We start from the raw sequence: 57,671 nt of genomic DNA, 5'->3' as shown, positions 1-57,671 counted from the left end.
CTATTGTGGTTAAACATCGTGACCGTTATTTTTATTTTTGCAGCTATGTTTTCGGTGTACAGCTACTTTGCTGAATATCTTGGACAAGTGACACAGATGAACGGATCATGGATTAGTATGATGTTGATGGCTTTTGGTGTAATCATGATAGTAGGAAATTTTATATTCGGGGAGTTATTGCATAAAAGCATGACAAAGACCGTTATCCTGTTCCCTTTGCTCTATACAGCAGTATATTTATTGGCTTATTATGGGGGCACTTATTTTACTCCGATGGTTATGATTGTGTTCGTGTGGGGAGCCGTGCATTCTGGCGGGCTGATTGTAAGCCAAGCATGGTTAACGACGGAGACCAAGGAAGCGCCCGAATTCGGCAACAGTTTGTTTGTCTCTTTTTCCAACCTCGGGATTACTATAGGGACTTCAATCGGTGGTTGGTTTATTTCCCACCTAGGCATACATCAGCTCATCTGGAGCGGTATGATGTTTGCATTGCTTGCGTTCCTATCCATTGTGCTTAAAATAAAAATCTCCCAATCAAGTGCAAGGGAAGCGACCGCTCGTTAAACGTACGATAACGATCGTTCAATAACAGGTGGCAGTTCGGAACATGATCAACCTGTTCTATGGGCTGCCGCTTTGTTCTTATTCACCTAACCATTAAGAATAGCAATGTTTCTTTAATGGAAGCAGCATGACCAAATAGCCAAGGTCTGATGCCCTTGGCTATTAATCATGTTATTGATTGCGGGAATCAACCCTTCTGTAGGGTAAACTCGGGATGATCACCAATACTCTGTTCCAACTTTTTAAATGGCTGCTGTTTTAGATAGTGGTTAAAGAAATCAAGCGAATAATCGTTAATAAGGCGGTGTGCACTTCGTATATCCACCCCTTCCATCCTCTCGTACAGAGGCGACATCAGATAGGTGTCGGAAAAGCCCATATGCTTCATATTTTTAATTGTCATCAAGTAGTTGCCGCCTGCTGTTACAGACTCTTGCCGGGCAAATGTATCCCTAAAAAACTTGGTTAAATCCGCTCTTGTCGTTCCCTGAGAGGCGATATATTCATCGCTCATCTTCTCTGTCCCCGTGAGCGTGTCATCTGCACTCATCATTAGAAATGGCTTCTTCAGCCCATCTGCCGGAACCCGTAGCTTGCCATATAATCCGCCGTCCATATTGATTGCTGCTTTAATTCTGGAATCCTTCATCAGCATTTGGACAGTCGTTGCGCCTCCGAAGGAATGACCGAACATCCCAATGCGCTCCAAATCCATCCGTCCTGTAAAGCGATTGTCTGGATCATGTTGGGTAAGCTCTTCGATTTGATTGAGTACAAACGTAGCGTCCTCCACCCATTTGTCATTTAATTTATCTAAATAATCAATTGTATTACTTTCTTGAGGAACAAAATGTACCACACGGCCATCAGGGAAAACCGTTGTTGTGCTGTGGTAAGTATGATCAATGCCTACCACGATATAACCATGGCTTACTAATTGTTCGATCTCAAATGTGTTTTGGTTTTTAGCCCCGTTTAAGGAATGGGAGAATAAGAGTACTGGATATTCGGGTTCTTTATCGGATAGCGCTGCTCCTTCAACCGCATGCGTTTTGACTAGGCCAATGCTTGTAAATAACGGTTTTGGCATATTCAACGCTTTGCTGTATCCATTGGCAAAAAGATCAGGATAAGCAACATAGGGTGTACGCTCGCCTTTGGATGCTGAACTGGCTGGGTACCAAATCTGCACCATCAATTCACGCTTATCGTTGGGTGCGGAAGTATAGATCTCCTCTCGTCGATTATCTTTCCAATCATAGGACACTGTCCCAATCGAGTATGGTCCTTTTGGCTTCTCAAACGTAAATACCGGAAGCAGGAGCGGTAGGGCCACGGCTATGGAACAATATATAAAGGCCAGCACCGTTATCATTATGGTCCGTATTCGGGATGTCCCCTGTCTCACTTCCTTCGGTTTGAACTTATACCGCAAAGCAGCGATAACAATGGGTACGATCGTCATCACATAGATCGGAATCATGTGCCATCGCATGCCTTCGCTGAACCCATGTATCAGCACGAGTACGGCCGAAGCTCCGAATCCAACCAGCAGCCCGCGCTGCGATTTGTTTGGGGCAAAAATTACCCAACCAAGCATTAGAACATTAAAAATAGCAGTTAACATTTCAAATGATCTCATATGTTTATATACCTCCTCGTCTACTGTTCATGCTGCTCACTAGCCCAGAGTATATATCCTCCTGTTACAGGACAATCAACACCTATTTTTATTTACTTTGCTATTGCCAAAATCAAAAAGATCTTCAGAGAAGGTGTTTGCGTTACTGAGGATGTGCAGTCCCCTTGAATCTCCGGTTACAGGAGATAGTAAAATACACCTTAAAAGGGGGGATCGACTTGTATTTCATGCACAATACCAATACGCAGTCTCAAGATATTTCGGATTGTATAGCTCAGGCAAGCACCTATTCCATTGGGGAAGTGGCCAAAAAGATTGGTGCCCCCATCAAAACGGTACGTTTCTATGATGAAATTGGGCTAGTAAAACCCACTAGTTATACTGAGGGCGGGCATCGATTATATACTACGGAAGATATTAAACGTTTAGAGCTGACGACAACTTTCCGCTGTTTAGATTTCGAAATTGATGCTATTAGCCAGATCATCTCTGGGGATAGACCCGTTGATAAAGTTATCGACTGGCAGCTCGAGTCCTTGGAGACGCAGGTTCGCACGCTAGCGAATATCATATCCATTTTGCGTCAAGGGAGAACACAGCAAGGAGATCCATTACGTTGTATCTATGATCTGGTCCATATGAATGCAATACACATCGAGGAGCGCAAACAGTTCATCTCGGAGAGAGTGAAAGCTTCCAAATTTTTAGACGGGATTCCTGAAGAGTGGAGTGACTCTCTGTTTTATTTTTTTAATAAATACATTATCAATCAAGTAAAATTATCTGCTAAACAAACAGTTGCTTGGGAAGAACTGCAGCGACTCATCAATGATCCCCAGTTTATAGAGGATCTGAGAAGCATCGAGTTTATGTGCTTTCATGCGGCTCATCGACCTCATTTTAATGCAGCCACATGGATCAGGAAGCTAGAGGATATGCAAAGCCGTTTAAAACAAGCATTAAAGAACAAATATCCTGCCCACAGTCGATTTGTACAAGCACTAGTGGAGGAAGCGACCATGGTATATGCCAATTCAGAGCAACCAAGCAACAAGGAAGAGGACTTTCTCTGCTTGGCTGAATATGTTCAGAAGACCAAATCCAAGCATCTGGAACGATGCAATACGTTATGTTCCATTCTAAGCCCTCAATACCACCTGCTTTCAAAGGCAAACCTCCTGCTATTTCAAGGCATAGAATGGAAGTTTCAACATATATGAGAAAAGACCAATATTGGGAACAGTAGAGGGCCAAATACCCTCTACTGTTCGATTTTGCAATCACCCTTTTTGCAACGTAAATGCGGGGTAGTCGCCAATATTTTGTTCTAAAAGCTTAAAGGGCTGCTGCTTTAAATAATGATCGAAGAAATCGAGCGAGTAATCATTAATGAGGCGGTAAGCCTTTCGAATATCGACCCCTTCCATTTTTTCATACAGCGGTGAAAACAGATATAAATCGGAGAAGCCCATATGCCTCATATTTTTAATTTTCATCCAATAGTTCCCTCCATCTGCTACATGCTCGTACCGCGGCAGCGTTTCACTATAGAACTTGGCTAGTTCCTCTCTTGCCTCGCGCTGGGCAGCATCATCCTCCCCACTCATATTCGCTGTACCCGCTAGCGTGTCATCGGCATTCATCATCAGAAATGGCTTCTTCAGCCCATCTGCCGGAACTCGTAGTTTGCCGTACAAAATACCGTCCATATTAAGAGCTGCTTTGATTCTGGAATCCGTCATCAGCATCTGAGTGCTTGTTGCTCCACCAAAAGAATGACCAAACATGGCCACATTTTTCATATCCAATCGACCTGTAAAACGGTGGTCAGGATCATCCTTGGTCAGCTTCTCCACTTGATCCAGCACAAACGCAGCATCTTCCACCCATCCCTCGTTTGCTTTATCTAAATATGCAATAGAGTTCGTGTCTTGCGGCATATAGTTTGCCACACGACCATCAGAAAAAACAGAAGCCGTACTGCTATAAGTGTGATCTATGCCTACCACAATATAGCCATGGCTGACTAATTGTTCGATCTGAAAGGTATTCTGATTTTTGTGACCACTAAATCCATGTGAGAAAAGGAGCACGGGATATGAGGCTTCCTGATTGGAAATCTCCGCGTGTTCAATAGAATGCGTTTTGACAAAACCAAAAGTTGTAAATAATAGCTTTGGTAAATTCAAAATCTTACTGTAGCCCTCTGCAAAGACATCCGAATCGGAAATATACGGCGCTAAACTACCTTTGGCTGTTGAATCAGCAGGATACCAGATCTGCACCATTAACTCGCGTTTATCCCCAGGTTCTGGTGTGAGCGTTTCTTCCCGCTGATCATCCTTCCAATCATAAGTGACGGTGCCGATTTTATAGGGACCCGTCGGCTTATCGAAGGTGAATACCGGAAGGATGAGCGGCAGAGTTACGGCGACTGATGAATAAATGACCGCCAGCATGGTCAACGCAATATGCTTTGCATTGGATGCCTTTTTGACACTCTGCCCCTCGGATCGAGACATCATTCTGCTGGATACTATAACTATAGCTAACGGAACGCCTGTCATCGCATAAGCCGGCATCATCTGCCAGCGCATGCCTTCGACACCCCCGTGCATCAGCAGCACGATGGCTGATAGACCGAAACCAATCAACAGTCCTCGCTGCGATTTGTTCTTGGCAAATAGGATCCAACCCATCAGCAAAATATTGACGACTACGACCAACACCTCAAAAGATCTCATAAGCATGAACCTCCTCATTTACAGTTAGCAGCTATCTGCTTTCTAAATCTCACGATACAATCTCCTGTAGATGGATATTCAAGCCTTACTTTTAAAATTATTTGTTGAACGCTCGGTTGTCGCTGTCTGTGAACCTTAAATCAAAACATTAAAGTGCTATACCAAGCTTTCAAATGATCACTTCTTATTTTTAAAGATTGTTTTATCTCCACCTTCTCACTTGCATCAATGTTGTATATTAGCTTGTGAAAGTGCTTATACAAACATATTTGAAGTGGGAGGGCTGCATATGATCCAAGCCAAATTGCATGATGGACAAATGATTGATGTAGAGATTCAAGGAGAGGGGCCGAACCTGTTGCTTCCCGTAAATCCGCATCCTATAGAAGGGCCTCAGGCTGATGAAATGGTACAGTGGGGCGTTGATCCAACCCTTGGACGTTCGCTAATAGATGGCCTTCGTGATAAATTTCGTGTGATCGCCTTCGATTATGAAGGTCATGTTCTACGTGCAGCGAAACCCGACACCTTAACACCTGCCAACATCTCCAGTGACCTGTTGTCTATAGCTGATGCGGCATCAGCCCCGCAATTCGCCTATTACGGCTACTCTTGGCTTGCACTTAGCGGCATGCAGCTAGCGATTCGCTCGCAACGCCTCTCGGCACTTGTTATGGGCGGTTTTCCGCCTATTGACGGCCCTTATCAGGAAATGTTAAGCGTAACAAGGGCAACTCACGAGATGTCCTGTTCAGCTTCTAACTCTCCAAATAGCTCCCGTAGTGCTGCGGAAGAATTTGATTGGTCCACTGTAGAGGTCTCGATGAGCGAGGCCCAGACCAAGCAATTTGTAACCCTGTATCAGCATCTACAAGGCTTTAATGATCGTTCAGCCCAATCTGAGATCACATGTCCTCGCCTTTGTTTTGCAGGCACAGCTGACAAGATTGATTACAGCAAGCGTTGGGGGGATGTGCAGGTCGATATTGCGGGCCCGCTTATGCGCAGTCGCAGCGAAATTGAAGCTTTGGGATGGGATGTCGAGGTTCTAGAGGGGCTCAATCACACACAAGCTATGCAAGCTGTCCATGTCCTGCCCATCCTTCGACCTTGGCTGGAATCGACACTGACTGGAAGGGAAAATGCTCACTTGATATCTGATAGCGCTGCAGATGTGTAATGTGAATGTGAGGAAAACGATAGTACTTCTTTGTAATATAGGACAGTTTGTGTGATATATAGGGCTCCTTGTATTTTCGCAAGCCAGCCCAAAGCAACCGGATATAACCATACGGCTTATTCGGTTGCCTTTGGGTGTGCAGCCTCACGAACCTGATGCTGCCCAGAATACAAAAAAACAACAAGTTCAGTTCTCATGACTGCGCTTATCGTTTTTAGGTGTGTACTTTATTTATTTGAAGAACACTTTTTCTACATTGTATTTGGCTTTATAAGTGTTTATAAGGTAGGTTTCGTAAATCTCCCGCTCTACAGCATCTTCATTAACATAAACCTCGATTTTTGCAATCTCATTACGATGGTTTTTCACGACAGATACGGTATCTTCAAAATGCTTTTTAATTCTAGGTCTCAGCTTTCGTGCCTTACCTACAAAAAGCAGCTCATCCTTATCGTTATAGAACGTAAAGAAGCCACCCGTTTCTCTAGTGATCAGATGAAAATCAGTAAAGCCATAAATGTTGCTCATCTGGGGGCTTTTTTGCTTGTAAATCGTTACATCCGGCTTGGGGATGGTTATGTTAATCATTTTCATGCACTTCCTCTCTGTTATAAGTCTTTATCCTATCATAAAACCTCAAAAGAATACTATTGGCTAAATAGCGGCAATCACACGTTTGCCTCTGTAGAGCGAACCTACAAGGTCTTCCATGCCTAACGCTGCTTTATCCATCAATTAAAACGTTAATCGAGTGGAATCACTCAAATCTGCTTAACAATTCCAGCGCCTCTTCATGATCAGGCTCAAGTTCTACTAGCTTTCGTGTGTACTGTAATGCGTCATCTTCCAATTCTAACTCGAAACAACAAATGGCCAGACAATAAAATACAGTGGATACGATCTGCTCTTGGTCTGTATGTATCGACATTTCTAAAAAACGTTTTGACTCTTCGTACATGTCCATCTCAAACAGGATCAATCCCGCATCAAGTGCTAAGTCATAACGCTGTTCCATGACATAGTACGAGGACCACATTAGCTGAATGCCTCTCCAGATGTCCTGTATTTCTTCATCATTTGCATCTGGCAGCAAACGAGAGATCCGACTCGCGCTCTGAATGAAAAATTCAGCATCGTATCCGCCTAAACGCCAAAAGCTTAATATTTGCTGCAGCTGCATGCTATCAAGATTACGATCTACCCATTCCTTCATACTAAAGAAATCGTCCGGACCAAAGCGTTCAATAAAGCGGCGATAAGCTAATCTTGTATGATTATACGCCTTCGGCTTATCCAGATTGAGAATACAACCCACATTTAAGTTCTTATAGTGATGCGGTGGAAATAAAGCCGTTGCTCCTCTTTGCTCAAAATAATGTTGAATGGCATGGTAGTTTGCTGTTAAAGAAAAACTTCCATGAAGAATCAACTCTGGCGGCTCTGAGAACTCCCAATTATCAAGCAAATGATCGCCTTTATCTGCTGTTATTAATAGAGATCCCGCTTGAGACAACCGATTCAAACGTTCCAAGCAAGTCAATCCCGCGACAGGAAATAAGATGTGAGAATCCTCTAACTGTTCCTGATACATAGCAATAACATTACGATATCGGTACGCTTCTTGTTCATACTCAGGAGCCCGTCGATACTCATAACGTAAAGATATTTGATGTAATGCTTCCGACGGTTGAAGCGAATCCATATTCTCAGGACAGTCGACGATAACATCGGCTTCGTAAATTTGACCATCACCAACATAAATTAACTCTTGTGGAATACCACAAAAAAAGTAATTCGCAACAACGATTAAAGGCTGCTCTAAATCACCCTCACTAATAGTCGTGCCGGCAACGACCAGATTCAGATCCGTATCCTGAAGAGCATCAAATCGTGCAAAATCGAGTAATCCTTCGGCAATAAAGGATTGTAGAGCAGGATGCTCCTTCCAAGCTAACACATTACTCATTGCCAAATCAGTCATAATGTAACGAAACGGAGGTAGTTCCATTTCCGCATAATCTCTTAATCGACACAACTCCAGCAACACGTGGTAAGCCAGGCGTCCAGCTCCTGCCCCAAGCTCCACAATCCAAACAGGAGTTGATCGATGTTCCTGACCAGCCCGATCTTGAAGAAACCCAAAGATCATTTCTGCATATGACGTAGCGATCATTGGATTACTCGTTATGTACTGCGGCACTTGGTCATTATTCCAAGCCTTCATTCCTTTTTCTTCATAATAAGTCCGCTGCAGATCCCAGATTGGGGCTTCGCTAAAGCGGTAACGTTGTTCTTTATTATCTGTCATTTACTCTTATCCTACTTCTGCTAGTTTTTTATTATCTGTCCATCACAATCATTTTCATACCTGCAATCATAACCTATTTTACGTTTAATCCCTAATTTCATTCTGCCAGAACGGGACTGAAAAATACCTTATATCCTTTAATTGTTGTGTAATCCCTGTGTTCTCCTTGATATAAGACCCCAAATCAACGTAGACTCTAGCTCGTTTATATCCGGGATTTCTTATGGATCACAGCTAATTACAGGAAAAGCTAAACGGCCTCAGTCCTATGGAATTCAGGACAAAGGCCGCCTCGCTTATTTTAACTTTTGTGCTGTCGAAGTGACAGGTTGCAGTACACTACTTAGACGAAGCGTCCGCGTTGTTAAAGTATGAATTTCGTGGAAAAGCTCGGGCTGTTCCACGAGCGACACGCCATAAGAAGGAATCATTTCTTTTATCTTGGGCTCCCACTCTTTGATATGCTGCGGGAAGCACTGGGTTATTAACTCAAGCATGACATTAACAGCTGTAGAAGCACCCGGGGAAGCGCCGAGCAATGCAGCTATCGATCCATCAGCGGCACTGATCACTTCTGTACCAAATTGAAGCGTTCCTTTGCCTCCGTCAGCCGTATCTTTGATGACTTGGACACGCTGGCCCGCTACCACTAAGTCCCAATCCTCGCTCTTGGCGTCTGGGACAAACTCCCGTAAATCGCCCATGCGCTTCTCTTTTGACAACATGACTTGCTGGATCAGATATCTTGTTAATGACACATTTTTTGCGCCTGCTGCCAACATCGTGACGAGATTATGCGTTTTTACGGTCGTTAGCAAATCAAACATGGACCCTGTTTTTAGAAACCTTGGCGAGAAGCCAGCAAATGGTCCAAAAAGCAACGATTTTTTGTTGTCGATATATCGGGTGTCAAGATGCGGAACAGACATCGGCGGAGCACCAACCGGCGCTTTGCCATATACTTTTGCATGATGCTGCGCCACAATATCCGGATTGTTACACACCATAAATAGTCCGCTTACCGGGAAGCCGCCGATACCTTTTCCTTCAGGAATACCGGATTTTTGTAGTAAATGTAGGCTTCCTCCCCCACCGCCAATAAAGACAAACTTGGCAGTGTGGCGTTCGACAGTACCATTTTTGGCATTTCGCACTTTTAATTCCCACGCGCCGTCGCTAGTACGTTTTATATCGTCAACACTATGCTGGTATCGAATATCGACGTCTTTACTCTTTAAATGATCAAGCAGTAAGCGCGTTAAAGCGCCAAAGTTGACATCCGTACCAGACTCAATTTTTGTTGCCGCTATCGGCTCATTCGATGTCCGACCTTTCATAATAAGCGGAATCCAATCAATCAGTTTAGCCGGGTCGTCACAATACTCCATTCCTTGAAACAGAGGATTGTTTGACAGCGCTTCAAAACGTTTTCGTAAAAACGTTACATTCCTCTCCCCTTGCACTAGACTCATATGAGGCAATGGTACAATAAAGTCCTGTGGGTTACGGATTAAATTGCTGCTTACAAGATAAGACCAAAACTGCCTTGAAACCTGAAACTGTTCATTAATCTTTATAGCTTTGCTAATATCTATCGATCCGTCCGGCTTTTCAACGGTGTAATTAAGCTCACATAGTGCAGCATGCCCCGTTCCCGCATTGTTCCATTCGTTAGAGCTTTCCTCTCCTGCCTTGGCGAGCTTCTCAAACACTGTAATTTGCCAGTCAGGTACTAATTCCTTCAGCAAAGACCCTAAAGTCGCACTCATGATTCCGGCACCAATTAAGATAACGTCTGTTTTGGTTTGTTTATTGCTCATGTTTACCGTCCTTATGCGCTAATATTTGAAGAAATGATGTAGGCGTTCCAGTAAGCGTAGGCTCTCACTATTATTTATAAATTTAAATATAGTTATTTACTATTATATTACAGCTATATACGTTTTAAAAGACGATAAATTTCAATGATGACATAATGTTGCAGTTAAGAAGAGAGAAATTTGCCGTAAAGCTCAAAAATCAAAACAATCATTGATCGTAAGCCAAAAATGCCCTCATAATTGTTATCCCGTTTTGTGTTGAAAATCCAATAAGAAGGCACCTCTTCGGATGCCCTCTTATTTTCGGTACAAAGCAAGCAGGTCACTCCTTTATGAACAACCCGATTATCCCTTTTGCATGAGGCTGAGGCTTGCCTAAGTTTTCTGTCGAGGTACAATCAATAGCTGCCGCAAGCTTAATAAACGTAACGATCTGCTCATGCATAAAATGGACATCCAGCTTATCCAGCCCTCCGTCTTCTCCCGTAGCGCATAAATAATCCGGAGTAGGAATCAGAGACACAGTCGGTATACCTGCCATATATAAGGGCTGCCCTTCTCCAAAATAGATGGTGCTCTTGGGTCGCAGCGTAATGCTTCTCACCTTAGTTCGGTCCGAAAGCGAGGCCATATACAAGTCGTCCATCGCTTGATTTCCCGTATAGACAAGTTCAACCTCAAGCCTGTCGGTATGACGGTATGCAGAGGCATCCCTGGAATCTTTCCATTCTTTACAGCCGAGATGTTCCAGCGTAAGCCCTGCGACTGCCTTCGGATGCCCACCTTCTCCGCTCCACAGCTCAGGATGGTCATGCAGCCACCGCGTGGTCGCCTGTCCATGGATGCCGAATTGAGGAATTTGAAAATGTCCCGTTACAAACACAAACACTAGGCTTCTTTGACGCTGTTCCATCGGGAGAGATGAAAAATAACGGGCCATGGCCAGCAAGCCGACTCCCCCATTTTCCTCGCAGGCGTTCGGTCCATCTGTATGCGTGTTCACGATCACCGTCTCGCTTTGGTTTGAACCAGGCAGAACGGCATACAGTGTATCGCTAGAAGCGCGCTCATCCAGTTCCGCCTTTAGTACAAGCCGCACCTTTGTTCTTTGCTTCGCCAACTGCTTCAGCCTGCTGCCCGTCTCCTTGCCTACCCACAGCGTGGGACACTGCTGCGGCCCCGTTGTAAAAGGCAAATATTGTGCTCGTGCATTCGCCTCTGACATATCGCGCCATACACAGATAACACCCAACACACCCGCTTGTGCTGCTTTTTCAAGGTTAGGCCCTCTCAACACAGAGCTGAGAACCGGATTGCTTATGAGGAACGGCAGGGTCTCGTTCTCCGGATAAGAAGATCTACGTTTGAATAATAACGATGAAGGCAGTTTGGGACTGCTCACATCAACGATCGCAATTTTACCAGCAGCATCACGAAAACGGCCTGGACCCTTCCCGCAATAAATCAGTTCACCCACAACCCCCTCCTCAGGCGTGCTTCCTGAGTACGGGTAATAGAACGCAGCTGTCAGCTCCTCCTCGTGATCACCATCCGAATAAATGGACAACTGCCAATGTTTCGCCTCCCATTTGGTGAAGACGTGGCTGTCTCTGTGTGTATTCAGTCCCATTTGCCGTAATTCCGCTTCAAAATAATCAGTCAGCCGCTTATGCGCATCGTTGCCTGTCAAGCGCGGCCCGAAGCCGTCAAGCTCCTGCTGCCACGACCATACCTGCTCCACATCTGGAAGCCTATCCTCGTATATGACCGTCCCCATCGCTCTCACTCCCATGATTAAATAAGAACTTGATATCCAAAATACGAACATAAAAATGTAAACACAGCCCAAAATATAGTGGAAATAGGATGTTAAAACTAGTGTTTTGAACGTTAGACGCAAAATATGTACAAGTAATGTAAGCAAATAAATGAATACCGTTGAAAAAATGATACCTATTCATTTTTAACTGTCCCATTATACATTTCTTCATTTAAATTATACTTGTTTCAAAGACACTATTCAGTAAACAGGGAGCATCATAACAAAATTTTCCGTATTACTTGTAGTACAATGCCCAAGTGATACAACAACAACAATCAGATGGTAACATCAGCTTCCTATATATACATACTAAACAGCCCTTCCATGCTTTCTGCTTGGAAGGGCTGTCCTATGCTCTTACGAAATATCAGGTGTTAAATACCCAAATGCGCACTCAAAGTCGAACCTGCATATTCACTTCTGAACAATCCTCTGTCAACCAGCTGCGGCATCAGCTTTTCAAAAAATAGTTCCATCGATTGTTCCGAGCCGCCTGGCAGAGCAATAAATCCGTCAATCGCTCCAGCCTCAAATCGCTCCATAATATCGTTTAACACATCCTCAACCGTTCCAACAGACACCCAGTGAGCAGATCCGACGACCTCTGGCCTTGCTAATACCTCTTCTACTGTAGGTTGATAGTTTGTAATATATCGGCGCAGCAGCTCAGCGTGTGTCCGGCTGCGGACTGGCTGATTCGGATCAGGGAGCATATCAGCAGTTACGCGATGATCCAAAGCAAAGCTGCTTAAATCAAGGCCCAGCACGGATTGGAGCGATGCATGTCTGCGCTCCACACTCAAATGTGCATGTGCAGCCTTATGTAATTCATGCGCTTCCTCGCGAGTTTCACCGAGGAAAAAATATAATCCAGGCAGAACCTTGATTGCGTCCGGATTGCGCCCATGCTCCTTGGCCCTTCTTCTCAGATCATTTCGTAATTCCACTCCAGACTCAAGGTCAGGCATCGCGGCAAAAATAGCATCCGCTACTGAGGAAGCGAAATTTCTTCCTATATCTGAAGCGCCTGCTTGAAATATAGGAATGGAACCCGATTTATGGGCGGGCAAGGTAAGCGGTCCCCGCACACTGAAGAACTCGCCTGCGTGATTAATGGTGGAAACCTTATTCGTATCAGAAAAGACGCCCGACTCACGGTCAATCACAATTGCTTCATTCGGAAAGCTATCCCATAGCTTATGTACGACATCTGTGAATTCCTTAGCTTTCGCGTATCTTTCTTGCGGTGAAGGCATCGGCGAATCACCGAAATTTTCCGCACCTTCTATTGAAGTTACGATATTCCAGCCAGCACGTCCGTTGCTAAGCCAATGCAGCGACTGAAGCTGCCTTGCAACAACATACGGTGGATTAAATGTGGTGGAAACAGTTGTAACCAGTCCAATCCGCCCGGTTTCACGAGCAATCGCCGCAAACATCATGGTAGGGTCTGGGCTGCCAAAATTAGCGGAATCGCCCAGCATCTGCGGGCTCACATAAAGATAATCCGCCTTGAAAAGGAAATCGAGTTTGGCCTTCTCCGCCATTTTGGCCAAATCAATGTAGTAGTCAATCGAATCCATTTTTTCCACATTGCTATCTGGATGACGCCAGCCGACTCCCTTCATCCAAGTTGCGGATAAGGATAATCCAATACATAATTGTCTATTTGTAGTCAATTCTATCAACCTTTCTATATATAATAATAATTTTACGCCTAGGAGGATATACAATGATCCGTGCATTTCAAGTGGACGAACCAGACCGACTGGTCATAGAACCCTCACGTCTCACCCACGGCATCAAACGCCCAGTAATCCTAATGCGATCTCAGAAAATTAGTAATGATTCTCATTATCAATATATAGTGTAACAAGGACGAATATAAATGCAAATACACAAATCGTAAATGCTATATGTAGGATTATCTAATTCAGGTCTTGCAGTGTAATTAATTATAGTTAGCTAATTATGAGTGTATGCGGACGGAGATACACCGAATTTCTTTTTAAAAACTCTACTGAAATATAGCGGATTGGTATAACCGACGCTAACAGCCACATCACGAATAGGAAAATGGCCCGCTTGAAGTAATTCACTTGCTCGTTCCATACGATAATGGATGACATAGTCGATGGGTCTGAATCCCGTATACTTATGAAAGAAGTATGAGAAGCGTTTGGAACTCATGGCATGCAGCTCTGCCAACTCGTCGAGTGTCAACGGATTCATATAATGCCCGTTAATGTATGCAACAGCCTCCTCAATCACCTTTTTACTTGTATCATAACTACCGCTCTCCCGATACTTGCAGCCCACCAGGACTTGGTGCATAATGCTTAGAAATAATTCCTTGACGCGAAGTTTCCCAATCCCTCCAAGGGTATGGGCATTTTGATGAAGTAGGGCTAGTAATTCTCTCACTCTCGGACTTGCCCCTGGCTCCAGCTTAAAATGAGAGTCACATTCATGCCCGCTATTTTGGTCACCTACCTTGTCCAATCGATAAAAAAGGGAGTAATATTCAAACTCTGATTGTCCTATAACTCGGGAGTCCAGTTGCATGCCTGGAGCCGCGTGAAAAACAGACCCTGGAAGTAATTCGTAGGCAGTCCCGTTTACACACATTCTAGCTTCTCCACGAATGATAAAAAGAAATCCATGCCTTACCGTCCTAAATTCACGCAATACACTTTTGGGCTGGATAACTAAACGGTTAGCATCCTCTATATCACAGGAACTACTAGCAAATATTTCAGCTAATTTATCCAAAACGATCATGTTACCGCACCTGCTCCCTATCTGGGTTACTATCACTAAATGACTTGATAATAGATCTAGTCCTTGAGGTGTCAGACAAGCTGCTGTTTGCTCGCAATCGACTGGGCTACTTGTAAGATTAAATCGTTCGATTAACAATGCATCAAGTCATAAATTAAGTAAAAATTCGACAGTATTAGTTTATCATAGACCTTCTAAAGCGTGTAAATCCTTACTTATGATAAGTTCTCCGTGCCGCCTATAGTGGCAGAACTTCAATAAAAGAAGAGACACCTCCTCTAGGGTATCTCTTCTAATTCTTCGACTATTCATTTACCTTTGGTTTTATCGGAAGCAGCAGGTCCAACTGCACGCATTTGTCCATTTCTTCATTGCTCAAATGATATTGATTGATGTAATTTAAATGTTCTTCCATTGAACCATACATACAATCTGGATCGCCCCAGTCCGGTTCGTACTCACTGCTGTTTTTTACCCAATCCGCAAGCAAGCCCCATTCCTCGAAGTTCCCCATAGGTATCATATGGGCGGCAAATAAGCCGCCAGGAAAGTTCTTTTTCACAAATGGTTCATGGACTTCCATGTTGTCGGGAATGGCTACCCATCTTTCATATCCGTGATCCGTTCCGTCAGGTTTAACTCCATTGGGATGATTAAAGCCAAAGTGCCGCAAGTCAGGCTTTATTTCTTTTAGATTCGTTTGAATCATAAATTTCCGCAGTTCATTTCCTGTGTCATATTCCGGTGTCCCGCCTACATCGTGTATAGAAGCAACTGACGTGGGAGGTAAATATACAATTCTTACATCTTTTAGTTGGGATAAATAGTTGACGGCTGTATTGGAATTATTCATGGCTGCATCCTCCTTAAGATTGTTTTTGGCTGCAGGTAGAGCTTCAATGATCTGCAGAACGGATTCTTCTGACAAATATTTGGAATTGATTTTCACTTCTTCATTTTCACTTAAATGAATGACAAATTGATTTAGTACCGTTTTAATTGTAGACAACGCTAGTATTTCATTTGATAGCTCTTGAATTTTTCCTTGAAACACGTGTAGTGCTGCTGTTGACTCTTCATTTTCCAGAACTCTTTGAATTTCTTTTAATGGAATTCTCAGCTTCCGTAATATCAAAATTTGTTCCAGTCTTTTCAACGAACATTCATCATAGGTGCGATAAGCGTAACCATCCTTCTTCAAACTCTGCAGCAATCCGATTTGCTCATAATATCTGAGTGTTCTTGTTGAGATCTGATAGCTTTTTGTAACCTCGCTTATTGTCAGTAGCTCCATAGCTCCTCCTTTCAATGAACAGCTTAAAGTACGACACGACGTCAAAGTCAACTAGATTATTAATGCCTTGTGATATGGTTCAGCTTAACAGAGATATTTCCGTTAGGTGTCCTTATCAACAGATACTTTCATTTTGCGAACGTATCCACCATCCATTTTGAGAATTTTTCTTTTTCTTCAAACTGCGGATAATGAGCGGACTGGCCATACGTTATAAATTCCTTTTTATTGGCCTTGATCTGATCAAAGTAGGTTTTGGCTGCTTTCGCGGAAGTCATGTAATCGTATTGTCCCATGATAAAATACACCGGTAAATCTAGCTTTGTGACGATCGTAGGCAAAGGTTTTTTCATTGCCTGCCCTATTAAAGTTTCTTGTACGTAAGATACGCCGCGCATATAACGGATGTGATCCAATAAGTTATACTCCGGTCCGAACCATAAACCATTATTTATATCCGCATTATTATTGATCAGTCTTGCTGCACCGCCATATTTTAGAACATAACTACGGGGAGTCAACATATCGCCGCTTTGAACTTTTTCAGTTAACCCTTGCAAATACTCGACGTCGGTTGTATTCCCGCTCATTTTTGCTTGATCAATCGTGAAATTCAAACCATCCCATTCGTTTTCTAAGATATTAGCCATCTGTCCAATGCCGATATAGGCTTCATATTTTTCAGGTGCTTGTTTTGCCGCTTGTATGCCAATATAAGTTCCAAAGGAGTGGCCGGCAAGTATGACCTTCTGTTGGTTGAAACGAGTGGTTATGTAATCTGTCACAGCCAATACATCTTTCACTAACAGATCTGTCGAAAGGTCGGCATAATCTTCTCCAAAGTGATAAGATTTTCCGCTAGCTCTTTGATCGTAACGGACAACCGTGAAATTCTTCTCCAGTAGGTCTTGGTACTTGGTTACATAGGGAATTTCCGAAACACCTGGCCCCCCATGTATAAAAACGACGATAGGATTGTTCTTATCCTGACCTCGTATCATCAATTCATGACCGGTGCCATTAATTTCGACTTGCTCGAGTACGCTGATGCTGTCTGCGCCGTCTATTTTAGGAGTCCATGTGGGAAAAATCAACGCTAACCCAACCAGTAAAATAATAGATGCTCCCAAATAAAGCAGAACTTTTTTTGCCTTTTTGATAGTCTCATCTCCCTAGTGTTGTATGCATGAGTATGTACGTTCTGACTCATTTCAGTTCACGACCTACTTAAATATCGTAATATAGGAAGGGCTTAGGCGACACATACAAACGTCGGGATCTTTTCCAGACTAAAGACGAGGAAGGAAGTAACACCTACAACCTCTATCGTTATTTTAGAAAATAAAAAAAGAACGGCCAATGAAGCAGCCGTTCTATCTCCGTCATATTGATTCTAAATGTAATAACGCTGTTTACTTTCAGCGGGCTATGTCACTGAATATATCTGCGTAGGGCCTTCTGATTTTTGACGAGTAGTTGTTTGTTGCCGCACAATGAAATAAACCCTAATTTCTCGAATTTGCTGAATTTTCGGCTAATCGTTTCGCGGGTAACCCCGACATAACTGGCCACTTCCTCACGTGAAATCGGCAGCTCGATCAGAACCCCCTCTTTGTTTGGTTTCCCAAATTTTTGGCAAAACTCCAAAATCATATATGCTATGCGAACGTCCGGGTTTTTCGTTGCTAGATTTTGCGCCAAATTCTCGGTATGAGCCAGCCTTTGCGTCACTGTGGTTAATAACTTAATTGAAATTCCGGAGTTATCCTCCATAATCCGATCCATCGCTTCTTTGGTTATCAAACATATTTCGGTATCTTCAAGTGCATAGACACTGAAATTATGAGTTTCATTCGGATTAAATAAATGCAGCTCTCCAAAAAAGTCCCCGCTAGTCAGCAGATATAGAATTTGTTCCTTGCCATCCATCGTAAATTTAGACACCTTTACTTGCCCGTAGTTGACGATAAATAATTTATCCGATTTCTCGCCTTCATTTAACAGCATCTGCCCTTTACGATATTGAATATGCCTTGTCATTCGAGCAATCTTCATAATCTCCTCATTAGATAAAGATTGAAAGATCGGAACCTTCTTGGGACAGGGAGCCTTCTTCTGGTTTGGACTATTATTGCTGGAATGTTCTTTCATACACATCACCCTAATTCGAAATGGTTCATCATTCTTCCTTCCACTAGTCAACCCGATGATAATGAGTATCATCGAGAGTAGTGTACCATGGGAATTGAGGAGATTTTGTGCTTGAAAGCACAAACTACGCAACGTCCCCCTGAGATTTGTTGTAAACAAATTCATGGGAGACGTTTATGTGAGGGTAACGAATCAAATCACAGCATTGAAATTCTCAAATTTCGATTCGTATAGTTGTTTCTATTGTTCTGGAACCTCTGCGAATTTATCCTTGCCTTCTCCACATACAGGGCAGATCCAATCTTCAGGCAAATCCTCAAACGCAGTACCTGGCTCGATATCCTCATCAGGGTCTCCAACAGCAGGATTATAGATGTATCCGCAAGGAATACAGATATATTTTTTCATCGGTTTCATTGTGATCATCCTCCTTCATGTTTGTTACACAGCAGCTGACGCTTCAAGCCGATCTTTGACTGCGGCCATAACCTCTCGGATCGACAAAGCCTTCAAGTCCAGCCCAGCCACAGATACCTGACTCTTAATCGCAGCTTTATACGGTGCGGCCGCGATAACACTTTCAAATGAAACAACGCCAACGATGGTCTGATCCTTAATAAATAATCTCGTATATGTTCCGGAAGCATCTTCTTCGATCAATGTGGCATCACACACCATCTCATCAACAAGCCCCATGGAGAATAAAGCAAGGTCAAATGCGTTAAACACCGTCAACGGGATCGTCTTGCGGTAAACTTCCGTCCCTGGGGAGGCCATGTTCTTGCCCGCTACCTTTCCCTGATCCATCGCGCGGTCCCATAAACCTTCAACTCCGCCATTCCACTCGGCAACATCCCCTGCTGCATATACATCAGCAATACTCGTCTCCATATAGTCATTTACGATAATTCCTCGTTGCGTGGCCACAGGCGTGCTCGCTACAAGGTCCAAATCCGGCGTAACGCCGATGGAATAGATTACACTATCACAAGGTATTGTGGATTCATTCACATGAATACCTGCCACGGCTTCTTCCCCTATAACCTGTTGAACTGTCGCCTGCAACCGGACATCTATGCCTATTGCCTCCATCTTTTGTTTTAGCATGGAGCTAGCTTTTTCATCTAATTGTCTGGCCATCAGCCGGGGTGCAGCTTCCAGAACGGTTACTTTTTTGCCGGCTTTCACGAGCGACCATGCGGTCTCCAACCCCTGAATGCCTCCGCCAATATTCACAATGCTTGATTTGTCTTCAATATAGGTCTTAAACGCCTCCGCCTCATGCATTTCACGGATCGTAAATACCCCTTGCTTATCAAAGCCGGGAAGCGACAGCTTCCGGTTTTTTGAGCCTGTGCAAATAAGCAATTTATCGTAGGAAATGCGTTCGCCTGTTGAAGTGACTAATACATGCTGCTCGACATCGATTTGCGTGATAGCTGTGTTCGGAAACGCCTGAATTTGTTGTTTTTGATACCACTGCTCTTTCTTGATCAGCACCTTTTCGCTGCGCAAATCGGCAAATAAATCCTTGGACAACTTTATGCGGTTATAGGGCAGCGAATCCTCAGACCCAAATAGGAGGATATTCCCCTCAAGGTCTTGGTCCCGAATAGCTTTTGCAGCGTTAACTGCCGCGACACCCGTTCCAATGATGCAATAATGCTTCGTCATGATTTCACCTTCTCCTCAGCAACTTAGATCGCGCTTTGCAGCAAATCTGTGACAAAGGCTGCGGCATGCTCAATTTTTTTCGACTGCTCATTTTTAGGAGCAAATCTTACGCGCACCGGGAACTCGACATGTGTCATCCCCGTTGATTTGATGACTTGGGAAGTACTCTGTACATTCATATTCGTCTGCAGTAGATAGTCTTGAATGACTTCAATCGCTTCCCCACTCCATCCATAAGAACCAAAGGCTGCCGCAATTTTCCCTTCCAGATTCAGTTCTTTCAAATCAATCAGCAAATCTTCCAAATTTCCGATCATATCCGCATATTTGGTTGAGCTTCCAATCCATACGGCATCTGCGGCTTGAATGCTTGCGATAATATCCGCTTTGTCTGCTTTATCCGCATTGAATACACTCGTCTGAATTTGATTTTCTTCAAAAAATTGCTTCAGCTGCTCCGCTACTTTTTTCGTATTGTTTTTAATGGTTGTATACACGATTGTTACCCGTTTGTTATCTACGGTATTTGCACTTAAAGTGGCATAAAGGTCGATATATTTCTGAATATCCGTCCGCAGTATATAGCCATGCGAAGGGGCAATCATCTGCACATCCAGATCCTGCAGGGCTTGAATCAATGTACGTACGTATCTGCGATGCGGATGAATGATCGCATTATAGTAGCCGATAAAATCCTCGGTAATATCATATCCTGCTTCATCTGCGTACAGGGTTCCTGTTGCGGCAACATGTGTACTGAAAATATCGCAGGGGAACAAAATTTTATCCTCGACACAATACGTGATCATTGTTTCTTCGGTATGCAGATACGGCGTTTCTTTAAATTTCAAAGTTTTGCCGCCGATATCCAGCGTATCGCCATCCTTCACAACGAGAAAGTTTCTTGAATGAAGCTTATACATTTCTTTTAACTCGTTAACGGCTAATTCCGTGCACACGATCGTTGCATGAGGCGCTCTGCCTGCAAGCGCTGCTAAACCGCCGGAATGGTCAGGCTCTGTATGGTTAATAACGATGTATTGGATGTCATTAGGATCAATAAATTCACTCAAATATTCAACAAACTCGCGGCCAAATTCCATATCTACTGTATCGATCACGGTTGGTTTGGCTGTTTTGAGCAAATAAGCATTGTACGTTGTCCCTTTAGCGAGAATCAAACGATGAAACGGCACCTCACGATCGTCAATTTTTCCTACCCAGTATATGTCCTTGGCTAATTCGATTTTATCCATCTCTATCGTTCGCCCTCCTATTGGCTCGTTGTGTTTAACTAACTGAACCCATCCTATCCCACTTTTAAAAATCCAATCAGGATTTGAATCACAATTTGGGAATCTTGTCACAAACACATCAGAAGAGGACTATCGGTGCATGAATATTGGCCTCCATTCACGCACATCTCTTCAGAGCAAAGCAGGCCCCTTACATTGCGATCCATGCAATGTAAGGGGCCTGCTTATGTATTGTGATTGTTGCCGTGTAACAGCAAACTGTCCGTTGTTTGCGGGTACGATTTACCGTATCACTCTAAAGGCGAAAAAAGGCACCTTAATAAGAGGTGCCTTTTTTTCATTTCATTTTAAATTCATCCATAGGTTTTAAAATGGACTCAGGCCTACCGTATTTAATTTCTCTCCTGCAATGGAAATCCCCATTTGTGTCGTAATTTTACGATAATATCCAATGCGGCTATTGATACGACGATCACTTTCGTCTAAGTTGCCTTCAAGGCTACCATTAATGATCATAATGGTAATACCAAAGCCTGCCTGTGTTAATCCTTTAGAAATCTCCGATTCAGAGGGCTCCCAGTTGCCAACCAACACATCATGAGCGGAGGGCTTGGGAGGCTGAGGTGTCATCCAGAACAGGATCGCCGTCATAAAGCCTAACTTGCCGTCGTTCACAATAAGCTCAGGCTGTTGAAGCAGCTTATCTTTGGAGCCGTAAATAATTGCACTAATCAATCCGTAATTGTAGTTCCAGCTCAACTGTATCGGGCCACGTCCATGATAGGATTTACCCGCAACTGGCGGATAGTTGTCATGTGCTTCAGCATAATTGACAGTGGTGGTATTAATATAGGGTATTTCCTCATTCCAGTACAAACCCCAGACCTGTGAACCTCCTGCGAATCTTGACATATCTATACCCGTTTCGTGCGAAATATTGGCGAGAAAGGCTGCCAGCTCGCACTTTCGCTTCAATTCAGACCCTTCTTTTATAAAGGAACCAAAATCAACCGTTTTCGATCTAATCGGAACCGCCCTATTCGAGGGAGTGCTAAAGTTGTCATTTTGGTAGATGAGCGTTTCTGTCTTTGTTTTTTTATCGAATCGAAATACACGACTGTTCTGAGTATCGTCCTGTCTATATTCCAGCTTATATTTAATATTAGCGACATCCGTAACGGCAGCAATCAAGTTCTGATATGAATAATAGTCGGTTTGATCTCTATTGTAATTGGGTAGCTCAGCAGCAATTTTGTGCCATTCCTTCGTGCCATTACGGCAAGGGAATAATTGCTCATATTTCTCTTGCGGCAGTGCACTTTGTACAGCAGCAACGGCATTGTCCGGTGAATATTGCGGATCTATTCCACCCCACAAGGATGTGACTTGGGCATCAGTAAGAACACGGCTTTCGCCAACAATTAAATCATCTAAAGCTTCCGATTTCATTTCGTTTTTCCCTCCAATTCTAGAAAGACAACTATAATTCCAATTATAGTAAAAGCCAAGGCTGCTTTCTATATGAGTAATCAACGATTTTGATAGACAAATCTCCTATTTTCAAATCGGTACATCGATCTTATCGCCTACCATCAAGCTTTATCCGCTGCCTTTAACAGACGAAGAAGCAGTTCCTTGCGCGGTTCCTGCGCCTTGCGAGCCAACGTGGCCAGCTTCTCCGTCTTGCCCCAGATCGGGTACAGCACCCGCTCAGCTTCGTAATCCGTCAGGGCCTCTACATGCTGCACTAACAGTGCCAGCTTGTCTTCGTTTTCCAGCTCCGGCTGAATCTTCAGCTTTAGCGAATCGTGAGAGCGAAGCAGGCATGCGACCAAGGCGGGTATCGAACGTTCCGTTACGCCATGGGTTTCGGCAAAAGCCGCCGTAAACTTGTCCTGCACCAGCTGATGCTCATCATCCACCAGGGCCATGTAAGCTTCGACCAATGGAAAATACCGCTCGGCCACGAGTCCCAACCCGAATACGGCATAACTGCCTGGCATTACGTTTTTTTCACCTTCCGTATCCTCGTACCATTCAAACTCTTCCATCGCCTCACGGGCATATTCCTCTAATAACGGATGCAGCTCAGAATAAGCTAGCGCATTCGCAAAAAAGCGGTGCGTATCCGATTTGGCAAGCCCCTTGACGGGCAATACCTCTCTCACGCTGGATTTTAGCTTGATCTTGTAGCTTTTCGGGAAGCCCTTTCGGAGCAGGGAGAGAATAAACAAAATTACCCGTTCGTACGCCCCAGCTTCTTCCTTGTGAATAACGACCGTAATGAGAGAAAAAATATCGTTAGCCTTGCATTCAGACAACTCGTGGCGCATATGGACGTCTTCTTGCGAGAAGCTGTCACTGCCCTCCTTCAGCATGCGCCCGGCTTTGCCGCTGCCAAGCTGCATCGCTATCTTGAGAAAAGCCTGGCCCTTATATTTGCTGTAGTTCGGCTCGTAACGAATAATCATCACCGCCCCGTACAATAGGAGGTCGATAGGCTGATTCGGTTCATTCATCTTCTCCAAGACAGCACCCGGCTTGATTTCATATTCATTGGTCCTGTAATTGGAACGAGGGACATCATAGTAATGTGGCAGAAATACAGCCTCAGCCCAGCCAGTCAAGGCCCGAATAATATTTCTTCTATGTTCCGCCAGTACTTGCACCCGTTCCTTATTCAGCTCCTGAATCCGGTCAAATAATGCGATCGTCCTTGCGGCTTCCGGCTCGTGGAACAAATGCGGATCCAGCAGATGACGCGTCAAAAAGAAAGTTTCCAGCGGTTCTGTCGGGTAAAAACCCTTCTCCAGTTTTTTCTCGATATAAGCATGAATTCGTTCCAGTAGCTGCCGCTTTTTCTCTTCATATACGGTTTCCAGCACCGTTAATTCCACGAGCCCATCTGTCGTTGCAAAGGTTCCTTGCAAAATAAACCGGTAGTTGATCAGCGGCGACGTCTCCAACTTGTCCAGTTTCTCCTTTATGATTTCTGCCAGCAGGGGCTGAACCTCATGCAAGATCTGCTCCCGCGTAAATGGTGAAGCCTTCATCGACTTTTTGCCCGCAACATTCCGTCCATCATTCAACATCTCAACGCGTGTTCTACCCGGCCGATAATCCAGCATAATGCCGTTAAAAATGCCTATTTGCAGTGTGGTGCGTTTAACCGCACCCTCCACGTCCTTACGATTTTCCTGTTCGTCAAACCATTTATGAATCGCTGTTTTCATCTCTTCCAGCGCTTCTACCTGCAACGTGTTCATCGTCTCCCGCCTTTCCGTATGTTTCATCCGCTGATCTCGCCATGTGAGTCAACGTGTCTAATTTAAAATATATATTTATGTTCATATACTTCTATTATTTTACATGTAGGCACACTCCTGGAACAATGAGACTAACACCCGATTGCCAGGAAGAAAAAAACGATTCAGACGTATAAACGCCCAAATCCAGTATTCATGCGAAAGAAATAGTAACTTGTTATGACCAAATGTATGCTTGAATAATGGGTTACAACGCCCGGCAGGTCTCTTTTCCCATATGAAGGATGTGGCATTCCCGAAGCGTTCAAGAACTTGCTCTTTCCGGTATCCCGATTGACCTCCACCGGGCTACTTACTTCGCGATCTCGATCGCCTTGTCATGAATCGGCTGAGGGAATAACACCAGGACCAGACCGTCTAACTGGAGGGATCTGCAGAGCAACCTCTAATGAACGAAGTAGGAAAAGCACCGCTTTGCTGACTTATAACTTATCAAATTCCACTCTGTATGTATTAAAGATGGCCTTGTATTTATTTTCGAATATGGCCCATCGATTTTCTGTTCCGTGTTTCGCCCGCAAAGCCTTCAAATGAAGATTCTAATTTAGATCTCAAATTAAAGGTCGTGTCATGTTTTGCTAGGAGATTTTAAACTTTTGCAGGAGTCCTGCGGCAAAGTAGAAGTCCAATCTCTTCTGGAGGAGAAGGGCGATGAAAGTAAAAGCCCTGCCCGATCTCGCAGCCGTAATGCAGGAGCAATTTGAATTCCTCCTGGTTCTCGATGCCTTCGCAGATAACTTGTAGGTTCATGCTGTGGCCAATATCAATGATAAGCTTGACGATCGAAGCGGCAGAGATGGCGGTTGTCAATTCCTGCGTAAACGAACGATCAATCTTAAGGAAATCCACAGGCAGGTGCCGCAAGACGCTGAGGGATGAATAACCCGTTCCGAAGTCATCAATCAAAATTTTCACGCCTTGGCGCTTGAGTTCTCCGAGAATTGTAATTGATTCATTCATGTTCTGCACCATACTCTCTGTAACTTCCAACTCCAAAAGAGCAGGTTCAAAGTCCGTTTCTTCCAGAATACTGAACACCTTCGAAACAAATTTGGGCGACCGAAACTGGCGAATCGAGACGTTCACTGCTAACGTTAGATCGGGATTTCCTGCACGCTGCCAGTTCCGCACCTGTCTACATGCCTCGTTAAGAACCCATTCACCCAGCTCTACAATAACTCCGGTCTGCTCGGCCAACGGAATGAAGACGGATGGTGAGATCGGTCCCAGCTCAGGATGAGTCCAGCGCAGCAGCGCCTCCAAGCCCCGGATTCTCCCTGTGCTCATCTCCACCAGAGGCTGATAGTGGACGGCAAACTCCCTCTTACTCACTGCACTCCGGAGATCGTTCCCTAGCTTGACTTGACGCAGCAGATCCTCGCTCTTGATGGCGTAGAAGAAACGAAATCCATTTCTCTCGCTACTCTTGACACTGTACATCGCCTTGTCGGCGTACTGGATCAGCGTTTCGGCATCGCGGGCATCTTCGGGATACAGGCTAATGCCAATACTCAGCGTCGTATAGATTTGATTTTGATCTATCTGAAACGGAGTCCGGAATGCATGAATGAGCTTGTCCACCAGTGCTTCGATCTCCACCTGCTGCTGATAGCGCATTAGCAGTACAAACTCGTCCCCCGCATAGCGGGAGATGAAGCACGAGTCGCCTACCGTATTACTAAGCAGGCTGGCGACGTCCTGCAGCATCTGGTCTCCTGCATTGTGGCCCAACATGTCGTTAACGTTCTTGAAATGGTCAAGATCTAGGAACAGAACGGCCATCGGTGCTCCTTCGGACAACTCTGCGGTCATTCGCCCCTTAAGCAATTCACGGTTTGGCAATGTGGTAAGCGTATCGTAGTAAGCGATATGCTCCAGCCTGCCAAACGCTTGGTTAAGCTTTGCATTTAACTCCACATTGACCGCGTTCTCCTGCTTCAAGTTCCGTAAGTAGAATGCCAGTAATGAATAAAGAATCGTATTGACAACGATGCCAATCATTATCGTACGAATCATCTCTCTCGGCTCCTCAGGTGAATAAGAGGGAGTAAAATAGAGAAAATATCCCGCGGCTAAAAATATCGGTAAGGATGATGGCAACAGGAAAGCGAGAAGAATCAACGATAAATACATGACGCTGACCAGCTTATCAAACGATAGATCCGGAAGCGCGTTGAAGAATGAAAGAAAAGCGACCGCAGCCAGCACATATTTGAGCGAGAGCGGTCTGACAAGAATCGAGGCAAAGATGAAACCAACGAAGATGAGAGCAAAGGTGAGACCTTGCGAACTGCTAACGGACCTGATCATATTCATAGAAAGGGAGATTGCCGAGAACACGATGACTACATTCGGCGTGATATGCATAAGGCGCTTCATCCAAACCTGCGGCAATTTCATTGATCGACACCTCGTTCAGTTAAAATAAAATATATTATTTTAAACAACATCCCCTATAAAAACGGTTATTTCTTGTAAATACGTTCAATTCGTCTGGTCTTAATAGAATAACTCGTTCTTCATAAATATCCGGTCAGAGTCGACGTCAACATTATTTTGTAATTTTAATATAGACTAATGATTGTAGGTAAAACAATAATAATTCTACGCCTGATAATGGTGCTCGCCGTCTATAACGGCAAGTTTTAGGGCCATCCTTAGCGGATGGCCCTTTACTCTGTTTATAGGTTTATAATTTTTACCATTTCCAGGAATATTCCATCTCCCTAAATCCAATATCCCATAGCTTTTCATTTCCTTTAACGGTTATCGTAAGCTCATTTGCACTTTCGAGATAAATTGTGAGCATATTCGGCTCATGGCGTTGATCTTCTGCAGATGCAGACAGAAATTCCTGTCCATCTACAGAAACATTTAAACTCCCATGAAAATCCTCTTGATCGGGAATTCCATAATTCAGATAGAGATAAAGCTCCTTCTTGCCTAACGTATACGTGTACGTTTCAACATTTTTGCCTCCGGCGCTATATACATTATGTTGAGGCTCTACCTTTTGACCACCAATTTTGAAACTGTATCGTTTTGTTTCCGTTGTTGGATTTCTGATACTATCTTTCAGATCGTCTAACGCCACAAAGGCACCTAGATCTTGGGTAAACACTTTGTCAACAACACCGAAGCTCCCCCAAATTCCGAACATAAGGATAACAATAGAAATGCCAGCAGCAGCTATATTTCTCCACACATTTTTTGTACGAAAGCCAAATTTGTACGCCCCGAATCCAACTGCTGCGCCTACTGAGTTTTGAATGACGTCGTTAATATCGAAGCTGCCGAGTAGAGTTAGGGCCTGAATGGTTTCAATTACGAGAATGGACAGGATGAACAATGTCATAAATCGAATAAAGCTGACCCGATATAACAGCGGAATCAATAGGCCAAACGGAATGAAGGCTATGATGTTTCCAAACGTCACAAAATCCATCAGAGTAGGATGCAGCAGATCTGCTAGACCCGGCAATCTAAAAAAACCGTTCGGTGCAAACATAAAGGTGTAATCTGTCTTTTGATCTATGGTACCTACTCTACCGAAAGCGAGAAATAAAAAATATAGAATCATAATGGTATAGGCTATGGTTATGGCAAAAATAATCTTACGCTGTCGTTTAGTCATCGTTTTCTCCTTAACTTTTCTGAGCGGAATATAGCATGGATGGTCAAACCTCCATAACTACGCTGATGGATATCATGATATCTGTTTAACATGACTTTCAAGTGACAGCGAAGGTGACAATTTAGTCACTTACAGAGCGCCGCTAACTCACTTTCTTTTAAAATTTAATCCGATACTGGGTACCCTTCTTGCTCTCGCTTGTCGCAACATCCATTTGTATAAAAAATTTAAATTTGATAAAATAACTGACGAACGTTCGTTAATATTGAGGTGATAGTATTGAAAAGCAGCAAAATTAAAGACATCGCATTAAAATTTTTCACCATTCATGGATATGAGGGGGCATCTCTGTCTCAAATTGCCGACAATGTAGGTATAAAAAAACAGTCCCTCTATGCTCATTTCAAAGGGAAAGATGATTTATTTCTACAAGTTTTACAAGATGCCAAAGAAGCCGAGCTCTCATCGAAGCTGCAATATTTGAGTAAAGTAGGTACCCAACATCCCAAAGCGGATTTATATGGATATTTGCAATTGGTCATTGATTTGTTTCAACAGAGCGAGCAGTTGAAGTTCTGGCTGCGTATGTCTTTTTTCCCACCGCTCCATCTGGCAGCAGCGATTAATGAGGAAGTAATCGATACGGAAACAAAGATTCAAACCGTAATCGAAAGCAAATTTCAGGATTGGATCGATGCCAAAGCCATCATGGAAGATGAAGCCCTCATCCCTACGCTTGCCTTCTCAGCTGTTGTTGATTCAATCATGTTAGAGCTTGCATATGGAAATGACGAAAAACGTTTAAATGATAAATTAAATGCCTCATGGACTGTTTTTTGGAGAGGTATTTCAAAGCTATGATGTTATAGAAAGAGGTATTGCTTCATGAAGAAACCATTAAAAGAACAAAAAACAGTCTTACTCATTTTGCTAAGTAATATATTCATTGTTTTTCTAGGTGTAGGACTTATCGTCCCTGTTATGCCATCCTTTATGAATCTTATGCATTTATCCGGCCAATCGATGGGATATCTTATGGCGGCTTTTGCGTTTGCACAATTACTCATGTCTCCCCTTGCAGGACGATGGATTGACACGTTTGGCAGAAAAAAAATGATCGTAATCGGCTTATTCCTCTTCAGTGTATCAGAGGTGATCTTTGGATTAGGTACACACGTATCCGTTCTTTATATATCTAGAATTTTAGGTGGCATCAGTGGTGCATTTATTATGCCGGGCGTAACTGCTTTTGTTGCAGATATTACCTCAGTAGAAGAAAGACCTAAAGCCATGGGGTATATTTCCGCTGCTATTAGTATCGGTTTTATTATTGGCCCCGGTATCGGAGGTTTTATTGCTGAGCTAGGGGTGCGTGCCCCATTCTACTTTGCTGCTGGCTTCGCCTTAATTACATGTATTTCATCCGTATTTATTTTAAAAGAGCCCCTATCCAAACAGGAGCTTAAAGAAATCAGTCTGCTCAAAAAAGATACCAGCTTTGTAACGGATCTGAAACGATCCATTCAGCCACAATACTTAATTGCCTTTATTATTGTGTTTGTACTGGCCTTTGGTTTATCAGCATACGAAACCGTATTTAGTCTGTTTTCAGATCATAAATTTGGTTTCACTCCAAGGGATATTGCGACCATCATTACAATAAGTTCGATCTTCGGGGTTGTCGTTCAGGTCTTTTTATTTGGTAAAATGGTAGAAAAACTCGGCGAGAAGAAGCTCATCCAGATCTGCCTTGTTGCTGGCGTCGTATTGGCGGTGGTATCCACTATGATCTCAGGTTATTTAGCCATTTTGCTAGTAACTAGCTTCATCTTTCTGGCATTTGACTTGCTGCGTCCCGCGTTAACGACCTATTTATCTAAAACAGCTGAAAAAGAACAAGGCTTTGTCGCTGGAATGAACTCCACCTATACAAGCTTGGGCAATATCGTAGGGCCCGCGTTAGGCGGTATACTGTTTGATGTCAACATCAACTATCCGTATCTCTTTGCTGCTGTTATTATGTTTATTGGTCTTATCTTTACGATCATGTGGAAAGAAAAGCAATCAGCTGCCAGCTTGGCAAAATAAGAAGAACATGTGTGTTCCGCTAGCGACACATAGCCCGCCAACCTTCTATACCTAATCTACGGGCTATGATCAAGCCGTAATTGCACTTATAAAAAAGAACCTCATCCCAACTTGGTGGGACTTGAGGTTCTTTGCTTTGCATTTGGAATATGCTCATGCCGGAAGAACAATCTGTGACAGTCCCTTCTACGCAGTCAGAAAACGAGCCAATCGCTCGATGATAAGCTCATGCGCCTGCAAAAATACTCCATGTCCAGCGCCCGGCACCATTAAGAGCTGGGCATCCGGGATGCGTTGAGCCAAAATCTCTGCGTGAGCGGAGGTGAAAATCCAGTCTGCTTCCCCGTGAATGACCAGCGTTGGAACGGAGATGGCTGGCAAACGATCGTAGGAATCGAAGCTTTGATAGGCAGCGTTATGAATGGATGCGGTCCACTGATCGGTGGGATAACACTGCATGAGCTTAGTCAATTGTTCCATTAATGCCGGGTTATCTCGAATGAACCACTCCGGAAATAAGAGATGTAGCGAATCCCTGGGCGATGAAAGGACAAATTTCCCACTAATTAGCTCAAGCATCTGCGAAGAAAGCGCAGCGCGGGATACGCCAGAAGTGGTGCAAACCAGCACCAGCTTTTCCACGCGATCTGGGTTCTGAAGCGCGACCTCTTGAGCGATCATTCCCCCCATCGATTGGCCGAGTACGTAGGCTTTCTCTATTTGCAGCTCATCCATTAACCCCACGACATCCGTGGCCATGTCCGCAATCCCATACTCCTCCGCCGGATGGCCGCTGCGTCCCGAACCCCGATTGTCCAGCATAATGAAGCGGTAGTTGTCCGCCAGCGCGCTCCTCGTTGCTGGATGCCACCAATTTAGATTGCTGTCCTTACCTTGAATGCCGATCAAAGGAAGTCCATTCCCTTCAGTTTCATAATAAATGGGTATGCCGTTTGACGTATACATTGCCATTCAAACTCCTCCATCCTACTGGTTTTTTCCTGTCTGCAAGCGTGTAACTAATATAATGGAACCCCTTTCGGAAGAAATTTAAGAGATGCAACGCCCCCTACTATTCCCCAAGTTCCGAGCTCTGCTGACAAACCTGGTTAAAGGTGCTAGCATATTACCTAATGATGGCTGACAGATTACTATGCGAAGCTTGGAGGAATTGGGACGATGCTTAAGAACCGTCACCTTAATGTCATAATGGAAGTCCAACAGCAGATGCTGCTATCTAACTTTGATTTGAAGCTGTTTATGCAGACGATCTGCGATCGGATGTGCCTATTAACCGATGCCGATGGTTCTACCATTGAGATGCTGGCGGGCGATGAAATGGTTTATGCTGCCGTCAGCGGCACCTTGCAGCCTCATCTCGGAATTCGATTAAATAAGAACGGCAGTTTGTCGGGTTTGTGCGTGACGGAAAAGGAAATCTTGTATTCGCCGGATACGCAGCAGGACGTTCGCGTCAACAAGGAAGCAACGATGAAAGTCGGTGCGCGAAGCATGGTTTGCGTTCCCCTGTTCGAATCTAGCAACGCCGTCGGCGTGTTAAAAGTCATCTCCGATCGTCCCGATGCTTTCTCCAGCCGCGATATCGAGACGCTGCAGTTGTTATCGCTTGCCCTGGGCTCGGAGCTAGGCAAGCAAATCAACTACGATGACAAAATTCGGATTCTGAACGATTACGAGCAATTATTGGTTCAATTAAGAGCCGAAATTGAAAGACGCGAAAAACTAGAGTGTGAGCTTATTCAATTGACAGAGCGCGACATTCTGACGGGATTACTGAATCGTAGAGGCTTTAGCCATCGAATCCAAGACTGGATTAATCGGGCCAGTCGAGAAGAGGGCTCATTGGGGGTGCTCTACCTCGATTTGAATAAGTTTAAGCAATGTAACGATACTTACGGCCACGAAGTCGGCGATCTCGTGCTTGTAGAATTCGCAAATCGCATTAAGAAAGCGGTTCGCGAATCCGATCTGGTCGCACGCGTAGGCGGTGATGAGTTCGTGGTGGCGGCATGGCTGCAGCACGACTACGACGGCTTAATGCGGGTTGCCAAGCGTTTGATCGAGCAACTTGAAGCACCGATGCGGATTAAGGCGCTTCAACTACCGATGTCGACCAGCGTCGGCTGTACGCTATGGGCAGAGGGCATGACGGAACTCGATCTCATTCGCGCGGCGGACCAATCGATGTATCTCGCCAAGTCCAACGGCATCAACCGAATTGCGGTTAATGGGGAGCTCTTAGGGTGATTCAGCTATATTAAATGAAGCTGCAAAATTCCTTACCCCGCAATCATTTACTTGTAGGTGGTCGATTCGAAGTCTATTTTATAATCATAATGCAGCGCAATTATATTGGGGTGGACAATTTATGAAGAGTCAATTAAGAAACATTACCATTGATAGCCAAGCATTTGTTTATTGGTATACAGCTGGGAGTACTTTTACATTAAATATTTCTCCAAGGGAAAACAAAAATATCAAAATCACACTTATTTTCGAATCAAAACCACCAGATGAAGATCCCCTTACATCTTGGGCTTTTTACAATATTACAGCACAAATTAATGGTTTAGAAGCAGACATACACTTGTGCAAGCCAAAATATATAGCTGAGATAATTTCATATCTAATGAAACAAAGAAAAGAATTATTTACAAAAGGGCAGCCTCATATTTTAAATAATGCATGGGATTTACTAATGGAAATGGGATATTCCCATTTTAACCCGGTTTGGGTTGGTGAATGGTAATGACGAACCGACTAACTGAATTTAGTTTGTTGTCACATATCCAACCTCCTTCTAATTTCGTTGTTTTTAATAGGATAAATTTTTTCTATTGGTAAACTTTTAGAGTTTAGTTTTCCCTGCTTTCGCTGTACATTCCATTTCTTCACTAGCGGTGTCAAATCTTCAATACGGTAAATGCCATCTGTCAGTAGCTCTTTTAGAGTGGTTCCTTTTAGACCAATTTGAATGGCTGCACGATTTATGGAATTGCTATTCACATTTCTATCGGGATCCCATTGACAATAAACTGTTGTGTCCTCAAATGCTTTTTCCCATTGAGTTGATCCTTTGTAAATCGTTGAATCTGGTGAAGTTAGCACCGCTTTCCTCAACAAATCATCAAATTTTTCTATATAAACATCCACAGCCAAAATGCATTCCTGATTTTTCTTTGTTCCCCAATTTGACCGATACATCATCCACAAAAAAGACGGTTTTATCCATGTCATACGATTAAGATTAAAGTTTTCACCAAAATTCTGTAAGGCAACTGCTTCTTTTGCAATTACTGGATTATAAGCCTGATAAACCCGTATATATTGTCTATCGTATTGTGCAAATACCTCTTTTATGTATTCCATGGTGTCTCCCTATACTCCGATTTCTCGCACTGCGTCTTATTTGCATCATGTGCCAAATAACAATAGCCTGGTACTTACTTTGCACCATATTTAAAATTAGACCGTATAACGTGAGATCGATCAAAATATTGAAATCTGTTTATTTTTTTGCAATCTATCTTGTTCCATACATCATAAGTAACCTTCCATTTTCTTTTGCAAGAGCAATATAAATAACACCGCCATAACATCCCGGAGGAAGAGTTCCTTCAATAATCCAAGCTTCTGCAATAGGGTTATAGCTGATAGCAAAGGGAGTTTCCTCCAAAAAATGGGGGTAACGTTCCGCCAAATAGGAGAAGATTGCCGTTGCAACTGCGTGTACATCTGTAAGCTCACCAAAAACAGTTTCATCTCCAAACCGATTATCCTGGAGAAGAGTGTCGCGATCGGCGAAATAGAGTTCAAACCTGCCATATAAACTCTCATCATCCAAATCTCGTTCTACAAAGCCATATTCGATGACTTTTTCCTTTTGATAAACGTTGCTTTTGCTCTTTTTCTTATAGTCGGCCCGTATGGTGATTTGATTGACTCGAAGCCGGTCACGCTCTTGCTCCTGCTCTGCTATTAATTGTTCCCAAGCATCGATAAAGCTCATTTTGATTCACCCTCTATGCCCATTGAACTCCTTTTCAAAAGCACGAATGCACTTACCCTCTTTGGAAGTGTCCCATACCGCAAAACAAATTTCCGAAAACAGGAGTCCCAAGCCCTCATCCTCCAGCAGCTCCCGCCACCACCCTGCCACCTTCACAGGGTCATTCCGAAAAACACCGCAGCCGTAAGCACCCAAGATGAGGTTCATATCGCCTTTTTGGGCGAATATCGCTAAAGCCAGTCGCATCCGGTCTTTCATCATACAGTCCGCTGTTTGGGGATCCTCTCCCTTAAGCAGAACCTGTCCATAATTCACGGCAGGCAGAGTCAATACTGAAGCTGTCACCGGCCGCTTTATAAGGTCAAACCGCTGGTCACGGAAAAATACTACGTCTGGTGAATAGATAGCGTGATTCGTATACATCATCGATTTCCAGGCCCGATTCGCCATATAATAACGTTCATTGCGCAGCTGCGTTTCATATAATCCGCTGGATGCCGCCAAGCTTTCTTCCTGCGCCATCGCCCCGTTTAAAAATCCCCCTCCGGGATTTTTTGCGCTAGCAAAGTTTAACACGCCGACTCGCTCTTTCCCTGTCTCCGCAGAATCTAATATCGCTTTTACTGTGGTCTCGTTGGCGACAAAACAAGCAGCTTCTTGCGGCAGCTTAGGCAGCTCGACGATTGCCCGTACCAGTGTCTCTCCATGTTCAGGTGTAATCAGCTCGCTATTTTCCTCGGAATGTTTTTGTGCAGTAGCGAAATCTACCTGCCGCCCCTTATATTCATAGAAGCCCTGCCGCTGTATTCGTAATGTTTCCTCGGCAATTTCTTTTCGTTTCATTTCATTCCCTCTTCTTTCATCAATAACTAGTCCGGTAGATGTTAAGCTCGCAGCAATTCGTCCCTCACTTCAGTCAGCACAAATCCGAGCAGGTTCCTACCACGCCATTTTATAGGGTTCTCCACATCCGGATTGGACTGCCCCATCCCGATCCCCCAAATGCGATCCCGTGGGCTGGCTTCGACGAGAATGCGGTTTTTCGTTGATTTGAGATAGTCTCCAAGCTTAGGATTCTGCGAAAATTTGGCCAAATTGCCTCTTTTCACGATGCCATAGCATTCGTTGTCCCAAGTGTCATTATCGAAGTCTCTAACTGCACGCCCGTAGGCTTTCATCTCCTTAGGATGCTTCGCTTTAAGAATTGCGTCTAACATTTCGCCATCTCCAAAAAGTCTTGCTTTCTCGGCCATCATAAACTGCTCGACACAGCAATACTCGTATCCCTCTACCATAAAAGGACTCATCCACCATTGGCTGAAACAACTTTTGTCGACCCCGCCGTCTTTTGGTGGTGTATGGCCCCAGAAGAACACAAACTTGAACGTGTTACCCGCAATATATGCTTTTCTCAACTGTTCGATATTGTATATCATCAATATTCCTCCAAATTTCTCCGAAACAAGCGGGAAGGACGGTGTCCCGCATTTTCAGTATAATGATCGGTCTCCGCCACGAGATACGCCACTTTACGCCGGAAGGCAGCCTTCAGCAGCTCTTTATCCAAGATCACCTCGTAAACCTGCTGCAGCTCCGTCAAAGTAAAGAGGTGCGGCATCAAATGCAGCGCAATGTCGGTATAATTCACTTTTCCCCGCAGTCGCTCCATAGCACGGGCGATAATCTTCGCATGATCAAAAGCCAATCCGTGATTTGATACGATGGAGTAGGCTGTTGATGTCGAAGTCGGCTTTGATGTCACCGTCCGTTCCACAACTGCGGTAAGCTCTTCCTCTTCGCTGCTTAGCTTGAGCTCGTATTCCATCGTTTTCACATACCCATCCTCAATAAACTCTTTATGTTCACGCAGGAGCCGATAGGTTACCTTGAACCAAGCTGCGCCAACAGCGTCATCCCCTGCTTTCAGCTGCACCTGATCGCTGTTAATTAAGGCCATGTAGCTGCAGCTCATTACCCAAGTGCGAGGATCCCTTCCTACATCGCTGATGGTGTACAACTGCTCCAAATATACATCATCTACACCAGTCTCCTCGCGCAGTTCCCTCACTGCCGCCTGCTCCGTCGTCTCATTCGGCCGGACGAAACCGCCCGGAAGCGCCCAACTGCCCAGGAACGGGTGACCCCCGCGGCGAATAAGCAGAATTCGCAGCTCTTTTTCCGGAAGCTTGCGGTAGCTGTCCGCCTCCGTGTTCGTTACCGTGAAAATAACCACGTCCGCTGCCACAGAAGGCCGCTCGTAATCCCCGGCACGATACTGCTCAAAAAATTCACGTTCCGTAAGTCCATCACGATCTAATAAGTTCAAACGTCCTTACCTCCATTGTTATTTATTTATTCTAGCCTTACATCTCTCCGAAATAGTTCCTCATCAATCCGCTTGTAGTTAGTAACATTTTAATAATAACATTTTGTTAATATCAAATATAACAAAATAGCAAAGGAGATGCAAGCAGAAACGTAATGAGGGTTCCTCCTACATCTGGATCGACCGGCCTATTATGGTGTTCGCCATTGCAAAAGACCCAGCAAAAAAATAAATAGGAGCTTGTCGCGTCGTGACCGACTGGGGAATAAAGGATTTTTATGTCGTTTCTTGAATACTATATTTAGTAGAACATTACCCAACATCAAGAGAGGGAGTCGAGACCATGGGGGAAGTAAATAAGAAAAAAGCATTAACCTTTTTTTCAAAGAACTTGATATTCTCTATTTCGGGAATAGTTCTAGCCTGTCTGATCATGTCAGTGATTAGTTACGTTATTATGAGTCGTGCGCTTATTGGCAGTTTGGAGGAGCAGGCAACAGGGGTTGCAACATTATGGAAGAATAGGTTTGAAGTAGAAGACTTGAAGAGCGCGAAGACAAGTTCTTCAATAGACTCAACAATCCAGAAAAAACTTATGTCCTTACTCGATGAATTGTCAAATGGAAATGCTAATGTAGCGCAGGGGTTCCTATTCGAGCCGGAAGTCGTGGATGGTACAAAAACAAAGGTCTTATCTAACCCTACTCATTTATTAGAAGTGGGACTTAAACCTGGAGATTTATTTGATCAGCCGACTGATATGGTTAAGGCATTCCAAACATTGAATCAAACGAAATCGCTAGTAGTTCCCCCTATTTACAAGGATGATATTGGATCATGGCTCACGGTATTAGTTCCAGTCCTCGATCAACAGCAACAGCTCGTTGCCGTATTTGGGATTGACGTGAATGCATCCGTAATTTCAGAACAACAAGACAATTTGATTTGGTCTTTAGTGATTGCTTCCCTGTTGTTTTTAGGTTTTGGGATTATTATACAAATTTTTGGTCTAAAAAGGCTATTACGTCCTATCAAAGAATTAATTAGTGGTGTTGGAAAGATCAGCAATGGTGACCTCACACAGAAAGTGATTGTCCATTCAAATGATGAACTAGGACAATTAAGTGAGAGCTTCAATGAGATGGCCCGATCGTTACATAGTATTTTGGAACAAGTACAAACGACTGTCGAACAAGTAGCGTGTTCCTCTGAACAATTATCAGTTAGTGCCGAAGATTCAACAAAGGCGTCTACGGAAACGGCTACGATCGTCCAAGACCTAGCGACCGGAACGGAAATACAGGCGGGAAATATTGATCAAACTAATCGTGCTATAAACGATATCTCGACAAGAGTAGGACAAATCGAATCCAATTCCCGCGTGGTCATAGATAAGGTGGCTATTGCGACAAACCTTGCAACAGAAGGAAACCAAGCGATTGATATGGTTGTTAAACAGATGAATTCTATCAATTTTACAGTAAACCAATCCGCTGAGTCCATGAAATTCTTAGTCGATAATGCCCTTCACATCGGAAGAATTGTAGAGGTCATCAATACAATCGCTAATCAAACGAATTTGTTAGCCCTTAATGCTTCCATAGAAGCTGCCCGTGCTGGAGAACATGGACGTGGTTTTGCTGTGGTTGCAGGTGAAGTGAGAAAGTTAGCTGAACAGTCTTCCAATTCAGCTCAACAGATTACATCCTATGTGGGGAGTATCCAAGAAGGAATTCAAAACGCTGTCCAGTCTATGGAGCATGGTACAAGAGAGGTTACAGAGGGACTCCATTTGGTGAACCAAGCAGGATCATCGTTCCATGAAATTCGCGGTGCGGTTGATGAGGTGTCGCTGAATATCCAAGTTATGTCCACTGCTCAAGAACAAATGACATCTCGTGTTTCCGAGGTTCTATCATCGATGACTCGAATTCTGGATGTCACCAATGAGGTGGTAGGTGGAACACAAAATATTGCTGCCGCAACGGAGCAGCAGTTGGCTTCTATGGAAGAGGTTACATCTTCTGCAAATGTATTGTCTAGTATGGCAGAAGAACTCCAAGGGAAAATAAGACAGTTTAAGTTGTAACAGGAATAGGATGCTTGATTAGCGGTCTGACCTTGCCAAAGAGAGGCTGTCCCAAAAGTAGTTCAACCTACTTGAGGGATGGCCTTTTTGATTAGTGTGTAGCCAATACGATAATTCAAGTCCCCTTTTATGGTCATGTGTCTGCATTGACTGGACATCAGTAGCAAAATTATTCTTTGTCAAAATAATCATCTGGCAAATTTAAATCTTTCAAATAACCAATAAATTTCTCCCTGAAATTATCATTGCTTTTATATTCCGGCCATGCAGCCTTATAATACGGCAATAACTTCTCATGAGGGATCATGCCCCAATATAGAATAGAGCTTTTCATGACCTCCTTAACGCCCCCCATTAACATCTGTTCAATGATCTCCCAGCTTTCCAATTTGTCATTGCAACCGCGTGTGGCATAGATTGCGGTTGTTTGTATATTCGAGTCAGCATGGCACAAAAAAGCCTTAAATTTTTGAAGTGAAATTGCACCTGAAGATTCCAAAACATACCCCACATAACGTAACGTTTCCAACTCATGAACTCTGTCCAGACTTTGCACTATCACTATAATAAATTCTTCTAAATCAAAAGATTTACCATACCAGTTCAGAATCCTTAAAGCTTGTAAAAAATCCTCATTTTGATCCGAGTGCAACAGTTCCAGAAGATAGACTCTTCCCGCGTCAAAAGAGGTTTTGCAGATGAGCTGAATGGCTTGGGTGCGATCATTTTGTCCTCGCTCAGCAACGTTTCTTAAGAAATCAATGGTTGGCTGCGAAATTTTCTTAAACTTGAACATTCCATCAAGCGCTTTTGATCTGATTTCTTCGTTTGGAGCGTTTTGATAAACTTGTATCAATGTATTTTCATCGCCCGGCATTTTACTGCCAAACCACCCGATATCATAATCCAAAATAATTTCGTCCAGCCAGCGCTCATACCAGTCCAGAAAGTTATCTTCATAGACAAAGAAAAAGGGATGATCGGGATAAAAATCTGAAGTGTAAACGATTCTCCCCCTGTATTTTCCTTCAATTACGAGATACATATCGTATTCGCAGCCTTGCGTGCCAATGCACAGCATACCTCCCATCACCTGATCACGGACGGCCTCGTATTCCCGGTCGGAGATGTCCTCATCACTGATCAGAGGGGCAGTCAAACGGTTCCATTCCTCTTTTGTCATCTCGGGGTGCAGAACGCATTTTGTAGCGAGTACACTGCTATCAATATGGGAAGTTGCCTCTCCAATCGAATAAATCCCGTAATAAGGTCCGGCACCCCCATTCCCAACATTCGTTAAAAACTGCGTATAAGGCTCTGGAAGTGCGACCTGATTTTTTGCTTGCCAGTCCGCAAGCTCTTTTGCTGTAAGCTTTTCATTAACCCTGTATTTGTGTGATGATGCTCCAAACACCAAGCAATCCATATCTTTGTGCATGGCCTTTTCGAGTTTGTTATTTATTCGATCAAGTTGCGTTTCTTTCTTCCAAAACAACATTTTGAATCCCCCTTGTTGATTATTTTGCCGGCTTCCTTCGTTTGCTTACCCATTAATTTCAGCAAATGCATACCGGTATTCTCTATAAATACTCTATATGTACTCAGCAGCGTCTGCTAGACGGACGCCGAAAGAATTTATATATAACGGCTTGGATGTATAATGAAATCCCTGATCCGAGTGGAAGATGACGCTGCATACTCTAATACTCTTTACAGATAATCCAAACTATTAAAAATCAAAATCAGCCCAACGATACACATGATCCATGAAATAGCAGATCCTGAATACTTCGAAAGCCGGATTCGAAGGCGTTCTAATGAACTTTGCATCACTCGTCCCAATAATAAATGCAGTGTAAACACAATCAATGGCGGCAGCACCATAATGAAATTATAGCCAGCTAAAATCGGCAGCCACTGAAATACTGCCAAATTTGAGGTTGTCATAAGACCAATCGCAGCAAAATAAGGAAATGCTGCCCCCACTTCAATCAATGATGTCGTGAACCCGAGTGCAACCATAGATGCCATACTTTTGGACTTTGGCTTTGGCAAATCGGAGTTTTTACTTTTAGGATAATAAAAACTTGCTATAAACAATATCCCCCCGATAATCAGCATTACCCAACTAACAATCCGATTTTGAAAGATAGAGGAAAAGGAAGCCATTATAGCATCTAGACCTAACATTAGAGAAACGCCTACCACAAAATAAACCCCTGCGACTGTCAATAAATAAATCATTAATCGTGAGTTTAACCGCTCTCTTTCAGTTAAAAGCAAATATACCGTGACCCCCAAAGTTGCCAGACTAATTGCATCTAACAGGGCTAATCCCCCTACTATAGGAATTAATTCATTACCCACGATTCTCCTCCTTGCAGGTAGTGGATTTGTGAAGGGAAGAAATGTAGATTTCGTATGCTCGCTCCATAAAATCAAGAACTTCCTGTTCGATCGGATAAAGTCCAAGCTTCTCAGATTGCATTGAAGACTTTCTTATATCCCATAGTTTATTGATAAACTCATCTTCGTCATTAAAGTCTTCCATTTGCTTCTCCAGCATGCGTCTTATTATGTTTTGCACTTTTAATGACGCAGGATCATTCTTCATATGTTTTTTTATCTGACCTAACAGAGCAATCCACTCCAGAGAATCAGGATCTTCTCCCCTCATTTTGGGAACCTTTTTCAAAAGCTCGAGTTCCATATCATTAAACATGCTCTCTCTATAGCTCTGTAACCTTGGTTTATTATTAGTTGATAACCGAATAAGTTTCTGTAATGCAAGATAGTCATCTCCACCTTCTACTGCCATCCCATTTATCAATTCCCGCAGAGAAGACTCTATACCCTTTAATTTATCTTGCTCTTCCATAATATAAACCAGTTGGCTCTTCAAACTATTGGACCAATTCCAATTAGGATCAGTTAGCATTACTTTAATATCTTTTAAGCTGCAGCCGATTCCTTTTAAAAATTGAATTTGCTGGAGCCGCTTCAAATCCTCTTCTGTATATAGACGATGCCCCCCATCGGTTTTGGAGGAGACTGTAAGTAATCCGATCTGATCGTAGTACCTAAGCGTTCTAACCGTAATTTTAGTCTGTTTCGCAACTTCCTTTATGTGAATCAAGCACTGACACCTCTAATGATTGAATTTAAATTTCTTTGTTTTTAAATAAACCCATTTTAATTAAATATCCTAATCCTAGACCGACTAATACACCAGGAAAAGCTTGATCAAGCATAAGTCCAATCCCTGCTCCAATAATGACACATGCATAAATAATGATATCTCCTTGTTTCATTTTAACATCCCCCTTGTCTTTATCATTGGCTTCATTATACAAAATGACGTAACGTCACTTTCAAGTGTTTATTTACAAGTGTTCTTTTAAATGTTACTTGCAAGTGACGTTACGTAACCTAATACAATCAGCTTAATAATTATGAAGAGGTGAGGAAATGAATAAATATTACGTTTGTTTACTTTTGGTAGGAATACTATTTCTAAGTGCTTGTGGTGCTAATGAAGAGGCTATGCAAACGGTATCACTTAAGGGAATTAATAACATCTATATTGACCATGGCAGCACAACAGTAGAAGTAGAATCAGCAGATATCGAGTCAGTTGAAGCTTCCTGGCTTAATAATAATGGAACGGGAATTGTTATTGATAAGGAGAACGAACAATTTAATATTCGGCTAAAGAGTGATTTCAGGAACATAGTGAATATCGGAAATATGCCACAATTGTCTCTCCGTATTCCAGCCAATTATGAAGGAAAAGTAACGATGGACGGTTCTTCCGGAAACGTAAAGATAAAGAACATGAATACACAAAAGCTCGATATAAAGGGGAAAAGCGGAAATGTATTGCTTGACTATTTAGAAATAAATAATGACATTCATGTTTCTGTCAAAAGCGGCAACGTTCAATTAACTTTGGAAGACAAGGACTCTAATGTAAACTGGATTTTGCAATCTGGTAGTGGAAAACGATCTGTTTCCATTCCGCTGGAGGATAGTAAGCAAAGTAACCGGAAGACACAAGGGCAAACGGGGGATGGTTCATTTACTGTACAACTTCAAACTACATCTGGAGATATAACAGTTAAATAAAACATCTTGAACGGATCTGATCGCATAGAAAGACTATCGCGAAATTCATCAAGGGACGAATACATCCAGCCAAATGACAGGGAATTAACAAGAGAAGCCTGCTTCCCACCCCTAATGGAAGCAAGCTTCAATTTAATTCCGCTAAACCCAAAGAAGCCGCGATTTACGCGGCACCTAATGAGATAAAGTTTTGCCAACCGACATATTGCTGTGACAAGTCAGGTTAAGAGATCCTGAGCTCTTTTCGTTTATAGAATTAATACGTATTATATACTTCTTCACATTCTTCCGCGGTCGGCTCATAAAAACAATGCTTCTTCCATCGTCCTACAAACGGCTGATTATACCAAGTTGGTGGACATGGTCCGGGATTTTCGAACGATCCGGGACGGAAATACCATAAAGAGAATTTGGCTGGCCAATTTCGCTCTCCATTCACCGCCCGTCGCGCCAGACGACGTTCCCGCTCTCTTGCGTTTTGATAGTACATACCATGCTGCAATGCTTCAAATGCATGTGGCTGGTTGATCATTTGAGGAATTGTCCGGATGTCTTTAAAATCGGAGCAATTCGCTCTTATTCGGTTAATACCAACATTTCCAACAAGGAGCATGCCCATTTCGCCTTCGGTCTCAGCTTCCGCTCGAAGCAACCTTGCCAACATATTAATATCTTGCTCCCTGGCTTTTACGACTGCCATTGGCTCACCTCTTTAGATTTCTAGACTCATCATATTGCAGGCGAAGCGGAAATGTTACTCTGGCAAAATAAAGAGCAATCATAAATCCTTATAGATCTTCAATAAAAAAACCCATTAGATAAACAGATGATTTGTTTATCTAACAGGGAAGGTATTAACCTATCACTTATGTGTAGTTACAGCTTTATTCTTTTGTTGTATCGCGTCATTTTTTTCAGCGAAGATGTCATTGTGAGAAGAAACGCCCGCCATTTTTGATTCTGTAGGGTCAATGTATAATTTGGCGCTATTCACAGCGAGAACAGCATCGTTAAATGCGCCTGCAATCAGCCTTACTTTCCCTTCATTCGTTACAATATCGCCTGCGCCAAAGATGCCTGGCATGCTTGTGCACATTTTTGGTGTAACAGAGATGCCCCATTCTTCAGAGGCTAAGCCCCATTCCATAATGGCGCCACCAAAGTTTCGTTCAAACCCGTGATTGACAAGCACTTCGTCTACTTCAATTTTTGTCGTATCATTTGAATCAACATGCTGTAATGTGACATGTTCAATTTTATTACCATTGCCATGTAACCGCGAAACTGTGTAAGGGACAAAGGTTGTTGCGATTGACTTCATGCGCGTTACAGACGATTCAAAGGCACTAAAGTCATCTCGTCTATGAACGACGTACACTTCTTTGGCGATAGGAGCCATTTCAATAGCCCAATCTACAGCTGAGTCGCCCCCACCAGAAATGAGTACACGTTTATCTTTAAACTTATTTATGTTCGTTACCGTATAGTGAAGATTGTTTAGTTCATAACGGTCAGCGCCTTCAACCGTTAATTTCTGAATGCGTGTAATACCGCGTCCTGTAGCTAAAATAATTGTTTTCGTATAATGTTTCTCGCCTGTTTTAGCTGTTAAGACGAAAATGCCATCCTCGCGTTTATCCATGCCAACAACCTCTTGACCAAATACGATTGTTGGATTAAATGTCATAGCTTGCTTGATTAAGGAGTGAATAATATCTTCACAGCGAACAGGCTCAATGCCACCGACATCCCAAACTAATTTCTCAGGATAGGTGCGCATAAACCCACCTAATTCATGTTTAACTTCGATCATTTTTGTTTTCATTTCACGCATGCCACTGTAAAAGGCAGCATACATACCAGCTGGGCCGCCACCGATAATAATGACATCATAGATTTCTTGTTCCATTTAACGCACCAACTTTTCAACTAAATAATCAAGGAATAGTGGAGAGCCAATCAAACCTTCACCTACAACGTAATCTGCTGTTTTTAATGGGTACACATTACCTGCTTTCACAGCAGCCATTTCTTTCCACATTGTGCTATTCTCTAAATCTTTCATGGATTGTTCACTACTATAATTTTGCATTGTACGTTGTTCGACAAAAATATGGTCTGCTTCAATCTCTGGTAAAACTTCTAAGGAAATGGGCGTGAACCAATCCTTATTATCTTTTAACTTAGTAGGAATATTTAGTCCAAGTTTTGTGTATAGCATGTCACTGCCAGGGCTGCCCTTTTCAGTGCCTAGCACACGATATTGTTTTTGTTCTACACGTAATACGAGAATTTTTTCGTCACCTATAGCATTGTGTAGTTTCTTTTTGGTGTCTTCTATTTTTTCGTTAAACTTCTTGAGAGCAAGTTCAGCTTCTTTCTCTTTATTGAACAGTTTACCAAGCACAGGAACATATTCATCTATTGCTACACCTGCTTCAACAGCAACAGTAGGGGCAATTTTACTTAAAGCCTCGTATTTTTTAGCATCGATAGCTGCGCCTTCAGCAATAATGACATCTGGTGCTGCTTCAAGAATAACTTCTAAATTATCCTCATATTGCACAGTCGGAATTATTTTAACATTGTTGTCCTTAAATAATTTCGGGCGATACTCAGGCTCAATCTCTTCAATGACTGTCACCATTTGAGGCGTTACACCGATTTCAATTAAGTTTTCAGCATAGTTAGAACGAAGGACTAACATATTTTTAGGTTCAGTAGGTATAGTGACATCACCATAGGCATCTTTTACAATACGCGTTGTAGGCTCGCTTTTTACTTCTTTATCCTTTGCCTCATTTTCGCTTCCTTTGTTAGTGCTTGAGCAAGCAACTAATGTTAAAGCAATTAATACAAAACATATATATTGCATCGTTTTTTTCATTGAATATAGCTCCTTATTATTTGATAATGATTATCACTATCAAATAATAACAGGTAATGAAGGCGCCTACTATAGCGTAAAGTGCCTTAAAAATTGGATTATTGTGTTTTAGGGCAAACACGATCTATTATCGATTGTTCAATCTGCTGCATAATTTTCCTTTTGCCAAACACACTACAATTGTTAATCCATAAACCCGTATCCACATTAAAAACACGCTTATTTTTCACAGCATCTAAATTTGCCCACTGCTCACTTTTTTGTAAATCAGCTAAGCTAAGGTCGGCAGTATAATAATCCATTATGCGTTTTTCAATAAACAAATAAGTAGGATTAGCTGCCACTAATTGTTGTAGAGAACATATGTTGAAACTATTTTCATTTGCGCGCAATATTTCAGGCATTTGTAAGCCAAGTTCCTGATATAAAAGGATAGCCGAGTCACTAGAAGATTCACCAACATAGCGATAGCCCAACTCCTCCACACGTAAGAAAAGTACAGTAGCATCCTTTGCAATATGTTGTTGTATATTATTTTTTAGAACATCTACATCTGTCGTAAGTTCGTGAATGATTTGTGCAGCTTCATTCTCTTTATTAAACAATTCACCAAAATAACGAATTAGTGAGTTTAAATCATAAGGTAGCCCCGTGATAACAGGGGCGATTGTTTGGAAGTGTTGTTTTGTCTCATCCGTTAAGTCGACACCGATAATTAAATCCGGCTGTTGTTGTACAATGATGTCTTGTTGAATCACATATTGGGGCATTTCTAAAATGGTTGTACCCACTTCATGAAAAAGAATCTTTTGATACTTTGGCGTTAGGGAGCTCGTCACAGTAACACAACTAGGTACAACACCTAATGCAATCGCAATTTCTGCGTGTGCAGGTGAGAGAAAGCAAACACGATATTCACCAACGGCCTTTTTGAATTGCTTAGGTGGGCGACCAACAATGCGTTTAAACTGTCGACTAAAGTTTTGCACATCATCAAAGCCAACTTTTTTTGCAATATTTTGTGATAAATCATCTGTTGTTAATAGCATTTCTTGTGCGCGGAAAATACGATAACGAATTAAATAAGCTATCGGTGTTTTATCATATAACGCAATGAACTTTCTCGAATAATACCAAGGGCTATATCCAGCGATAGCGGCTAGTTCATCCCTTGTCATCATTAGGTTATATTTTTTTTGCATATAAATAACAGTATGTTCAATTCTTTGCTCAAGTGTGTATTCATCTGTTGATCGCTCTTGTTGTAATTCTTTCAGCAAGCTGTATAAAATAAATTGTTTAATGGTGATATGGAGATGGTCTGTGTTTTTAGCGAACGACATGCGAATATCTGCGATGACCGTTTCAGGCACTCGTTGCATGTAGTAACCATTCGTTGTATCGATAGACCAATTATAGGTTGATTTCATTTCTGTATCATACAGCTCAAAGCTAATTAAATAGCCTGAAAAATCAAGACGGTTTGTATTGGTAAGTTGGATCACCGCACCACTTTTAAGGGCAATTAAATGCCCAAATACAATATGCTCTTTGTGCCCATTAATGGATAGAGTGGTTTGACCATCCGTAATCAATAAGAGCGCCGCACGATCCAGATGTATCGTTGATTTTTGAAATAATGATTTGGCTAAATCTTTTATTTCTGTGCAATGTGCCAACCCATTAGGATTAGAATCAAGCATTATGTACTCCTTTAGTTCGTTGTGATAAAAGTATACTACGGAATGTCACAGCAAACGGCATAAAACGACAAGTTCAAAATGAATAACATAAGGAAATAAAAAATCATTACAGAAAATTGAGATATATGAAAGTTCCTCCCTGTGAAAATCAAAAAGCCCCTAAGACTTAAAGTCTCAGAGGCAATACATCTTTACTATTCTATCAGTCGCAAGGGTTATGTCGTAAAATTAGGGCCGTAAGCCTCAAACTCATAAATCCTTGCTGCGGGGTTTGTGGTCTGTGTAGGCTTCGTTACGTTCAGCTTAATATATCGTGCCGTTACTTCAGTTATCTTATCTACGGTAATACCTCTCGTATTGTTGAGTATGTTGACCACCGTGTTCCAGTTCGTACCATCAGTGCTGATCTGGATATTGTAAGCCTTGGTGTTGTACGAGGCGGTCTCTCCACCTTCCGATGCGTGCTTGATGACAAATTCGTTTACTTGCTGCACGGAACCGAGATCGATCTGCAGCCAACGGTTACTGGATTTGGAGCACCATTTGCTGTCATTGGTTACGCTACCGTCCACGGCTTTGAGCGCAGTTTGCGAGGCGTTGCACGTACTGTCAACCGTTGCGGGTTTATTTAATGCCACATTTGGAGGTCCGTATACCTCGAACGCATAGATTCTTGCTGCAAGGTTGGTGGTTTGCGTAGGCACCGTAACGTTCAACTTGATGTATCGAGCCGGCACAGTAGTTATTGTATCTAACGAAATGCCGCTTAGGTTATTGGTTACGTTTACGACCTTATTCCACTTCAGACCATCCGTGCTAACCTGGATATTATAAGCCTTCGTGTTGTAGGAGGCCGTCTCTCCGCCTTCCGATGCGTGCTTGATGACGAATTGGTTCACTTGCTTCACGGAGCCGAGATCGATCTGCAGCCAACGGTTACTGGATTTGGAGCACCATTTGCTATCATTGGCAACTAATCCGTCCACGGCTTTGGCCGCGGTTTGCGAAGTATTACATGTACTATCAACCGTCGCGGGTTTATTTAATGCCAAATTGGGTGGGCCGTATACCTGAAACTCGTAGATTCTTGCTACATGATCTGTGGTTTGCGTAGGCGTCGTAACGTTCAACTTGATATACCTTGCTGATAATGCAGTGATATTGTCTACCGTCGCACTATTTTTATTATCGGTTACGTTGACTGCCGTTTCCCAGTTCGCACCATCTGTGCTGACCTGGATATTATACGCCTTCGTGTTATAGAAGGTTGGCTCTCCGCCTTCCGCTGCGTGCTTGATGACAAATTGGTTCACTTGCTCAACGGAGCCGAGATCGATCTGCAGCCAACGGTTGCCGGATAAAGAGCACCATTTGCCGTTATTGGTTACGCTGCCGTCTACGGCTTTGGCCGCCGTCTCCGAGTCGTTGCACGTACTGTCCGCCTTCGCGGATTTATTTAATGCTAAGTTCGGAGAACTCACCGTTATCGTGTACGTCACCTTATTGGTACCGGTTTGCGAGGTCACGATGATCTTCATGCCCGTCGCTAGCGTCGTCGCTTTTGTTATTCCGTCTGCATTGTAGATCTCGAATGATGCATTCGCTGACGGCGTGATCGCGGCCTTCAACGCGGCTAGCTTGACGTCACTCCCGACAAGGATCGTCTCATTTACCGTCCCGCCGACGCTTACCGTACCGATCGTCGAGGTCAATGTCAATATAGCTGCGCCACACTTCGCGTCTGCACTCGAGGCCACCCATTTCGCATACAGCGTTAGGCTGCTATTAATTGGGTCTGACGCAAGGTAGGCTCGCGTTAGCGCACTGTCGTAGAACCAGCCTTTGAAGCTGTAGCACTCCTTCACCGGAGTTTGTTGAAAATATACTGTATCTCCGGGCCACACAAATTCAGGGGGAATCGTTGAGCCGCCGTTCGTATTATAAGTCACGACCTTTTGGCTATCGCTCCCTTTATCTCCGCCAGCAAATGACGAAGATCCGAATGCCATTAACGAAACGAGAAGAGCTACCACCATCAAGTAACCTCTTAACCTCGCTATATTCCTTTTCTTGCTTCGGATAATACCTAACTCTTCCAAGAATTGTGCCCCTTTCTCACTCCCTAATGATTAACGCTTTTGATACTGCGAGCTCTCCCGCAAAAGCATTCCTTAGCCTTTCGTTTGTACAACATCGTACAGCGCCTTTAACTGGCAATCGCATGAGGGGACTGGGGACGTATTCATATCATACGGCTGCTGCACCAACCATTATGTTATTCAAAATACGCGAAAGAATGTCTGCTTATTGTTACTTCTGCTGTAATAAGGTCGAAGGTCGAAATTACGCTCCTTTCCTGATTTACTTTGATATCCGATGCAATCTGAATGATGTATATTAGGATTTCGGCATTCATAATGCAAATTCCTGTAAATAAAATACTTTTTTCATAAAAATTATTGCTTTGGCGGGGTCAATGTATCGTCAACTCAACGGCATTATCGAATGCGATGAAACGCACTTTGTGCAGCCTGAAAGGGGCGCAAAAGCGTCATCCAGATCATGATAAAAGGGCGAGGATTGGTGGCATATAACCACCGGTCCTCGCCCTTTGTCTTTCCCCAAAACCATGCCCGGCAAAAGGTTTACCCAGCCCGTTGCGGAAGATCCGAAAAATTACGCCCTACTTGTGATACGGCTCTCCGCTAAGTCCATGATTAAATTAAAACATCAAACTCATTTACATAAACTGCATTACCCGTAACCTCTATCCCATTCCCGTTATCGGTCACGGACACTCGAATCTTGCCGTCCCTTCCGATCTCGTGCCCCTGCTCGATGAGAAGATCTAATGAAGGAGCGTGTTTGTTTATGTATCTAGCGTAGTAAGCGCCCATCACCCCAGACGCTGTACCAGTTACTGGGTCCTCGATGGTGCCAGAAAACGGAGAGGAAAAATGACGTGCGTGCATATGTGCATGGGGATCATAGGTTTCAATACAAAACGGATGGATAGATGCTTTAGGCATTTCCTTCAGCACATTCGGGAAAAGTTGATTGTTGGGCTGCATTCGTTTGAATGCGGCAAGGGTTCTTATTGGGATCAACAACGTCCATATACCTGTGCTTCCGTACAATGTTGGCAATTTTGACTCAATATCACTCTCTTCAATGCCCATTGAGTAAGCCAGATCTTTAAGAGAGCCTTTAAATTCTTGAAACTGGGGAACAGCTTGCTTCATGGTAATGTGAAGTCCGTCGTTTGAAGTAATTCGAATCGGCAAAACACCTGCTTTTGTTTCAATCCTAAGATCAGTATGATGACCCAGTAATCCCTTTGTTTTTAAAGCGTAGATAGTGGCCATTGTTGCGTGGCCACAAAGATTTATTTCATGGCCAGGAGTAAAAAAACGAATTCTTACATCTGCCTTATCGGATTTAAGAGGAAAAGCTGTTTCATTAAAACCTACTTTTTCTGCAATTTCCCTCATTTGTTCTTCGGTTAAAGTTTCACCATCCAATACTACTCCCGCTGGATTTCCCAAATTGGGAATACTGCTGAATGCATCGTAATGATAAACCTTTATTTTCCTCACATGTCCACCCCCATGTATTTAGATACACATATCATATTCGTGACCTAGAGCTAAGACCCTTTTTCATCTAGGGGTTATTTTCTTATTCAGGAGGTATGTAAAAATGAGAATCGTTAATACGAAGCATGACATTGTCACTTTGCGTTGTTCGGAAGTACTTCCTTCGGCGCTTGTCCTCCCGGTCGAGGACTACTTTAAACAACTGAGGGCTGAAGTGAGCGAGGAATCGGGGAGCACTTTCAGCTTGTGCCAGAAAGGCTACATCGTCCAGTGTTATCATTGCCCCGAAACCTTCACACATTTATACAAATCCATGCCCCGCAAGGAATTCCACAAAAAACTTGCCCTACTTATGATACAGCTCTCCATAACATCTAAAGAGCGAATTTTGGAGGCAGATCAGAGGATCGTATTTTAAAGCAACTTAATCAGTTCTTCTAGCTCATCAACCAATACTTTTGCAAGTTCAAAATTAGTATCTTTTAAAGCCAATTCTATTTTCATTTCAACTGCTTTTTTGTTTTGCTCCGCTTCTAAATAGTCTTTATCAAAATGTCTAGCATATATCATCTGTCTAAATTTTCGCATGCTCATTTTTCTAATCGTCTTATCGTCAATGATTAAAACATAATCCATACCATTTACAACAGAATAGAAATCATGAGATATCATGAGAATCGCACCTTTATAATCCTCAATGGCTTTTTCCAGCGCGATTTGTGTATAGGTGTCTAAATGGCTTGTAGGTTCGTCAAGAAGCAATACGTTTGCCTTACTAGCAGAAACTTTAGCCAATTGGAGTATATTTTTTTCTCCACCAGATAAAGATGCTATCTTCTGATTAACAATTTCTCCTTCAAAGCCATAGTGTGATATATACGATCTAACCTCATCATAAGTGCTAAACCCAGCATCAATGAATTCCTCTAGTATGGTATTAGAATCCTTTAACACTTCGCCTTGAAGCTGAGATAGATAAGTCACTTTAGCATCCGCATTTATTTCAATGGAATCATGATTATTGTTAAAGATATCTCGGAGTAAAGTCGTTTTTCCGGTACCGTTTGGACCGATAATGGCTACTTTATCCGTAGATTTTATCTCAAAGCTAACATTTTCTAATAGCAGCTCATCAAACGCAACACTATAATTACTGACATTTACAACAATGGTGTCTTCCATCTCATGATCAATATCAAAACGAATATTCGGTTGCTTAATATCAACAAATGGTGCTTTAATTCTACGCGCTTCCAATCTCTCTTGAAATCTAACTCGAGCTTTTAATGCTCTCCCTCTAGATGCTTCTGAATTAATAGTTGCAATAGCCCTAAGATTATCAATAATGTTATCGTATCTCTCAATTTCTTCTTGTTCAGCGACTGCGATTTCTTGCAACTCAATTTTTGTTTGAAGTAATGAGAAGTTATACTCCATATATCGCCCATCAAACTCTTGGATTTCCATGTTTTCAAGGTGAATAATTTTGTTGAAACAATGATTCAATAGATATCGGTTGTGGGTAACAACTAGCAGTATGCCTTTGTGAGAATTAATAAGATTTTTAAGCGCATTTAGGTTTTCAAAATCTAAAAATACATCGGGCTCATCCATAATCATCAAGTCGGGACTACTAAGCATCTCCTTCATCACTTGAATAAGCTTGAATTCTCCACCACTCAGCTCGGATACCCTAACATCTTTTAGCTTCATGAGGTTTGCTAAATTTAGTTTTTTATTAATGTTGCTTTCAAAATTATCGCCACCGATTGCATTAAACGCGTCTAAAGCTAATTGGTACCTTTCGAGTAACGACTCAATATCCGATGATGTTTCCATTTCAGTACAAAGAGATTGTATTTCATTTTGTATTTGAATAAATTCTTCCCCAATATATTCAAAAACGGTTGTTTCTTTCGTTCTGTCTAGTTGGGAGAACTGACTCACATACCCAATTGTGCAGGTTGGATCTATCTCTAACTTGCCCTCGAACAAATATTTTTCTGGATCCATCAGTATATCGATCAGTGTACTTTTACCACTGCCACTTGTTCCTATAAAAGCGCAATGCTGTGCCTCTTCTAACGTAAATGAAATGTTTGTGTATAGTTCTTTTTGTGGAAATGAGAAGGATAAGTTTTCAACTTTTATCATAGTACTACCTTTCTTTATAACTAAATTTGTGACTATTATTGAATGTATTGTAGAGCATAGCGTTTGAGTTTACCGTTGTTAGAGTAACACTGTTTACAACCAACTTCAATCCATTTATATTCCCATCCCTTGGGGGTCAAAGTTCCTTGTTAGTTCCTGACGAATAGCCAACGGATTAGGTCGGAAAGCTTTTGGGGAGGCTGCAGGGGTGAGCTGAATAGCCTTATGAATGCTCGGGTAAACGCCTCTTGTGATGAGAGTCCATACTTTACGGCAACGTCCAGAAGCCGCGAATCCATCGAGTCCTCAGATATATCCCGCAATGTCATCCCGGTTAATTGATTGAACTGTCCGGAACGATGTTACTTGTGATAAGGTTCACCGCGCTGGTAGAAGCGGCAAGTTTTAAAGGGGGCATGTCAATAATTTTGAGTAAACTCTTTTAAGGCCCGGGGAGCTAGCTCGTACGCTTTCTTCTACGCCTTGTAGTTTTCCACAAAAGAGGGATAAGCCCAGTCCAAATCACGGATCGAATTGATCCATGTATCGAGAAAATGGCAGAGCCAGGTGAGTACTCTATATTAGGAAATTTCGTGCTTGGTATTTGTTTCATCAATTAGTTGGCTCGTTATTGGGTTTTATGGCAGTCATTTTAATTTGGGTGAGGTTTTCTAAGTTGATTTCAATTTGTAGTTCGGTATGCTCATTAATAGCGATTAGGATTTTATCTTTAATTTCTAAGCTTTTTATAGGGTTTGAATTTTCAAAAAATATTCCCCATACCAAACGGTCTTCAGCATCCGTACAAGCAATAAATCCTTCATTTCCCATTTGACCATCACCGCCACAGATTTTCCCGTCTTGATAATCAATACTGACCCATTCATCAACGATCGTCCAACATTCAACATTATACTTTGATATGCTTTCAATAGTTGTGTCACACAAGGGAGAGCAATAAAATTTACTTTCATTTGTGTTGGGGTTATATGCGCTGTAACAACTTAAAATTGTTACAGTGCCATTTGGAAAGATGATGCTATTAACGCCGGGCAGTTCATGCTTTTCAAGATTCCAATGTTCCGCTACAATAATATTCATAATAAATCCCCCTTTATATCTTAAGTTACTAATATATACAGCTACTTGTTGAGAACAAAAAGCTATTTAATCTAGTAATCGTTTCCTTAGAAACTTTTTCACTGTATAGGCCTTCATTTTGCTTCCAGTGTAGCAATGCCTATTAATAGAGATGACGAACTGGGAATAAGCAAGATTGTATTGAACTCCAATGCCAACTGTAGATAGTAAGCGTCGGGTGTACATACTTACAATTTGAGTAACTTCGGAACCCCGATTGTACTGCTCATAGAAATATTCCTTGATCTCACACGAGGTGTCATTACCAAAAACCTCAGCACTCCATGTTCCCATACGCTCTTCACCTATAAAAAGGTATGTGTTGGCGTATAATGATGATGAAATAAAAATATATTTCCTAACAAACTACCAATCACGTTCACGAATGGCTACTTCTGTATCTATTTCGATACCAAAAAAGGCTAAAATATCTTCAACAGTTTGTGCAATTGATTCTCTGCCAACTGTTTCAATTTCGCTGTCATTTTCGTCAAACTCTTCTGCAAGATCATTGATTGCATTGATGGCGGAATTAAGCTTTGATTGAATTTCCTCGATATCTTGATTACCTTGTTCCAAAAATTCAACAACTTTAACTAGTTCAGCTTTGACTTTATCCACAAGAAAATTAGGGAAGTATCCATCTATATACATATCTTTTAAATATTCAAAATCAGAACTTAGTTTTTTCATGAAATGATCCTCCAATAACATGGCTAGAATAGGATAACTTTACCGCCTTTACTTTATCTGTGTCAATCATAAGGAAAAGCACGTTCTATTGGCCCATCTGGATGAAATAGTAGAGGGATTGTTTGAATCAAGAATGAATTTTATCGGAGAAGTACCCTATGAAGGAGAAAAAAGAATGCGTAAAAAGGTAACACAGCTTATGGCTTGTGTTCTGGTTGTTCTGTTGATAATGACACTGCTACCTGAACTGTCTGGAGGAAAGGCTTATGCCCTACATCATCAGCACAGTGGCTGGCACAGGTGTAGATGGAAATTCGGGAGACGGGGGAGCAGCAAAGGTTTCTGCTGCGTCCATTTGTTCCATCTCCGGCGAAAATTTTTCGCCCTACTTATGGTACGGTTCAGCGAATCATCTATATGGCGAAATTTAGGGGCATCTGTTCGGGTGTCCTTTTACCACTTAATACGTTGAAAATAATTAAGTTACATAATCGATCTTTATCTGTAGATACTTCGTTATAGTATACTTTTAACTACTTCTTTTTTGAATTTTGCATACTAGACTGTGAAGAGATAAGGATTCTCACGTAATGACTTAACTACCTCGATAGACAAAAATCCACTTGTCACAAAAGTCCTCCAACACAGCAAGTCCTACTGTTTTATCTTCTACTAGGTATACTGATTTAAAGTTCTTACAGATTTTATATCGATCAGATACACTTACTTATTAAGCAAAGTTACGGCAACACATACGGCAAGCTTAGTACCACGCTTGAGGATAGTCTTAAGTAGACGATGAGCAAGACTTCTTCTGTTCCACGAGTTCTAACACCCTATAGAAGCTCGTTCCAAACATAGGCTGATGCTGTGGGGGCAATAACGTACGTTAAACATCTCTTTGGAGCCATCTTCACGAATATCTGCCAAGTTAAACAGCTTCCTTAGAGACCGTTTCACGCATAACCTAAATGTGAGTGGCATTGATATAGACACAGATGTAACGCTTAGCGAAGGAATCGATGTGTTTAACCATCTTTTTAGTCATGTTATACATGGTCTGTGGCGTACAGTGAGGACCATACTTTTTCTCAAAAGAATAACAATTTCCATCATCGTAACACCCTTTTGAAAGAAGTATAGATTCAAGAGTATCATTGGAGAAGCTTGTAGGGAACTACTGTCTGCTATTTAAACTCCTAGTTACGATCCCAAGGGATAAGGTTGCAACCCTCCGTACTCTGTATCGATATGAAGCGTACGAATGTAATCCCCGTTTTGAGAGTTACCAGAATGAAGTCCAATACAATCATATTTACATAGTCTAGGAAAGATATTAATTCCGTTTCAAGCATACGATTCATAACCAATTCCAAATGTTCACGGAAAACTTCTGTTACATACTACATTGTGACTAGAGCTTGTACCGTATCTGTTGTAAAATTATTCATAGGGAAGACCTCTTTTTTGGAATTCTTTGGGGTAATCCATTTCTACAAAAATAGGCCTTGCTTTTTCAGTTTATCTATTTACACAAAATATTTTACGATTAGAAACGATCCTAAATCATTCCCTTTTACTATGTGTTAATACGAAGGTATTATAGAAATTTAAAAATGCATTTTAATTTACAATTTTGGGGGAAATAATATGGAATATAAACATGTAATTCAAACTACAATCAAAGAAGTATATCCTAACTATTTAGTAAAAAAGTTGCTAAAAACACTTGAAGAAGAAAAAGGAATTATTAGTTACAAAGCTAACTTATTTTCACAAGATGCTTACATTTTCAGTAATGAGGATGGAAGCACGTATCATCCTAAATATGACGCTACAGAGTTATTAACCACCCTTGAACATAAAACAACTGATGTTATTTCCGTTATCCAAGATCAAGAATACGAGTCTCCGTACAGTTATTCCGTATTATTTGAAATACAAGCGGATTGGGCAAATAATTTAAAAACTGCTATTGATGAAGGTATTATTATTTCTACTGAATCGGATGATTATCTTTATGATCAATTAAGCACGAGTATTATCAACTGTAAACCCTCACATAAAAAAGTAGCTGGCTTGGATATTTTAAAATTTTCATTGCATTTAGTTGGTTATTTACCTCAAGAAAACGACAATAAACGTGAAATCGTTTATCCAATTATTTGTTTGTTGAATACTGAAACTAAAATGCTAGAAATTCGCTTTGAAAAAGTAAAAGGATATATTAGCAATGGGGAAGGCGGCTTTTACATCAAAAAAATCGAGGAAGTTAAACAAAGATTAGAAGGCCTATTAGGCATTGAGTTACTAGCAATAAATCTATCCTCTATTGTGAAATACATTAAAGAAACATTGAATGAATCTGAGGAGAATGAGGTAGCAGTATCTGCTCAAGCACTCGAATATCATACTGGCTCAAAAGCAGTATTAGATACAGGTAATAATGATAATATGATTTTACCTCTAATTGGAAACCTAAAAGATATTTTAAGGAATCATGAAGATCTCTTCGATGCAAATGATGAAACTAGACAAATACAAGAACTGCTTGAAGAAATAATTCTAGAAGCAGAGTATCTCTCTGATCATCCTTGGATAACATTAGCTTGGAAAAATGAAGTGAAAAGTAAGGTTTTGA

Annotated in this window: 49 protein-coding genes (2 of these 49 cut by a window edge); 12 read left to right on the top strand and 37 right to left on the bottom strand. The window is 42.4% G+C overall.

The window, feature by feature from the left end; all coding sequences use genetic code 11:
• Window positions 1-567, top strand: the 3' portion of a protein-coding gene (locus tag QP775_RS10720; RefSeq protein WP_285105945.1) for an MFS transporter. It extends 609 nt beyond the left edge of the window; only the last 567 of its 1,176 coding nucleotides appear in the window; its start codon lies off the left edge, out of view; the stop codon is at window positions 565-567.
• A 187-nt stretch (window positions 568-754) separates the two neighbouring features.
• On the opposite strand, the gene QP775_RS10715 is transcribed toward QP775_RS10720, so the two are convergent.
• A complete protein-coding gene (locus QP775_RS10715) occupies window positions 755-2,209 on the bottom strand; it encodes an alpha/beta hydrolase family protein (protein WP_285105943.1) in 1,455 nt (484 codons plus the stop codon).
• 227 nt (window positions 2,210-2,436) lie between these two features.
• Here QP775_RS10715 and QP775_RS10710 point away from each other — a divergent pair, with 227 nt between their 5' ends.
• A complete protein-coding gene (locus QP775_RS10710; RefSeq protein ID WP_239329223.1) occupies window positions 2,437-3,429 on the top strand; it encodes a MerR family transcriptional regulator in 993 nt (330 codons plus the stop codon).
• 60 nt (window positions 3,430-3,489) lie between these two features.
• On the opposite strand, the gene QP775_RS10705 is transcribed toward QP775_RS10710, so the two are convergent.
• A complete protein-coding gene (locus QP775_RS10705; RefSeq protein WP_239329102.1) occupies window positions 3,490-4,953 on the bottom strand; it encodes an alpha/beta hydrolase family protein in 1,464 nt (487 codons plus the stop codon).
• Between the two features lie 289 nt (window positions 4,954-5,242).
• On the opposite strand from QP775_RS10705, the gene QP775_RS10700 reads away from it, so the two are divergent.
• Window positions 5,243-6,133, top strand: a complete 891-nt coding sequence (locus tag QP775_RS10700) for an alpha/beta fold hydrolase (protein WP_285105940.1) — start codon at window positions 5,243-5,245, stop codon at window positions 6,131-6,133.
• 231 nt (window positions 6,134-6,364) lie between these two features.
• On the opposite strand, the gene QP775_RS10695 is transcribed toward QP775_RS10700, so the two are convergent.
• The 16 genes from QP775_RS10695 to QP775_RS10615 form a co-directional block, all read right to left on the bottom strand.
• Window positions 6,365-6,721, bottom strand: coding sequence for a nucleotide excision repair endonuclease (locus tag QP775_RS10695; RefSeq protein WP_239329224.1), 357 nt, complete (start codon window positions 6,719-6,721; stop codon window positions 6,365-6,367).
• Between the two features lie 169 nt (window positions 6,722-6,890).
• Window positions 6,891-8,441, bottom strand: a complete 1,551-nt coding sequence (locus QP775_RS10690) for a tetratricopeptide repeat protein (RefSeq protein ID WP_285105937.1) — start codon at window positions 8,439-8,441, stop codon at window positions 6,891-6,893.
• Window positions 8,442-8,737: 296 nt separating this feature from the next.
• Window positions 8,738-10,261 carry a malate:quinone oxidoreductase gene (locus QP775_RS10685; protein ID WP_285105935.1) on the bottom strand — a complete coding sequence of 508 codons (1,524 nt, stop codon included), beginning with the start codon at window positions 10,259-10,261 and terminating at the stop codon, window positions 8,738-8,740.
• A gap of 322 nt (window positions 10,262-10,583) precedes the next feature.
• Window positions 10,584-12,038, bottom strand: a complete 1,455-nt coding sequence (locus QP775_RS10680) for a zinc-binding metallopeptidase family protein (RefSeq protein WP_285105933.1) — start codon at window positions 12,036-12,038, stop codon at window positions 10,584-10,586.
• 419 nt (window positions 12,039-12,457) lie between these two features.
• Window positions 12,458-13,762 (bottom strand): NtaA/DmoA family FMN-dependent monooxygenase, encoded by a 1,305-nt coding sequence (locus QP775_RS10670; protein WP_285105931.1) that lies wholly within the window; start codon window positions 13,760-13,762, stop codon window positions 12,458-12,460.
• A 286-nt stretch (window positions 13,763-14,048) separates the two neighbouring features.
• Window positions 14,049-14,648: a helix-turn-helix domain-containing protein gene (locus QP775_RS10665; RefSeq protein WP_285105929.1), complete on the bottom strand. Its 600-nt coding sequence runs from the start codon at window positions 14,646-14,648 to the stop codon at window positions 14,049-14,051.
• A gap of 520 nt (window positions 14,649-15,168) precedes the next feature.
• Window positions 15,169-16,158: an effector binding domain-containing protein gene (locus QP775_RS10660; protein WP_285105927.1), complete on the bottom strand. Its 990-nt coding sequence runs from the start codon at window positions 16,156-16,158 to the stop codon at window positions 15,169-15,171.
• Window positions 16,159-16,286: 128 nt separating this feature from the next.
• Entirely contained in the window at window positions 16,287-17,318 is a 1,032-nt protein-coding gene (locus tag QP775_RS10655; RefSeq protein ID WP_285106428.1) for an alpha/beta fold hydrolase, read from the bottom strand.
• A gap of 271 nt (window positions 17,319-17,589) precedes the next feature.
• The gene (locus tag QP775_RS10650) at window positions 17,590-18,309 is read right to left on the bottom strand and encodes a Crp/Fnr family transcriptional regulator (RefSeq protein ID WP_285105925.1); all 720 of its coding nucleotides are present in this window, start codon (window positions 18,307-18,309) and stop codon (window positions 17,590-17,592) included.
• 240 nt (window positions 18,310-18,549) lie between these two features.
• Window positions 18,550-18,717, bottom strand: a complete 168-nt coding sequence (gene rd / locus QP775_RS10645; RefSeq protein ID WP_275444643.1) for a rubredoxin — start codon at window positions 18,715-18,717, stop codon at window positions 18,550-18,552.
• Between the two features lie 33 nt (window positions 18,718-18,750).
• Window positions 18,751-19,983, bottom strand: coding sequence for an NAD(P)/FAD-dependent oxidoreductase (locus QP775_RS10640; protein ID WP_285105923.1), 1,233 nt, complete (start codon window positions 19,981-19,983; stop codon window positions 18,751-18,753).
• Between the two features lie 23 nt (window positions 19,984-20,006).
• On the bottom strand, window positions 20,007-21,239 hold the full coding sequence (locus QP775_RS10635) for an FprA family A-type flavoprotein (protein WP_285105922.1): 1,233 nt from the start codon (window positions 21,237-21,239) through the stop codon (window positions 20,007-20,009).
• A gap of 366 nt (window positions 21,240-21,605) precedes the next feature.
• Window positions 21,606-22,688: a chitinase gene (locus tag QP775_RS10630; protein WP_285105920.1), complete on the bottom strand. Its 1,083-nt coding sequence runs from the start codon at window positions 22,686-22,688 to the stop codon at window positions 21,606-21,608.
• Window positions 22,689-22,831: 143 nt separating this feature from the next.
• The gene (locus QP775_RS10625; RefSeq protein WP_285105918.1) at window positions 22,832-24,505 is read right to left on the bottom strand and encodes a DUF6138 family protein; all 1,674 of its coding nucleotides are present in this window, start codon (window positions 24,503-24,505) and stop codon (window positions 22,832-22,834) included.
• Window positions 24,506-25,153: 648 nt separating this feature from the next.
• Complete coding sequence (locus QP775_RS10620; protein WP_285105916.1) at window positions 25,154-26,581, bottom strand: putative bifunctional diguanylate cyclase/phosphodiesterase; 1,428 nt, start codon at window positions 26,579-26,581, stop codon at window positions 25,154-25,156.
• 682 nt (window positions 26,582-27,263) lie between these two features.
• On the bottom strand, window positions 27,264-28,199 hold the full coding sequence (locus QP775_RS10615; RefSeq protein WP_285105914.1) for a VanZ family protein: 936 nt from the start codon (window positions 28,197-28,199) through the stop codon (window positions 27,264-27,266).
• A gap of 279 nt (window positions 28,200-28,478) precedes the next feature.
• Between QP775_RS10615 and QP775_RS10610 the strand changes: the two genes are divergently transcribed.
• The gene (locus QP775_RS10610) at window positions 28,479-29,060 is read left to right on the top strand and encodes a TetR/AcrR family transcriptional regulator (RefSeq protein WP_239329116.1); all 582 of its coding nucleotides are present in this window, start codon (window positions 28,479-28,481) and stop codon (window positions 29,058-29,060) included.
• A 24-nt stretch (window positions 29,061-29,084) separates the two neighbouring features.
• On the top strand, window positions 29,085-30,287 hold the full coding sequence (locus QP775_RS10605) for an MFS transporter (protein WP_285105910.1): 1,203 nt from the start codon (window positions 29,085-29,087) through the stop codon (window positions 30,285-30,287).
• A 186-nt stretch (window positions 30,288-30,473) separates the two neighbouring features.
• Here the strand turns inward: QP775_RS10605 and QP775_RS10600 are convergent, their stop codons facing one another.
• Window positions 30,474-31,259 carry an alpha/beta fold hydrolase gene (locus QP775_RS10600; RefSeq protein ID WP_285105908.1) on the bottom strand — a complete coding sequence of 262 codons (786 nt, stop codon included), beginning with the start codon at window positions 31,257-31,259 and terminating at the stop codon, window positions 30,474-30,476.
• Between the two features lie 207 nt (window positions 31,260-31,466).
• Here QP775_RS10600 and QP775_RS10595 point away from each other — a divergent pair, with 207 nt between their 5' ends.
• Complete coding sequence (locus QP775_RS10595; RefSeq protein WP_285105906.1) at window positions 31,467-32,555, top strand: sensor domain-containing diguanylate cyclase; 1,089 nt, start codon at window positions 31,467-31,469, stop codon at window positions 32,553-32,555.
• A gap of 121 nt (window positions 32,556-32,676) precedes the next feature.
• Window positions 32,677-33,057, top strand: a complete 381-nt coding sequence (locus QP775_RS10590) for a hypothetical protein (protein ID WP_285105904.1) — start codon at window positions 32,677-32,679, stop codon at window positions 33,055-33,057.
• Window positions 33,058-33,089: 32 nt separating this feature from the next.
• Here QP775_RS10590 and QP775_RS10585 read toward each other — a convergent pair whose 3' ends face one another.
• The 5 genes from QP775_RS10585 to QP775_RS10565 all read right to left on the bottom strand — a co-directional run bounded on the left by QP775_RS10585 (window position 33,090) and on the right by QP775_RS10565 (window position 36,643).
• Window positions 33,090-33,677: a DUF4291 family protein gene (locus tag QP775_RS10585; protein WP_285105901.1), complete on the bottom strand. Its 588-nt coding sequence runs from the start codon at window positions 33,675-33,677 to the stop codon at window positions 33,090-33,092.
• A 154-nt stretch (window positions 33,678-33,831) separates the two neighbouring features.
• The gene (locus tag QP775_RS10580; protein ID WP_285105899.1) at window positions 33,832-34,317 is read right to left on the bottom strand and encodes an NTF2 fold immunity protein; all 486 of its coding nucleotides are present in this window, start codon (window positions 34,315-34,317) and stop codon (window positions 33,832-33,834) included.
• A 6-nt stretch (window positions 34,318-34,323) separates the two neighbouring features.
• Window positions 34,324-35,160 carry a TIGR02452 family protein gene (locus QP775_RS10575; RefSeq protein WP_285105897.1) on the bottom strand — a complete coding sequence of 279 codons (837 nt, stop codon included), beginning with the start codon at window positions 35,158-35,160 and terminating at the stop codon, window positions 34,324-34,326.
• 41 nt (window positions 35,161-35,201) lie between these two features.
• Complete coding sequence (locus tag QP775_RS10570; RefSeq protein WP_285105895.1) at window positions 35,202-35,753, bottom strand: riboflavin biosynthesis intermediates N-glycosidase; 552 nt, start codon at window positions 35,751-35,753, stop codon at window positions 35,202-35,204.
• Window positions 35,753-36,643 (bottom strand): NUDIX domain-containing protein, encoded by an 891-nt coding sequence (locus tag QP775_RS10565; RefSeq protein ID WP_285105893.1) that lies wholly within the window; start codon window positions 36,641-36,643, stop codon window positions 35,753-35,755. The genes QP775_RS10570 and QP775_RS10565 overlap by 1 nt, the downstream gene beginning before the upstream one ends.
• 343 nt (window positions 36,644-36,986) lie before the next feature.
• Here QP775_RS10565 and QP775_RS10560 point away from each other — a divergent pair, with 343 nt between their 5' ends.
• Complete coding sequence (locus QP775_RS10560) at window positions 36,987-38,732, top strand: methyl-accepting chemotaxis protein (protein ID WP_285105891.1); 1,746 nt, start codon at window positions 36,987-36,989, stop codon at window positions 38,730-38,732.
• 169 nt (window positions 38,733-38,901) lie between these two features.
• On the opposite strand, the gene QP775_RS10555 is transcribed toward QP775_RS10560, so the two are convergent.
• The 4 genes from QP775_RS10555 to QP775_RS10540 form a co-directional block, all read right to left on the bottom strand.
• Complete coding sequence (locus QP775_RS10555; RefSeq protein WP_285105890.1) at window positions 38,902-40,230, bottom strand: SMI1/KNR4 family protein; 1,329 nt, start codon at window positions 40,228-40,230, stop codon at window positions 38,902-38,904.
• A gap of 212 nt (window positions 40,231-40,442) precedes the next feature.
• Window positions 40,443-41,099 (bottom strand): GAP family protein, encoded by a 657-nt coding sequence (locus tag QP775_RS10550; protein WP_285105887.1) that lies wholly within the window; start codon window positions 41,097-41,099, stop codon window positions 40,443-40,445.
• On the bottom strand, window positions 41,092-41,868 hold the full coding sequence (locus QP775_RS10545) for a MerR family transcriptional regulator (protein ID WP_285105885.1): 777 nt from the start codon (window positions 41,866-41,868) through the stop codon (window positions 41,092-41,094). Before QP775_RS10545 ends, QP775_RS10550 begins: the two co-directional genes overlap by 8 nt.
• A 25-nt stretch (window positions 41,869-41,893) precedes the next feature.
• Window positions 41,894-42,043 carry a hypothetical protein gene (locus QP775_RS10540; RefSeq protein WP_239329131.1) on the bottom strand — a complete coding sequence of 50 codons (150 nt, stop codon included), beginning with the start codon at window positions 42,041-42,043 and terminating at the stop codon, window positions 41,894-41,896.
• A 157-nt stretch (window positions 42,044-42,200) separates the two neighbouring features.
• Between QP775_RS10540 and QP775_RS10535 the strand changes: the two genes are divergently transcribed.
• The gene (locus QP775_RS10535) at window positions 42,201-42,857 is read left to right on the top strand and encodes a DUF4097 family beta strand repeat-containing protein (RefSeq protein WP_285105882.1); all 657 of its coding nucleotides are present in this window, start codon (window positions 42,201-42,203) and stop codon (window positions 42,855-42,857) included.
• A gap of 256 nt (window positions 42,858-43,113) precedes the next feature.
• Here the strand turns inward: QP775_RS10535 and QP775_RS10530 are convergent, their stop codons facing one another.
• From QP775_RS10530 to QP775_RS10505, 6 genes are all read right to left on the bottom strand, one after another.
• A complete protein-coding gene (locus QP775_RS10530; protein ID WP_285105880.1) occupies window positions 43,114-43,557 on the bottom strand; it encodes a cell wall hydrolase in 444 nt (147 codons plus the stop codon).
• A gap of 162 nt (window positions 43,558-43,719) precedes the next feature.
• Window positions 43,720-44,766 carry an NAD(P)/FAD-dependent oxidoreductase gene (locus tag QP775_RS10525; RefSeq protein WP_285105878.1) on the bottom strand — a complete coding sequence of 349 codons (1,047 nt, stop codon included), beginning with the start codon at window positions 44,764-44,766 and terminating at the stop codon, window positions 43,720-43,722.
• Window positions 44,767-45,744 carry an ABC transporter substrate-binding protein gene (locus QP775_RS10520; RefSeq protein ID WP_239329136.1) on the bottom strand — a complete coding sequence of 326 codons (978 nt, stop codon included), beginning with the start codon at window positions 45,742-45,744 and terminating at the stop codon, window positions 44,767-44,769.
• Window positions 45,745-45,842: 98 nt separating this feature from the next.
• The gene (locus tag QP775_RS10515; protein ID WP_285105876.1) at window positions 45,843-47,447 is read right to left on the bottom strand and encodes an AraC family transcriptional regulator; all 1,605 of its coding nucleotides are present in this window, start codon (window positions 47,445-47,447) and stop codon (window positions 45,843-45,845) included.
• 215 nt (window positions 47,448-47,662) lie between these two features.
• Window positions 47,663-49,483 carry a discoidin domain-containing protein gene (locus QP775_RS10510; RefSeq protein ID WP_285105874.1) on the bottom strand — a complete coding sequence of 607 codons (1,821 nt, stop codon included), beginning with the start codon at window positions 49,481-49,483 and terminating at the stop codon, window positions 47,663-47,665.
• A gap of 681 nt (window positions 49,484-50,164) precedes the next feature.
• Window positions 50,165-51,043, bottom strand: a complete 879-nt coding sequence (locus tag QP775_RS10505) for a PhzF family phenazine biosynthesis isomerase (protein ID WP_239329139.1) — start codon at window positions 51,041-51,043, stop codon at window positions 50,165-50,167.
• Window positions 51,044-51,146: 103 nt separating this feature from the next.
• Here QP775_RS10505 and QP775_RS10500 point away from each other — a divergent pair, with 103 nt between their 5' ends.
• Entirely contained in the window at window positions 51,147-51,461 is a 315-nt protein-coding gene (locus QP775_RS10500) for a hypothetical protein (RefSeq protein ID WP_285105871.1), read from the top strand.
• Here the strand turns inward: QP775_RS10500 and QP775_RS10495 are convergent.
• The 3 genes from QP775_RS10495 to QP775_RS10485 form a co-directional block, all read right to left on the bottom strand.
• Window positions 51,458-53,197 (bottom strand): ABC-F family ATP-binding cassette domain-containing protein, encoded by a 1,740-nt coding sequence (locus QP775_RS10495; RefSeq protein WP_285105868.1) that lies wholly within the window; start codon window positions 53,195-53,197, stop codon window positions 51,458-51,460. The two genes, QP775_RS10500 and QP775_RS10495, sit on opposite strands and share 4 nt — an antisense overlap.
• Before the next feature lie 612 nt (window positions 53,198-53,809).
• Window positions 53,810-54,298 (bottom strand): hypothetical protein, encoded by a 489-nt coding sequence (locus QP775_RS10490; protein ID WP_285105866.1) that lies wholly within the window; start codon window positions 54,296-54,298, stop codon window positions 53,810-53,812.
• A gap of 405 nt (window positions 54,299-54,703) precedes the next feature.
• Window positions 54,704-55,030 carry a DUF5713 family protein gene (locus QP775_RS10485; protein ID WP_028543670.1) on the bottom strand — a complete coding sequence of 109 codons (327 nt, stop codon included), beginning with the start codon at window positions 55,028-55,030 and terminating at the stop codon, window positions 54,704-54,706.
• Between the two features lie 266 nt (window positions 55,031-55,296).
• Between QP775_RS10485 and QP775_RS10480 the strand changes: the two genes are divergently transcribed.
• Both QP775_RS10480 and QP775_RS10475 read left to right on the top strand, forming a co-directional pair.
• Window positions 55,297-55,461 carry a hypothetical protein gene (locus QP775_RS10480; protein ID WP_285105863.1) on the top strand — a complete coding sequence of 55 codons (165 nt, stop codon included), beginning with the start codon at window positions 55,297-55,299 and terminating at the stop codon, window positions 55,459-55,461.
• 1,219 nt (window positions 55,462-56,680) lie between these two features.
• Window positions 56,681-57,671 carry the 5' portion of a hypothetical protein gene (locus tag QP775_RS10475; protein WP_285105861.1) on the top strand. Its footprint extends 143 nt past the window's final position, so the window shows 991 of its 1,134 coding nt (coding positions 1-991); the start codon lies at window positions 56,681-56,683; its stop codon lies beyond the right edge, outside the window.

It is taken from the genome of Paenibacillus sp. UMB4589-SE434 (genome assembly GCF_030226685.1).
In the GTDB taxonomy this organism is placed as follows: Bacteria; Bacillota; Bacilli; order Paenibacillales; family Paenibacillaceae; genus Paenibacillus_B.
This window is presented reverse-complemented; position numbering and strand designations above follow the sequence as displayed.

Coding starts and splice junctions, on each gene's coding strand:
- QP775_RS10715 (WP_285105943.1), bottom strand. CDS start 2,209: ATGAGATCATTTGAAATGTTAACTGCTATTTTTAATGTTCTAATGCTT.
- QP775_RS10710 (WP_239329223.1), top strand. CDS start 2,437: ATGCACAATACCAATACGCAGTCTCAAGATATTTCGGATTGTATAGCT.
- QP775_RS10705 (WP_239329102.1), bottom strand. CDS start 4,953: ATGAGATCTTTTGAGGTGTTGGTCGTAGTCGTCAATATTTTGCTGATG.
- QP775_RS10700 (WP_285105940.1), top strand. CDS start 5,243: ATGATCCAAGCCAAATTGCATGATGGACAAATGATTGATGTAGAGATT.
- QP775_RS10695 (WP_239329224.1), bottom strand. CDS start 6,721: ATGATTAACATAACCATCCCCAAGCCGGATGTAACGATTTACAAGCAA.
- QP775_RS10690 (WP_285105937.1), bottom strand. CDS start 8,441: ATGACAGATAATAAAGAACAACGTTACCGCTTTAGCGAAGCCCCAATC.
- QP775_RS10685 (WP_285105935.1), bottom strand. CDS start 10,261: ATGAGCAATAAACAAACCAAAACAGACGTTATCTTAATTGGTGCCGGA.
- QP775_RS10680 (WP_285105933.1), bottom strand. CDS start 12,038: ATGGGGACGGTCATATACGAGGATAGGCTTCCAGATGTGGAGCAGGTA.
- QP775_RS10665 (WP_285105929.1), bottom strand. CDS start 14,648: ATGCAACTGGACTCCCGAGTTATAGGACAATCAGAGTTTGAATATTAC.
- QP775_RS10660 (WP_285105927.1), bottom strand. CDS start 16,158: ATGGAGCTACTGACAATAAGCGAGGTTACAAAAAGCTATCAGATCTCA.
- QP775_RS10650 (WP_285105925.1), bottom strand. CDS start 18,309: ATGAAAGAACATTCCAGCAATAATAGTCCAAACCAGAAGAAGGCTCCC.
- rd (WP_275444643.1), bottom strand. CDS start 18,717: ATGAAAAAATATATCTGTATTCCTTGCGGATACATCTATAATCCTGCT.
- QP775_RS10640 (WP_285105923.1), bottom strand. CDS start 19,983: ATGACGAAGCATTATTGCATCATTGGAACGGGTGTCGCGGCAGTTAAC.
- QP775_RS10635 (WP_285105922.1), bottom strand. CDS start 21,239: ATGGATAAAATCGAATTAGCCAAGGACATATACTGGGTAGGAAAAATT.
- QP775_RS10630 (WP_285105920.1), bottom strand. CDS start 22,688: ATGAAATCGGAAGCTTTAGATGATTTAATTGTTGGCGAAAGCCGTGTT.
- QP775_RS10625 (WP_285105918.1), bottom strand. CDS start 24,505: ATGAACACGTTGCAGGTAGAAGCGCTGGAAGAGATGAAAACAGCGATT.
- QP775_RS10620 (WP_285105916.1), bottom strand. CDS start 26,581: ATGATTCGTACGATAATGATTGGCATCGTTGTCAATACGATTCTTTAT.
- QP775_RS10615 (WP_285105914.1), bottom strand. CDS start 28,199: ATGACTAAACGACAGCGTAAGATTATTTTTGCCATAACCATAGCCTAT.
- QP775_RS10605 (WP_285105910.1), top strand. CDS start 29,085: ATGAAGAAACCATTAAAAGAACAAAAAACAGTCTTACTCATTTTGCTA.
- QP775_RS10600 (WP_285105908.1), bottom strand. CDS start 31,259: ATGGCAATGTATACGTCAAACGGCATACCCATTTATTATGAAACTGAA.
- QP775_RS10595 (WP_285105906.1), top strand. CDS start 31,467: ATGCTTAAGAACCGTCACCTTAATGTCATAATGGAAGTCCAACAGCAG.
- QP775_RS10590 (WP_285105904.1), top strand. CDS start 32,677: ATGAAGAGTCAATTAAGAAACATTACCATTGATAGCCAAGCATTTGTT.
- QP775_RS10585 (WP_285105901.1), bottom strand. CDS start 33,677: ATGGAATACATAAAAGAGGTATTTGCACAATACGATAGACAATATATA.
- QP775_RS10580 (WP_285105899.1), bottom strand. CDS start 34,317: ATGAGCTTTATCGATGCTTGGGAACAATTAATAGCAGAGCAGGAGCAA.
- QP775_RS10575 (WP_285105897.1), bottom strand. CDS start 35,160: ATGAAACGAAAAGAAATTGCCGAGGAAACATTACGAATACAGCGGCAG.
- QP775_RS10570 (WP_285105895.1), bottom strand. CDS start 35,753: ATGATATACAATATCGAACAGTTGAGAAAAGCATATATTGCGGGTAAC.
- QP775_RS10560 (WP_285105891.1), top strand. CDS start 36,987: ATGGGGGAAGTAAATAAGAAAAAAGCATTAACCTTTTTTTCAAAGAAC.
- QP775_RS10555 (WP_285105890.1), bottom strand. CDS start 40,230: ATGTTGTTTTGGAAGAAAGAAACGCAACTTGATCGAATAAATAACAAA.
- QP775_RS10540 (WP_239329131.1), bottom strand. CDS start 42,043: ATGAAACAAGGAGATATCATTATTTATGCATGTGTCATTATTGGAGCA.
- QP775_RS10535 (WP_285105882.1), top strand. CDS start 42,201: ATGAATAAATATTACGTTTGTTTACTTTTGGTAGGAATACTATTTCTA.
- QP775_RS10530 (WP_285105880.1), bottom strand. CDS start 43,557: ATGGCAGTCGTAAAAGCCAGGGAGCAAGATATTAATATGTTGGCAAGG.
- QP775_RS10525 (WP_285105878.1), bottom strand. CDS start 44,766: ATGGAACAAGAAATCTATGATGTCATTATTATCGGTGGCGGCCCAGCT.
- QP775_RS10520 (WP_239329136.1), bottom strand. CDS start 45,744: ATGAAAAAAACGATGCAATATATATGTTTTGTATTAATTGCTTTAACA.
- QP775_RS10515 (WP_285105876.1), bottom strand. CDS start 47,447: ATGCTTGATTCTAATCCTAATGGGTTGGCACATTGCACAGAAATAAAA.
- QP775_RS10510 (WP_285105874.1), bottom strand. CDS start 49,483: ATGGTGGTAGCTCTTCTCGTTTCGTTAATGGCATTCGGATCTTCGTCA.
- QP775_RS10500 (WP_285105871.1), top strand. CDS start 51,147: ATGAGAATCGTTAATACGAAGCATGACATTGTCACTTTGCGTTGTTCG.
- QP775_RS10495 (WP_285105868.1), bottom strand. CDS start 53,197: ATGATAAAAGTTGAAAACTTATCCTTCTCATTTCCACAAAAAGAACTA.
- QP775_RS10490 (WP_285105866.1), bottom strand. CDS start 54,298: ATGAATATTATTGTAGCGGAACATTGGAATCTTGAAAAGCATGAACTG.
- QP775_RS10485 (WP_028543670.1), bottom strand. CDS start 55,030: ATGAAAAAACTAAGTTCTGATTTTGAATATTTAAAAGATATGTATATA.
- QP775_RS10480 (WP_285105863.1), top strand. CDS start 55,297: ATGCCCTACATCATCAGCACAGTGGCTGGCACAGGTGTAGATGGAAAT.